Annotated in this window: 50 protein-coding genes, 1 tRNA gene and 1 pseudogene (1 of these 52 cut by a window edge); 27 read left to right on the top strand and 25 right to left on the bottom strand. The window is 64.7% G+C overall.

The features are described from left to right. The 4 genes from C451_RS18675 to C451_RS18660 form a co-directional block, all read left to right on the top strand. Positions 1–629: the 3' portion of a metal-dependent transcriptional regulator gene (locus C451_RS18675; protein WP_007743052.1), read on the top strand. It extends 61 nt beyond the left edge of the window; the window shows 629 of its 690 coding nt (coding positions 62–690); its start codon lies beyond the left edge, outside the window; the stop codon is at positions 627–629. A 99-nt stretch (positions 630–728) separates the two neighbouring features. Then, positions 729–1874, top strand: a complete 1146-nt coding sequence (locus tag C451_RS18670; protein WP_007743049.1) for a thiamine ABC transporter substrate-binding protein — start codon at positions 729–731, stop codon at positions 1872–1874. Then, the gene (locus tag C451_RS18665) at positions 1847–3658 is read left to right on the top strand and encodes an ABC transporter permease (protein WP_007743047.1); all 1812 of its coding nucleotides are present in this window, start codon (positions 1847–1849) and stop codon (positions 3656–3658) included. The genes C451_RS18670 and C451_RS18665 overlap by 28 nt, the downstream gene beginning before the upstream one ends. After that, complete coding sequence (locus C451_RS18660; protein WP_007743045.1) at positions 3646–4755, top strand: ABC transporter ATP-binding protein; 1110 nt, start codon at positions 3646–3648, stop codon at positions 4753–4755. The genes C451_RS18665 and C451_RS18660 overlap by 13 nt, the downstream gene beginning before the upstream one ends. A gap of 16 nt (positions 4756–4771) precedes the next feature. On the opposite strand, the gene C451_RS18655 is transcribed toward C451_RS18660, so the two are convergent. Both C451_RS18655 and C451_RS18650 read right to left on the bottom strand, forming a co-directional pair. Beyond that, on the bottom strand, positions 4772–5419 hold the full coding sequence (locus C451_RS18655; protein WP_007743043.1) for a nucleotidyltransferase family protein: 648 nt from the start codon (positions 5417–5419) through the stop codon (positions 4772–4774). Then, positions 5416–6606: a molybdopterin molybdotransferase MoeA gene (locus C451_RS18650; protein WP_007743042.1), complete on the bottom strand. Its 1191-nt coding sequence runs from the start codon at positions 6604–6606 to the stop codon at positions 5416–5418. Before C451_RS18650 ends, C451_RS18655 begins: the two co-directional genes overlap by 4 nt. A gap of 99 nt (positions 6607–6705) precedes the next feature. On the opposite strand from C451_RS18650, the gene C451_RS18645 reads away from it, so the two are divergent. Together C451_RS18645 and C451_RS18640 are read left to right on the top strand one after the other, a co-directional pair. Further along, positions 6706–7383: a helix-turn-helix domain-containing protein gene (locus C451_RS18645; protein WP_007743041.1), complete on the top strand. Its 678-nt coding sequence runs from the start codon at positions 6706–6708 to the stop codon at positions 7381–7383. 49 nt (positions 7384–7432) lie between these two features. Next, positions 7433–8047 carry a TetR/AcrR family transcriptional regulator gene (locus tag C451_RS18640; RefSeq protein ID WP_007743040.1) on the top strand — a complete coding sequence of 205 codons (615 nt, stop codon included), beginning with the start codon at positions 7433–7435 and terminating at the stop codon, positions 8045–8047. A 6-nt stretch (positions 8048–8053) separates the two neighbouring features. On the opposite strand, the gene C451_RS18635 is transcribed toward C451_RS18640, so the two are convergent. The 5 genes from C451_RS18635 to C451_RS18615 all read right to left on the bottom strand — a co-directional run bounded on the left by C451_RS18635 (position 8054) and on the right by C451_RS18615 (position 14921). Further along, positions 8054–10069, bottom strand: a complete 2016-nt coding sequence (locus C451_RS18635) for a PQQ-dependent sugar dehydrogenase (RefSeq protein WP_007743039.1) — start codon at positions 10067–10069, stop codon at positions 8054–8056. Positions 10070–10142: 73 nt separating this feature from the next. Next, a complete protein-coding gene (locus tag C451_RS18630) occupies positions 10143–10670 on the bottom strand; it encodes a hypothetical protein (RefSeq protein ID WP_007743038.1) in 528 nt (175 codons plus the stop codon). A 266-nt stretch (positions 10671–10936) separates the two neighbouring features. Beyond that, a complete protein-coding gene (locus C451_RS18625) occupies positions 10937–12412 on the bottom strand; it encodes an alkaline phosphatase (RefSeq protein ID WP_007743036.1) in 1476 nt (491 codons plus the stop codon). Between the two features lie 138 nt (positions 12413–12550). Beyond that, on the bottom strand, positions 12551–13591 hold the full coding sequence (locus C451_RS18620; RefSeq protein ID WP_007743030.1) for a zinc-binding dehydrogenase: 1041 nt from the start codon (positions 13589–13591) through the stop codon (positions 12551–12553). A 67-nt stretch (positions 13592–13658) separates the two neighbouring features. After that, entirely contained in the window at positions 13659–14921 is a 1263-nt protein-coding gene (locus C451_RS18615) for an MgtC/SapB family protein (protein WP_007743028.1), read from the bottom strand. 126 nt (positions 14922–15047) lie between these two features. On the opposite strand from C451_RS18615, the gene thiC reads away from it, so the two are divergent. From thiC to C451_RS22175, 4 genes are all read left to right on the top strand, one after another. Beyond that, a complete protein-coding gene (gene thiC / locus C451_RS18610) occupies positions 15048–16493 on the top strand; it encodes a phosphomethylpyrimidine synthase ThiC (protein WP_007743027.1) in 1446 nt (481 codons plus the stop codon). Positions 16494–16598: 105 nt separating this feature from the next. Then, on the top strand, positions 16599–17132 hold the full coding sequence (locus C451_RS18605; protein WP_007743026.1) for a cob(I)yrinic acid a,c-diamide adenosyltransferase: 534 nt from the start codon (positions 16599–16601) through the stop codon (positions 17130–17132). Between the two features lie 40 nt (positions 17133–17172). Beyond that, a tRNA-Val gene (locus C451_RS18600) sits at positions 17173–17247 on the top strand. A gap of 238 nt (positions 17248–17485) precedes the next feature. Next, on the top strand, positions 17486–17821 hold the full coding sequence (locus C451_RS22175; RefSeq protein ID WP_152420493.1) for a hypothetical protein: 336 nt from the start codon (positions 17486–17488) through the stop codon (positions 17819–17821). Between the two features lie 101 nt (positions 17822–17922). Here C451_RS22175 and C451_RS18595 read toward each other — a convergent pair whose 3' ends face one another. The 5 genes from C451_RS18595 to C451_RS18575 are packed head-to-tail and all read right to left on the bottom strand — an operon-like array spanning position 17923 to position 25646. After that, the gene (locus tag C451_RS18595; protein WP_007743025.1) at positions 17923–19578 is read right to left on the bottom strand and encodes an ATP-binding protein; all 1656 of its coding nucleotides are present in this window, start codon (positions 19576–19578) and stop codon (positions 17923–17925) included. Then, positions 19575–20228 (bottom strand): hypothetical protein, encoded by a 654-nt coding sequence (locus C451_RS18590; protein WP_007743024.1) that lies wholly within the window; start codon positions 20226–20228, stop codon positions 19575–19577. Before C451_RS18590 ends, C451_RS18595 begins: the two co-directional genes overlap by 4 nt. A gap of 29 nt (positions 20229–20257) precedes the next feature. Next, positions 20258–21487, bottom strand: coding sequence for a DNA double-strand break repair nuclease NurA (locus C451_RS18585; protein WP_007743023.1), 1230 nt, complete (start codon positions 21485–21487; stop codon positions 20258–20260). Next, positions 21487–24210, bottom strand: a complete 2724-nt coding sequence (locus C451_RS18580; RefSeq protein WP_007743022.1) for an AAA family ATPase — start codon at positions 24208–24210, stop codon at positions 21487–21489. The genes C451_RS18585 and C451_RS18580 overlap by 1 nt, the downstream gene beginning before the upstream one ends. After that, positions 24207–25646, bottom strand: a complete 1440-nt coding sequence (locus tag C451_RS18575) for a metallophosphoesterase family protein (RefSeq protein WP_241431258.1) — start codon at positions 25644–25646, stop codon at positions 24207–24209. Before C451_RS18575 ends, C451_RS18580 begins: the two co-directional genes overlap by 4 nt. 240 nt (positions 25647–25886) lie before the next feature. Here C451_RS18575 and C451_RS18570 point away from each other — a divergent pair, with 240 nt between their 5' ends. Next, on the top strand, positions 25887–26729 hold the full coding sequence (locus tag C451_RS18570) for a translation initiation factor eIF-2B (RefSeq protein WP_007743018.1): 843 nt from the start codon (positions 25887–25889) through the stop codon (positions 26727–26729). On the opposite strand, the gene C451_RS18565 is transcribed toward C451_RS18570, so the two are convergent. Together C451_RS18565 and C451_RS18560 are read right to left on the bottom strand one after the other, a co-directional pair. Further along, positions 26730–26930, bottom strand: coding sequence for a hypothetical protein (locus C451_RS18565; RefSeq protein ID WP_007743016.1), 201 nt, complete (start codon positions 26928–26930; stop codon positions 26730–26732). Between the two features lie 82 nt (positions 26931–27012). After that, positions 27013–27348, bottom strand: coding sequence for a hypothetical protein (locus tag C451_RS18560; RefSeq protein WP_007743014.1), 336 nt, complete (start codon positions 27346–27348; stop codon positions 27013–27015). 92 nt (positions 27349–27440) lie between these two features. Between C451_RS18560 and C451_RS18555 the strand changes: the two genes are divergently transcribed. Next, on the top strand, positions 27441–28355 hold the full coding sequence (locus tag C451_RS18555; RefSeq protein WP_007743012.1) for an A/G-specific adenine glycosylase: 915 nt from the start codon (positions 27441–27443) through the stop codon (positions 28353–28355). A gap of 31 nt (positions 28356–28386) precedes the next feature. Here C451_RS18555 and C451_RS18550 read toward each other — a convergent pair whose 3' ends face one another. Then, on the bottom strand, positions 28387–28581 hold the full coding sequence (locus C451_RS18550; protein ID WP_007743003.1) for a DUF1328 family protein: 195 nt from the start codon (positions 28579–28581) through the stop codon (positions 28387–28389). A gap of 313 nt (positions 28582–28894) precedes the next feature. Between C451_RS18550 and C451_RS18545 the strand changes: the two genes are divergently transcribed. The 5 genes from C451_RS18545 (at position 28895) to C451_RS23870 (ending at position 32374) form a co-directional block, all read left to right on the top strand. Beyond that, a complete protein-coding gene (locus C451_RS18545) occupies positions 28895–29485 on the top strand; it encodes a 50S ribosomal protein L15e (protein ID WP_007743002.1) in 591 nt (196 codons plus the stop codon). 167 nt (positions 29486–29652) lie between these two features. Further along, the gene (locus C451_RS18540; RefSeq protein ID WP_007743001.1) at positions 29653–29877 is read left to right on the top strand and encodes a hypothetical protein; all 225 of its coding nucleotides are present in this window, start codon (positions 29653–29655) and stop codon (positions 29875–29877) included. Positions 29878–29943: 66 nt separating this feature from the next. Next, on the top strand, positions 29944–30585 hold the full coding sequence (locus C451_RS18535) for a DsbA family oxidoreductase (protein ID WP_007742999.1): 642 nt from the start codon (positions 29944–29946) through the stop codon (positions 30583–30585). A 261-nt stretch (positions 30586–30846) separates the two neighbouring features. Beyond that, entirely contained in the window at positions 30847–32067 is a 1221-nt protein-coding gene (locus C451_RS23875) for a transposase (RefSeq protein WP_007742997.1), read from the top strand. Next, positions 31994–32374: a hypothetical protein gene (locus tag C451_RS23870; protein ID WP_394295074.1), complete on the top strand. Its 381-nt coding sequence runs from the start codon at positions 31994–31996 to the stop codon at positions 32372–32374. Before C451_RS23875 ends, C451_RS23870 begins: the two co-directional genes overlap by 74 nt. 124 nt (positions 32375–32498) lie before the next feature. Here the strand turns inward: C451_RS23870 and C451_RS18525 are convergent, their stop codons facing one another. Next, positions 32499–33170 (bottom strand): DedA family protein, encoded by a 672-nt coding sequence (locus C451_RS18525; protein WP_007742995.1) that lies wholly within the window; start codon positions 33168–33170, stop codon positions 32499–32501. Positions 33171–33252: 82 nt separating this feature from the next. On the opposite strand from C451_RS18525, the gene mutS reads away from it, so the two are divergent. Further along, entirely contained in the window at positions 33253–35907 is a 2655-nt protein-coding gene (gene mutS, locus C451_RS18520; protein WP_007742994.1) for a DNA mismatch repair protein MutS, read from the top strand. A 161-nt stretch (positions 35908–36068) separates the two neighbouring features. Next, positions 36069–36480 (top strand): annotated as a pseudogene (locus C451_RS18515) (helix-turn-helix domain-containing protein); the annotation flags it as partial. Positions 36481–36712: 232 nt separating this feature from the next. Here the strand turns inward: C451_RS18515 and rdfA are convergent. After that, on the bottom strand, positions 36713–37345 hold the full coding sequence (rdfA, locus tag C451_RS18510) for a rod-determining factor RdfA (RefSeq protein WP_049913230.1): 633 nt from the start codon (positions 37343–37345) through the stop codon (positions 36713–36715). Positions 37346–37834: 489 nt separating this feature from the next. Between rdfA and C451_RS18505 the strand changes: the two genes are divergently transcribed. Then, positions 37835–39232, top strand: a complete 1398-nt coding sequence (locus C451_RS18505) for an APC family permease (RefSeq protein WP_007742980.1) — start codon at positions 37835–37837, stop codon at positions 39230–39232. 10 nt (positions 39233–39242) lie between these two features. Then, positions 39243–40901: an amidohydrolase gene (locus C451_RS18500; protein WP_007742979.1), complete on the top strand. Its 1659-nt coding sequence runs from the start codon at positions 39243–39245 to the stop codon at positions 40899–40901. Between the two features lie 73 nt (positions 40902–40974). Here C451_RS18500 and C451_RS18495 read toward each other — a convergent pair whose 3' ends face one another. Together C451_RS18495 and C451_RS18490 are read right to left on the bottom strand one after the other, a co-directional pair. Then, on the bottom strand, positions 40975–42102 hold the full coding sequence (locus tag C451_RS18495) for an acyl-CoA dehydrogenase family protein (RefSeq protein WP_007742978.1): 1128 nt from the start codon (positions 42100–42102) through the stop codon (positions 40975–40977). A 1-nt stretch (position 42103) separates the two neighbouring features. After that, positions 42104–43282 (bottom strand): acyl-CoA dehydrogenase family protein, encoded by a 1179-nt coding sequence (locus C451_RS18490; protein ID WP_007742977.1) that lies wholly within the window; start codon positions 43280–43282, stop codon positions 42104–42106. Positions 43283–43451: 169 nt separating this feature from the next. Here C451_RS18490 and C451_RS18485 point away from each other — a divergent pair, with 169 nt between their 5' ends. After that, positions 43452–44252 (top strand): enoyl-CoA hydratase/isomerase family protein, encoded by an 801-nt coding sequence (locus C451_RS18485; protein WP_007742976.1) that lies wholly within the window; start codon positions 43452–43454, stop codon positions 44250–44252. Between the two features lie 81 nt (positions 44253–44333). On the opposite strand, the gene C451_RS18480 is transcribed toward C451_RS18485, so the two are convergent. Both C451_RS18480 and C451_RS18475 read right to left on the bottom strand, forming a co-directional pair. Beyond that, positions 44334–45770 carry an amidase gene (locus C451_RS18480; protein WP_007742975.1) on the bottom strand — a complete coding sequence of 479 codons (1437 nt, stop codon included), beginning with the start codon at positions 45768–45770 and terminating at the stop codon, positions 44334–44336. A gap of 153 nt (positions 45771–45923) precedes the next feature. Further along, on the bottom strand, positions 45924–47579 hold the full coding sequence (locus C451_RS18475; RefSeq protein WP_007742973.1) for a class I adenylate-forming enzyme family protein: 1656 nt from the start codon (positions 47577–47579) through the stop codon (positions 45924–45926). Between the two features lie 179 nt (positions 47580–47758). On the opposite strand from C451_RS18475, the gene C451_RS18470 reads away from it, so the two are divergent. Both C451_RS18470 and C451_RS18465 read left to right on the top strand, forming a co-directional pair. Beyond that, positions 47759–48940, top strand: coding sequence for an acyl-CoA dehydrogenase family protein (locus C451_RS18470; protein WP_007742971.1), 1182 nt, complete (start codon positions 47759–47761; stop codon positions 48938–48940). Between the two features lie 3 nt (positions 48941–48943). Beyond that, complete coding sequence (locus tag C451_RS18465; protein ID WP_007742968.1) at positions 48944–50065, top strand: acyl-CoA dehydrogenase family protein; 1122 nt, start codon at positions 48944–48946, stop codon at positions 50063–50065. A 104-nt stretch (positions 50066–50169) separates the two neighbouring features. Here the strand turns inward: C451_RS18465 and C451_RS18460 are convergent, their stop codons facing one another. Both C451_RS18460 and C451_RS18455 read right to left on the bottom strand, forming a co-directional pair. Continuing rightward, positions 50170–51327, bottom strand: a complete 1158-nt coding sequence (locus tag C451_RS18460) for a thiolase family protein (RefSeq protein WP_007742960.1) — start codon at positions 51325–51327, stop codon at positions 50170–50172. A 771-nt stretch (positions 51328–52098) separates the two neighbouring features. Further along, positions 52099–52875, bottom strand: a complete 777-nt coding sequence (locus C451_RS18455) for an SDR family NAD(P)-dependent oxidoreductase (RefSeq protein ID WP_007742959.1) — start codon at positions 52873–52875, stop codon at positions 52099–52101. Between the two features lie 89 nt (positions 52876–52964). Here C451_RS18455 and C451_RS18450 point away from each other — a divergent pair, with 89 nt between their 5' ends. The 3 genes from C451_RS18450 (at position 52965) to C451_RS18440 (ending at position 55753) form a co-directional block, all read left to right on the top strand. After that, the gene (locus tag C451_RS18450) at positions 52965–54146 is read left to right on the top strand and encodes a thiolase C-terminal domain-containing protein (RefSeq protein ID WP_007742958.1); all 1182 of its coding nucleotides are present in this window, start codon (positions 52965–52967) and stop codon (positions 54144–54146) included. 12 nt (positions 54147–54158) lie between these two features. Beyond that, entirely contained in the window at positions 54159–55223 is a 1065-nt protein-coding gene (locus C451_RS18445) for an FAS1-like dehydratase domain-containing protein (RefSeq protein ID WP_007742957.1), read from the top strand. A gap of 104 nt (positions 55224–55327) precedes the next feature. After that, the gene (locus C451_RS18440; RefSeq protein ID WP_007742956.1) at positions 55328–55753 is read left to right on the top strand and encodes a Zn-ribbon domain-containing OB-fold protein; all 426 of its coding nucleotides are present in this window, start codon (positions 55328–55330) and stop codon (positions 55751–55753) included. 9 nt (positions 55754–55762) lie between these two features. On the opposite strand, the gene C451_RS18435 is transcribed toward C451_RS18440, so the two are convergent. Then, on the bottom strand, positions 55763–56731 hold the full coding sequence (locus tag C451_RS18435; RefSeq protein ID WP_007742955.1) for an MBL fold metallo-hydrolase: 969 nt from the start codon (positions 56729–56731) through the stop codon (positions 55763–55765). A gap of 105 nt (positions 56732–56836) precedes the next feature. Further along, positions 56837–57619 (bottom strand): IclR family transcriptional regulator, encoded by a 783-nt coding sequence (locus C451_RS18430; protein WP_007742954.1) that lies wholly within the window; start codon positions 57617–57619, stop codon positions 56837–56839. Between the last annotated feature and the right edge of the window lie 52 nt (positions 57620–57671).

The raw sequence follows: 57671 nt of genomic DNA, 5'->3' as shown, positions 1-57671 counted from the left end.
AGCCGGTCGCCACCTCGACCATCGCCGAGGCGCTCGACGTGACGGCCCCGACAGTGACCGCGACGATGAAGCGCCTCGAAGGCCACGGACTCGTCGATCGCGAGGAGTACAAGGGTGTCCATCTCACCGAGGACGGCGAACTCGTCGCGCTCGAAACGATCCGCCACCACCGCCTGCTCGAACTGTTTCTCGCCGAACAGCTGAACTACGACTGGGCGGAGGTTCACGAGGAGGCCGACCGGCTCGAACACCACATCAGCGAGCGCCTCGAAACCGAACTCGCGGCGAGTCTCGGCGACCCCAGCGCCGATCCCCACGGCGCGCCGATCCCGACCGAGGACCTCGAACCGACCGAGGCCGACGACGAACCGCTCACCGAGTACGCGGCGGGCGAGACGCTCGTCGTCGCCCAGGTCGCCGACAGCGATCCCGAGGTGCTCTCTTATCTCGCCGACGCCGGCATCACACCCGGCACCCGTCTCACCGTCCGCGAGGTCGCACCGTTCGGCATGCTCACCGTCGCGCCGGAGGGCGAGGACGAGACCGTCTCGCTGCCGGCCGAGATCGCCGCCGAAGTACGGGTGCGGGCCGACGACGAGCGCTCGACGGACGAACTGGCCGCCGACTGATCGCCGGTTTTCTGGAGCCGCGTTTCCCGTCATCACTCCGTCACGCGCCGGCGAGCCGTGACGACAGTTTTAATTGCCACTCCGTGAAACCACCCGGTAATGGATAGACGGCAGTTCCTTCGACGGTCGAGTGCGGGTGTCGCCGGGCTGGCGATGCTGGCGGGCTGTACGGGTGCGGGCGAGGGTGACAACGGTTCCGGGGCGAACGGTTCGAGCAATGGAACCGAGACCACCGGCACGGGAGCCGACAGCACGGCGACGACCGGTAGCGCGTCGTCCGGCGGCACGCTGCGGGTCGCGACCTACTCGTCGTTCACCGGTGAGGACACGGCGGGCAACTGGCTCAAATCCGCCTTCGAGGAGGAGAATTCGGGAACGACCGTCGAGTTCCTCACGCCGGAGAACGGCGTCAATCAGTACGTCCAGCGGGCCAAACAGGGCGCGCCGATCGACGCCGATCTCTACGTCGGACTGAACACGGCGGAGCTCGTCCGGGCACGGAAGAAACTCGACAAGCCGCTCTTCCAGTCGATTGGGGGGAGCCTCGACGGTGCCGACGGGCTGAAGAAGCCGCTGCGTATCGATCCGAAAAAGCGCGCCGTGCCGTACGACACGGGTTACATCTCGCTGGTCTACAACGAGAACGAGGTCGAGGAGCCGAAGACGTTCGACTCGCTGCTCGAATCGCGCTACGAGGGCGACCTCATCACCGAAAACGCCCAGCAGTCCGATCCCGGGCGGGCGTTCCTGCTCTGGTCGATCATCGCCAAGGGCGAGGAGAACTATCTCGACTACTGGGAGCAGCTCGTCGGCAACGGCGTGAAGGTACTCTCGGACTGGGAGCCGGCCTATCAGGCCTACTCGGACGGCGAAGCGCCGATGGTGGTCTCGTACTCGACCGATCAGGTCTACTACCACGGCCCCGACGTCGATATGGCGAAACACCAGCTCGGCTTCCTCAACGATCAGGGCTACGCGAACCCCGAGACGATGGCGCTGTTCGAGAGCGCGAACAACCCACAGCTCGCCCGGACGTTCATGGAGTTCGTGCTCACGGAAGAGGCGCAGTCGAAGATCGCGGTCAAGAACGTCCAGTTCCCGGCCGTGAAGGACGTCACGCCGAGCGAGGAGTTCGATAAGTACGCCAAGGAACCGCCCGAGACGGTGACGCACTCCTACGACGAACTCGCCGGCTCGGTCGAGTCGTGGGTCGAGGAGTGGTCGCGGCTGGTCGCGAGCGGGTGAACGCGCGGCGCTGGAGCGAGCGACTCGCCGTCCCGACCGCGTTCGTCCTCACCGTCGCGATCCTGGCGCTCGTCTTCTACTATCCCGTCCTGAGTGTGCTCCGCGAGGCGGTCGTCCGTGCCGGCTCGCTGACGGCCGCGCCGCTGGTCGACGTGCTCGGCGATCCCTTCTACACCGGTGTCGCCCACTACCTGTTCACCGCACCGCTCTCGATCCCGGCCGGCGTGCTCGACTGGATCCGAGCCGGCTTCCCGTCGGTCGAGTTCGGGCTGTTCGGCTTCACCGCCTTCCAGGCGTTCCTCTCGACGCTGGCGAGCGTCGTCGTCGGGCTGCCAGGGGCGTATCTGCTCGCGCGCTTCGAGTTCCGTGGCCGACGGACGCTCCGCTCGCTCACCATCCTCCCGTTCGTGCTGCCGTCGATCATGGTCGCGGTCGGCTTCCTCGCCATGTTCGGCCAGAACGGGCTACTCAACGACGTGTTGGGTGCGCTCGGGCTCGGGCAGGTGAACCTGCTGTTCACGCTCGAAATCATCGTGCTCGCACACGCGTTCTACAACGCACCGCTCGTGACGCGGCTCGTGACGACCGCCTGGGAAGGGGTCGATGCCCGGCGCGTCGAGACCGCTCGGGCGCTCGGTGCCGGTCCGTTTCGGGCCTTTCGCGACATCGTGGTGCCACAACTGCTCCCCGCACTGTTGACCGCCGCGCTACTCACGTTCGTCTTCACCTTTCTCTCCTTTCCGATCGTGCTCGCACTCGGCGGGCTGCGCCTCGCCACCGTCGAGGTCTGGCTCTACGCGCGCGTTCAGGACCTCGAACTCGCCGAGGCTGCGACGCTCGGCACCATCGAGACGGTGCTCTCGCTCGCGCTCACCTATCTCTATCTCCGATACGAGGCGCGACAGACGACCGCGAGCGGCGGCACGACGCTCCCGCGGCGTGCACTCGCGGTCGGCTGGAAGACCCTTCGTGATCCGGTTCGGATCGGGCTCGCGGTCTACGGCGTCGGAATCCTCGTCCTGTTCGTCGGCCCGCTCGTGAGCATGGTCGTCGAGAGCGTCACCGGCCCGAACGGACTGACGAGTGCGTACTACGAGTTCCTGCTCGACCAGCAGGCGACGACGGCGGCCGGCACGACGAAACCGTTGCCGGCGATCGCGAACTCGCTGGCCTTCGGCGTCGGCACGCTCGCGCTCGCGGTGCCGATGGGGATCGTCGTCTCGGTGATGGCGACCCGCGGCGGGACCGGCTCGCGGCTGGCGGAGACGCTGATGAGCGCGCCGCTGGCGGTCAGCGGCGTCGTCGTCGGTCTCGGACTGCTCCAGACGCTCGTCTTCGGGACGACGGTCGCCGGCTATCGGTTCACCGCCGGCGGCGCGCTCGCCATCGTCGTCGCGCACGCGGTCGCGGCCTACCCGTTCGTGACGCGCAACGTCACCCCGGCGCTCGCCGGCATCGACTCACAGCTCGTCGATTCGGCACGCTCGCTCGGCGCGAGCCGATTTCGGACCCTGCTCGACGTCGAACTCCCGCTCGTGTGGACGGCAGTGCTCGCCGGCGGCGCGTTCGCCTTCGCCATCTCGATCGGCGAGTTCGATACGACGGTTTTACTCGCCGAGGGCGTCGAGAGCTACACGATGCCTGTCGCGCTCGAACGGTACATCGGCAATCGGTCGCTCGGGCCGAGTCTCGGACCAGCGACCGCGATGGGTACCGTCCTCCTGCTGGTGACGGCCGCGAGCTTCCTCGTCATCGAGCGCCTCGGCGGGCGGTGGGAGCCGTGAGCGACACGATCCCCGACCGCGACCGCACCACAGCGGACGCCGGCGTGGCGCTCGACGACATCACCGTCGATTTCGGTGGCGTCACCGCCCTCGAAGACGTCTCGCTGTCGGTCGACGAGGGCGAGTTCTTCACGCTCGTCGGGCCATCGGGTTGCGGAAAGACCACCACCCTTCGAGCCATCGCCGGCTTCGAGGAACCGGCCGCTGGCGAGGTCCACATCGACGGTCGGCGCGTCACGGACCTCGCTCCCGAACGGCGCGACGTCGGCGTCGTCTTCCAGCATTACGCGCTCTTTCCCCACATGACGGTCCGCGAGAACGTCGCCTACGGGCTCCGCTTTCGCGACCCGCCTGGCAACGTCACCGACGACGAGCGCGTCGACGAACTGCTCTCGCTCGTCGATATGGCGGGGATGGGCGAACGCGAACCGGAACAGCTCTCGGGTGGGCAGCAGCAGCGCATCGCGCTCGCACGGGCGCTCGCGCCCGGTCCCGACGTCCTCCTGCTCGACGAGCCACTGTCGGCGCTCGACGCCCGCCTCCGCGAGCGCCTCCGGGTGACGATCCGGGAGATCCAACAGGAGCTCGGGATCACCACGATCTACGTGACGCACGACCAGAGCGAGGCGCTCGCCATCAGCGATCGCGTCGCCGTCGTCAGCGGAGGACGCATCGAACAGGTCGCCCCGCCGGAAACCGTCTATCGGGAACCCCGCTCTCGGTTCGTCGCGGAGTTCGTCGGCGAGAACAACCTCCTCGATGGCGAGGTGACAGAATCGGCCCCGCCGCGTACGACCGTCGACGGCACCCCGATCACGCTCCCCGAGAGCGCCACGGTCGATACCGGCGATCCCGTGGCGCTCTGTGTACGACCAGAAGTACTCTCGCTCGGCGAGAGCGAGATGGTCTCGAACGCGACGACGCTGACGGCGACCGTCGAGCATCGCGAGTTCCTCGGCGACGCCTACCGGGTCCACTGCTCGTGGAACGACCGGTCGCTGCTCGTCAAGACCGATAGCCGGGAACCGCCCGAAGGGACCGTGACGCTGACCGTCGCTGCGAGCGACATCCATCTGTTGTCCGATAGCGGGCGCTGAATTTCCCGAACACGGTTCACCGGACGCGTTCGAGATCGTCCTGCGTATCGATATCCGTGACGACGCCCACGTCGTCGGTTTCGAGCAGCACGCCGTCATCGAGCAGGATATCTCTGCCACCGACGTCGCCATCGACCGCGCACAGCGCGTCGAAATGGTCGGCCCCGAACAGCACCGGATTACCGCGCTGGCCATCGTAGGCGGCGGCCACGGCATCGGCGACGCCGCCGGCGAAGCAGTCGACGAGCAGATTGACGGTCGCGCTCTCGACGAACGGCATGTCGCCAGGAAGGAAGATCGCGGCATCCGCGTCGCTGTCGGCAGCTGCACGCGCGCCGCGCTCGACGGAAGTCGACAGTCCCTGCTTGTAGGCGTCGTTCGCGACGAACGCGACGTCGAAGTCGGCGAGCGCGTCGCGGACGGCACTCGACTGGTGGCCGAGGACGGCGACGACGCGCGACACCCGGGAATCGAGCAGCGTGCGGGCGGCGCGGCGGACGAGCGGTTCCCCGTCGATTTCGGCGAGGAGTTTGTTCCGCTCGCCGAAACGGCTACTTCCGCCCGCGGCGAGCAGCACGCCGACGACGGGCGGCTCGTGGCCTGCTCGCTCCGAAATCGATTCGTGGATCGTGTTCGGATCGATGTGGCGGAGCTCCTCGCTCATGCGAGCACCCGATACGGAACGACCGCGACCGGCTGGCCGGCGTCGAGCGAGTGCTCGGCGAGGACGATCCCGTCCGCGGTCGTGGTCCTCGTATTGGCGGAAACGAGCCCCGGTGCGAACCGCTCGTCGTAGATCGGCAGCGACGAATCGGCGTGGCCGAGCGGGATGGCCTCGTTTCCGTCGAGGACGACCGGCACCGCGTACTCGCGCTCGTCGTCGGGGATCTCGACGGCACTGGTCAGCCCGGCGGTGACCGATGGTAGTCGCCACTGGCCGGTGAAGAACGGCCGGGCGACGAGCACGGCGGCGGTGTGGGCCGCGAGCGGTTTGCCCGGCAATCCGACGACGAGCGCATCGTCGACGACCGCCGCCAGCACCGGCCTGCCGGGCTGGAGGCGCACGCTCTCGAACAGCGGGTCGTGGGCTTCGAGCACTGTGGCGACGTGATCGGCGCTCCCGACGCTCGTCCCACCGGTCGTGAGAACCACGTCGTGGGTCGCGGCGGCGTTCTCGATGGCGCGGCGCACGGCCCCGGAGTCGTCGGGCACGCTCTCGCGGATCGTCGGCTCGTGGCCCCATTCCCGAATGAGTCCGGCGAGGAAATCCGAATCGCGGTCGGGCTGGCGACCTTCGTGGATCTCGGTGCCGGTCGCCACGATACCCACCGAAAACCGTTCGTGGACGGTCACGGACTCGATGCCGACGTCGCGCAGGAGCGCTGCGTGTCGGGCAGCGAGTCGCGTGCCGGCCTCGAACAGCGTCTCGCCCGCCCGCGCCGTCCCGCCGCGTGGCGAGACGTTCGTCCCCGGGGCGAGCTGTGGGCCCGAAACCTGCTCGTTTTCGACGGTCGCGTCCTCGACTTTCAGCACGGCATCGGTCCGAATGGGTAACGGCGCGCCGGTGGCGATACGGGCGGCTTCCCCCTCGTCGAGCGTCGGTGGCTCGTCTTCGGGGAACACCTCCGCGACGACCGCCGGCGACTCGTCGTCGGTGGCGATCGCGAACCCGTCCATCGTCGCGTAGTCGTGCGGCGGCACGGCGGTCGGAGCGCGCACGTCCTCGGCGAGTGTGCGGCCGGCGAGCGCGTCGAAGGAGACGGGTTCGCCGGGAAGGCTGTCGAGTGCCCTGGAGCGGTGGTCGAGTAGTTGCTCGACCGCATCCGCACGGGCGAGGTCCGTTCTGGCCATGGCCCATCGAGGAACGAACGCGGCATATTCCTTCCCCCGGTCGACGGCGCTCCGAAAGCGTGTCAGGGAGTTTTTGCCGGGCGGACGTGAACGCCGACCATGTCCAACGCCTGCATCGTTCGGGGCGAGATCCCGGCCGAGGAGTTCGCGCTGTACGAAGCGCTCGACTCGCTGCCAGACGTCGAGTTCGAGGTCGAGCGCATCGTCCAGAGCGGTGACGAGGCGGCCATGCCGCTGATGTGGATCCGCAACGCCACGGTCGAGGCCGTCGAGGAGGCCTTCGCGGGCGATCCGAGCGTCGAGGAACTCGAACTGCTGTCGGCGTTCGACGAGGAACAGCTCTACCGCATGCAGTGGATCTCGGAGGTCGAGGTGGTGCTCCAGATGCTGACGAACTCGCACGCGACCATCACCGACGCCTACGGGACCGATGGGCGATGGTATCTCCGCGTGCTCTATCCCGACCGCGAATCGCTCTCGAAGACCGTGCAGTTCGCCGACGACAACGGCCTCACCTTCGACGTCACGGCCATCCGACAGCTTGAAGGCGAACCCGCGGGCCGCTTCGGGCTCACCGAGGCGCAGTTCGAGGCGCTCGAAACCGCGCTCGAAGCGGGTTACTACGAAGTGCCTCGCGAGACCGACCAGAGCGAACTCGCCGATCAGTTGAATATCTCCCATCAGGCTCTCTCGGAGCGGCTCCGGCGGGCGACGGGCGCGCTCATCGAGGACGCACTGCTCGTCGGCGCGGTGGAAGCGCGGCGCGAGGACTCCTGACGCACGCAAGCGACAGGATATAACCGTCCGCCGCCGAATAGTCAGTCAAATGAGTTCGTCAGAGGGTGGATCGGAGCCGACCGACACCCGCGAGGAGATCATGGAGGCGACCTACCGTGCGCTCTGCGAGCACGGCTACGCCAACCTCACGATGCAGGCGATCGCCGACGAGTTCGAGAAGACCAAGGCCGTTCTGCACTACCACTACGACACGAAAGACGAACTGCTCGCCGCCTTTCTGGAGCATCTCCTCGACCGATTCACGAGCCGTCTCGACGTCGACAGCGACGACCCGAACGCACGCCTCGACGCCCTCGTCGACGAACTGCTGCTCGGGCTCGGCGACGAACGCGGCGAGGATCACGAGTTCCATACCGCATTGCTCGAACTGCGCGCGCAGGCACCGCACAACGCCGCCTTCCGCGAACAGCTCGCGGCGAACTACGATCTCCTGCTCGACATGCTCACGACGATCATCGACGACGGCATCGAACAGGGCGTCTTTCACGACGTCGATGCCGAGCGGCTGTCGGCGCTGATCATGGCGACGATGCTCGGCGGGCGCGTCCACCAGATCACCCTCGATCGCGAGGCGATCGCGCTCGACGTGCGCGAGGCACTCGAAGACGAGATCCTCGCCGACCTCCGCAGCGAAGCGGAATAACCGCTCTCAGCGCCGGAGGCGGCGCGCGGCGAGACCACCGATGCCGGCGAGCGCGGCGAGCACGCCGAAGCCCGCTCCGTCGCCGCTCGTCTCGGTTCCGCTCGCGTTGCCCGATCCGTTCGTCCCGTCCGATCCGTTCATTCCATCCGATCCGCTCGCCGTACTGTTTCCAGCCGCCGACCGAACGCCCGCCGTCGCGTTCGCGTCGGTATCGGTCGCATCGGTATCGGCCGTATCGGTTCCCAGTGCGCTCGTGGCGGAACCCGTTGCGTTCGTCCCGTCCGGAGTCGTCGCGGTGCCCGTCGCTTCGGTCGCCGTGATCCGGTTCACCGCGCCGCCGAGCTCGCCGGCGGAGGTCAGCGCGAACAGTTCGCCGTCGGCGTCGCGGGCGATGGCGATGAGATAGCCCTCGACCGCGCCACCCTCTGCGCCCGCGACCTGAAGCCGTTCGAGATCCCAGAGACCGTTCTCGGTGGGGGTGGCCGCGAACAGCGATCCGCGCGGGTCGCCCTCCTTGCTGTAGTCGCCGAAGACGTATTTCCCGTCGAGGGCGTCGATCGAGCCGTCGTAGAGATAGCCACCGATGACCGAGATGCCGATCGTCTCGCCGTTGCGAGCGTGGGGGTACTCGATGACGGGATCGCGGAGCGGTTCGCCGCCCCGAACGTCCGGCGGCGTCCGGCTCGGGCAGTTCTTCGGCATATCGCTCAGGCTCTCAGTGCCGTAGCAGTGGGTGCCCTCGCGGACGTTCCAGCCGTAGTTGCCGCCCTTCACGACGCGATCGATCTCCTCGTAGCGGTTCTGACCGACGTCGGCGACGTAGAGCTCGCCGTCGTTGAAGCTCATCCGCCAGGGGTTGCGAAAGCCCCAGGCGTAGTGTTCGTCCAGCCCGTTCTCGCCGACGAGTGGGTTGTCGTCGGGGATCGCGTAGGGTTTGTCGCCCTCCTGGCTGTCGACGTCGATGCGCAGGATCGATCCGCGGAGGTTCTCGGTGACGTCCTGGCCGTTACCGCCGCGATTGCGATCGTACCAGTCGCTCGCGTGGCCGGGGCCCGTATCCCGCGGGCCGCCACCGTCGCCGTAGGAGGCGTAGAGATAGCCGTCGGGCCCGAACGCGACCGCGCCGCCGTTGTGAACTTTGCGGGGTTCGTGGACTTCGAGCAGCACTCGCTCGGAGTCGGGGCGCGCGCTCGTTCCGTCCTCGTTCGCCTCGAACTCCGAGAGGATCTCCGTGTGCGAGAATTCGTCGGGTGCGTCGTCGGCGGGCGGGGCGCTGTAGCGCACGTAGAAGCGCCGGTTCTCCTCGTAGTCGGGATGTGGCGCGAGTCCGAGGAAGCCACGCTCGCCGGTGATCTCGGCGAGACGATCGCGCAGATCGAGAAACGGCTCGTCGCGCAGCTGATCGCCCTCGTTGAGCTGGGCAACCCCGTAGAGATCGACGACGACTCGCTGGTCGTCGCCCGGCAGTAGCGCCATGTCGGTCGGCACCTGGAAGCCGCCGACGAGCCGTTCGAGGCCGATCGTCGGCCCGGTCGGGACGGCCTGCTCGGTGGTCGCGGCGTCCGTCGTGACCGACGATCCGGAGCCGAAGCGGACGCTCCCGCGCATCGACGACCGGTGTGGCTCGCAGATGTATTCGGCCATCTCCTCGCGGGCGGTGAACTCGATCGTCTGGGTCGCGCCCTGCTCGCTCATCACCTCGGTCCGTTCGAGGACTGCGTCGTTCTCGTCGACCAGCGCGATGTTGTGGCCCATCCCGTCGAGGTTCGTCCAGGTGATGCGGTAGTCGACACCGACTTCGAGGGCGAGCGTGGGATTTTCTTCGTCGGCGATCGAGTCGGGTGCACGACCCTGCCAGCCGGCGATCTTCCCGCCGAGTTCGATCGTGCGACTGCTCTGTGCACGCCCGCGACCGGCGGTGGCGACGCCCGCGAGCGCGCCGGCCGCCATCAGCGAGAGAAAGCGCCGTCGGCTGGCGACCGCCCGACTTCCGTCGTCCTGTGTGTGCTGTATCGGGTTCACGTGAGCGTTCGCTCGAAGCGAATGGTGCTCGGGTCAAAATCGTGACGACTCGCCGGCCATCGAGACAGTATGATTACTGGCGAGCCGATCCCCATAGATAGAGGATAGCCCGAGCCGATGTGTAGCCAGCAATACTGCCGACTCCCACCGCCAGAAACACGATAACGAACACTATCGCTGCAAACGCGAATCCGACAAGCAAGGCTAACAAGACAAGGCCCATTGCCGCTATTACGACCAAAGGAGTCTCGATTGGGCCGCTGAATGTGATTGTGAGTGCCATCCCAACGGCAGCAATCACGTAAGCGACAAACGCCATCAACAGCGGGACACCATTGATCCCGCCGACGATCACAACGTCGTCCCATGTAGAATCCAGTCCCCACTGTCGAGCCCAAACGATTCCGCCGAACGTGACCAACCACGACGGCATTGTCAGAATCAGCATGTGGTACCCGAGCGACTTACTCATCGCACTCGTAACAATGCGAGTGAGGTCCGTAAATTCACCCGTGGCTAACGGGAGAACGATATATCCGAGAAGCCCGGAGAGAGCGACAATGCCACCACAAACGAGACTTATCTTCACATCCCGATCCATTTTGCGCTCAGTTAGTGACATTCGACGTACTTGTACGTTCGTCCCATCCAATCGCGCTCCTGACTCACTACTCACGTCAATTTAGACCAGCGATGATTGTGCCAGATGTGATATATCTCAGTAACCAAGCAAGCAGTGTTTTGCATCGCAGATCTGCTATCGGCGAAAATCGGTCGTCACCTCCTTGCTGGGATAGTTCCCACTCATCACACCGGTCACGGTCCAATTCCGATCGTTTCAACAGAGCCACGGAAAGGGAGAGTGGCTCAGTCGCCGTTCAGCCGTTTGCGGATCGCATCGGCGATGTCCGTGTTGTCGACGGTGCCGTCGAAGAATTCGGCGTTCGGGCCGGTGGCGAAGGTCGGGACGTTCTCGGCGGTGTGACCGGTCGACGTCCAGCCGAGCCGTATTCGCTCGTTGAGGATCTCCGCGACGGGCGTGTCGTACGCCCGTAGCTCGTCGAGTTCGGTGTCGAGCAGTTCGACACCCATCTGCTCGGCCATGATCGAGGCGACCTCCTCTCGTGATTCGGCCTCCTCGATCTTCGGGACGACGGTGGCCGTGCTCGCGTTCATCCCGTCGAGCACGTCGAAGTTCACGTCGTACGGTCCGCCAGTAGCGAGCGAGAGGCCGCCGGTTTCGTGGTCGGCGGTCGTGATGACCGACGTCTCGCCGTGGGAGTTCTCGGCGTAATCGAGCAGCCGACCGATCACGTCGTCGGCTTCGAGCTGTTCGTGGGCGACGACCGGGTAGTTCGAGTGGCTCGCGTGGTCGATGCGGCCGGATTCGACCATCAGGAAGAAGCCCTTTCGCCCGCCGCGGGCTTCGAGCAGTTCGATCGCCGTCCCGGTCATCGCGCCGAGTCCCGGCTGCGTCGAGTCATCGTCGTCCTGCCGATCGAGCGTGTAGCTCAGGTGGTCGGACTCGCTGAACAGGCCGAGCGCCGGCGCGCTGTCGAGCGAATCGAGTTCGCTCGCGGTCGTGACGTAGTTGTAGCCGTTGCGTTTGGCCTCGGCGACGAGGTTCGCGCTGTCGTTCTCGCGGCCATCGGGCAGGAAGTACGAGCGCGCGCCGCCGAAGAGCACGTCGACACCGCTGTCGCGGACGTACTGTTTGGCGATCTTCTCCTCCTCGTCGCGGGACGGGACGTGGCTGGCGAACGACGCCGGCGTCGCGTGGGTCATCCGCGCCGTCGTCACCAGCCCGACGGCGTAGCCCATGTCACGGGCCTGCTCCAGTACTGTCTTTTTGGGAACGAACTCGCCCGCGTCGTTCTTCACGCCGGCGATCGCACCGTTGTAGGTCTTGTGGCCAGTCGACAGCGCGGTCGCCGTCGCCGCCGAATCGGCGACGAACTCCTCGGGATCGTCCGGATACGTCATCGCCGAGCCGTGCGCGTCGTGGCGATCGACGTTGTAGGTCACGTCGGCAGTGTTCAGCGGGAACTTCTCGGAGTTCTTCCGATAGGCCTTCAGATATCGGCCCAGATCGAGCTGTGCGCGACCCTGACCGTCGCCGACGAAAAGAATAACGTTCGTCGGTCCGTCGTCACCCTCGTCATCGTCGTCTTCGTCCGCGTCGTCCGTATCGTTCGCGTTCGCCGGGTCGGTCCCCTGAAGCCCGAGCGCTGCCATGCCGGCCGCCGCGCTCGATCCCTTGAGGAACGTTCGGCGCGTCGTGTTCGGGCCGTCTTCGTTGTCGTCGGTGCCACTCGCCCGTTCCGTCGATGGTCTCTCCGACATCGGACAAATCCCCATCCACCGTCATCATAAAACTTGTTACATGTGTCAAAATTCCACATGGTATCGTGGGGCATTATTCATCTGGACGTTCCAATAGAGGCCGCTCGGATGGCACCATCCGCACGAACCGCGTCCCGATCAGCGTTCGCTGTCGGGGATCACGACGACCTTGCCGAACCCCTCGCGATCTTCGAGCATCCCGTGGGCACGGGTGGCCTCGCTCATCGGTAGCGTCTCGCGGATTCGGGGTTCAAAGGTGCCGTCCCAGACCAGCGAGAGCACGTCGTCGACCTCGCCGAGGGTGGCCATCGTCGATCCTAGGATGTCGATCTGCTTCCAGAAGACGCGGTTGATGTTCGTCTCGGCCTTCGGGCCGGTGGTCGCCCCGCAAGTGACGAGCCGACCACCCTTGGCGAGACATTTCGTCGAGTCGTCCCACGTCTCCGGGCCGACGTAGTCGACGACGACGTCGACGCCCCGCCCGTCGGTGAGCTCGCGCATCTCGCTCGCGAAGTCGTTCTCGGCGTAGTTGATCGTGTGATCGGCCCCGCACTCCTCGGCGTACGCCAGCTTCTCGTCGGTGCTCGCAGTCGCGTAGACTTCCGCGCCGGCGTAGTCGGCGATCTGGACCGCCGCCTGGCCCACTCCCCCGGAAGCACCGAGAATCAGGATGGATTCGCCGGCCTCGATGTCGGCGCGGGTCATCAGCATGCGCCACGCGGTCTGGAAGGTCAGCGGCGCGGCCGCCGCCGTCACCCAATCGATGTCGTCGGGAACGGGGACGAGGTTCGCGGCGGGGACGGCCGCCTGCTCGGCGTGGACCCCACGAACGTGTTCGCCGATGAGGTGGTAGCTCTCACAGAGCGAGTGTTCGCCGTGGCGGCAGAACTCGCACTCGCCACAGGAGACGCCGGCGGTGACGGCGACGCGATCGCCGACCTCGACGCGCGTGACGTCCTCGCCGACGTCGGTGACGACGCCGGCGGCGTCGCTGCCGGGAATGTGTGGCATCTCGAGATCGACGCCCGGCAGTCCGCGGCGCGTGAAGACGTCGAGGTGGTTCAACGCGCCGGCCTTCACGTCGACGAGCGCTTCGTCCTTCCCGGGTTCGGGATCGGGGAAGTCGCCGTACTCGATGACGTCGCGGTCGCCGTGTTCGGTGAACTGGACTGCCTGCATGTCATCGGATGACAGCGACGCGCGCATAGCGGTTTCGGTCGTTGATGACAGATCGTTCGAGTCGCTCTCACAGCGTCACGAGAACCGCCGCCGCGAGCGAGCCGGCGAGGAGAACGGCGCTCCAGAGCGCGACCCGGGATGCGAACGACCGACTCGGCCCGGCAGCGGTCAGCGCGGCCTTGACGACGATGCTCGACGCGGTGGCGAGCAGGACGGCGATGACGGCCGTCTCGCCGGCCAGACTGCCGGTGCGATAGAGCGAGACGGTCGAAGCGGTCGCACCCGCACTGGAGACGAGCCCCGAGAGCACGGCGGTCACGTAGAAGCCCACCTCGCCGAACTCCGACTGGGCGATGCCACCGGCGAGGACGACCACGGTGAACATCGCGCCGAAGGCGAGCACGTTGCGCAGCGAGAACGGGCTGTCGAGCTCCATCTCCACAGGTGTGTTCCAGTCTGCGGTGACGGCGGCGATGGCGACGCTCCCGACGACGACCACGACGAGCGGGACAAGCGCGCCCACGAGCACGTCCGGGAACGTGAACGCGAGCACGATGGCGAGGTTGCGCAGCGCCATCGCGGCGTCGGCGAGCAGGACGGCCGCCACCGCGTAGGAGGTCGCCGCGGGTCGTTGACGCACCGAATCCAGCATCGTCCCCACGACCGCCGTCGAGGAGGCCAGCCCGCCGAAAAAGCCCGTGACGGCGATTCCCCGGCCGCCGTACGTCCTGACGATGGTGTAGTTGACGATGCCGATGGCGGCGACCGCGACCACCATCAGCCAGACGACGCGTGGTTCGAGTTCGACCGCCAGCGGGCCGGAACCGAGCGTAATGTCGCCGGTCGGGAGCAGCGGATAGACGACGAACGCGAGGATGGCGAACTCGGTCGTCGAGCGGAGCTCCTCGCGCGAGAGCGCGCCGGCGAACGTGTGGAGTTCGCGTTTGAGTACGAGCAACAGCGAGGAGAGCACGGCGACGGTGACGCTCTCGATGACGAAGCCGGCGGCAGTCAGCGCGCCGACGCCGTAGGCGACCAGCATCGACACCGAGGTGGTGAGCGAGAGGCCGAGATCCTCGTCGCGCAGCCCCTGGATCGCCAGAACGGTTCCTTGAACGATGACGAGCACGCCGCCGACCGCCAACAGCCCGTCGCGCCCGAGCGTGGTGAAGACGGCTCCGAGCAGGCTGATGAGCGAAAACGTCCGGATGCCGGCGGGTTTGTCCGACCACTCGCGTTCGAGCCCCAGGAACAGCCCGAGTGCGCCCGCGAGCGCGATCCTCGTGACGGGGCCGTCGAGCGGGACGGCCAACTGGACGACGGGGCTCACGCTTGGGCGTTCTCCCGCTGACGTATAAACGTCCGTCGTCCTCACTCGGTCGATTGCTCCCGGGCCAGTATCGACCGTTGCCGCCGGTCGTCAACTTTATAATTCGGTAGTATAACTAGGTTATCGATGGCACAGACACAGCTCCAGTCCGCCCGCGAGGGTATCGTCACGCCGGCGATCGAGCGCGTCGCCGAGCGCGAGAACCGCGACCCCGAGTTCGTCCGCGAGCAGGTCGCGGCGGGCGAGGCGGTGATCCCCACGAACCACGCTCACGAGGGACTCGACCCGATGATCATCGGTCGCGAGTTCTCGACGAAGGTCAACGCCAACATCGGCAACAGCGAGACGACGAGCGATCGAATCGAAGAACTCCGCAAGCTCCACGCGGCGGTCCACTACGGCGCGGACACGGTGATGGATCTGAGCACCGGCGACGAACTCGACACGATCCGCGAGGCGAACGTCGAGCACTCGCCCGTGCCGATCGGGACGGTCCCGATCTACGAGGCGGTCAAGCGCGCCGAGAGCCCCGAGGAGATCACTCACGAACTCCTGCTCGACGTGATCGAAAAGCAGGCCGAGCAGGGCGTCGACTACATGACGATCCACGCTGGCGTCCTGATGGAACACCTCCCGCTGACCGACGGTCGGGTGACGGGGATCGTCTCGCGCGGCGGCTCGATTCTCGCCCAGTGGATGGAAGAGAACGCGATGCAGAACCCACTCTACACCGAGTTCGAGACGATCTGCGAGATTTTCGCCGAGCACGACGTCACGTTCAGCCTCGGCGATGGACTCCGACCGGGGAGCCTCGCGGACGCGAGCGACGAGGCCCAGTTCGCCGAGCTGGACACGCTCGGCGAGCTCACCCGAACCGCGTGGGATCACGGCGTCCAGGTGATGGTCGAGGGGCCGGGCCACGTGCCGATGGATCAGATCAGGGGCAACGTCGAGCGCCAACAGGAGGTCTGTGACGGCGCGCCGTTCTACGTGCTCGGGCCGCTCGTGACCGACGTCGCGCCGGGCTACGACCACATCACCAGCGCGATCGGCGCGACAGAGGCTGCCCGCGCGGGCGCGGCGATGCTCTGCTACGTCACCCCGAAGGAGCATCTCGGGTTGCCCGACGCCGAGGACGTCCGTGAGGGGCTCGCTGCCTATCGGATCGCGGCACACGCTGGCGACGTGGCGAACGGGCTGCCCGGCGCGCGCGACTGGGACGACGCGCTCTCGCGGGCCAGATACGATTTCGACTGGCGCGAGCAGTTCGACCTCGCGCTCGATCCCGATCGCGCCCGGGACTCGCACGACCAGACGCTGCCGGGTGACAACTACAAGGAGGCGCGCTTCTGCTCGATGTGCGGCATCGAGTTCTGCTCGATGCGGATCGACCAGGACGCCCGCGACGCCGACGGCGAGATGGACGCACTCGATACGGGTGTCGATCTCGACGCCTCGCCCGCCGCGGCGGTCAACCTCCCGCCGGTCGGCACCCACGACACGAGCGCCATCCCCGAACTCCCCGAGATCGACGCGGTGGCCCACGACGAGGGCGAACCCGCCGACGACTGACCCCCCCCCCTCTTTTCGCTCCATTCTCGCGGTGTGTGGACTGTCCGTTTGCGGTGGGATCGAAGTTCGACGGGGGTATAAGTCGCTGCCGGGCGCATGGTCGGTATGACGATCTACACGGGTCGTGGCGACGAGGGCCAGACGGATCTCCGGACGATGGATCGCGTCTCGAAGGCGAACCCCCGGATCGAAGCCTATGGCACCGTGGACGAGGTGAACGCCACGGTGGGGCGGGTCCGGCCGACGGGTCACGAGGACGTCGACGAGCAGCTCCGCGCGATCCAGAACCACCTCCACGTCGTGCAAGCCGATCTCGCCAACCCCGAGCCCGACGCGGACGACCCGCGGATGACTGCCGAGCGCGTCGAACAGCTGGAAGAGTGGATGGACGCCCACGACGAGGAGCTCGACCCTCTCCAGTCGTTCATCCTTCCGGGGGGTGGCGACAGCGGCGCGCGCCTCCATCACGCCAGAGCGGTCTGTCGGCGGGCCGAGCGCCGCGCGGTCGCGCTCGCGAGTGAGGAAGAGATCAACGAGCAGACCGTGACCTACCTGAATCGGCTCTCGGACGCCCTGTTCACCCTCGCGCGCGTGGTGAACCAGCGCGATGGAGTGAGCGAGGAAGCGCCCGACTACTGAAGGCAACGTTTATCTTTCGCGGTCGGAAACCGTGGGCACGGGGTCGGTGATCTAGGCCGGTTATGATACCTCCTTCACACGGAGGAAGTCGGCGGTTCAAATCCGCCCCGACCCACTTGAAACCTGAAACTTCAATCTAAACAAAACTATACACCCATGCTTAGGTAAGAATATTCGATATAATATCTATTGATTATTTTCCACTATATATGAGAAATATATTCGAAATATGACTGTTCGATGCGTATTACGAAACAACCGGTCGTCAAGACACAACTCGTGTGTTCCGGTTTTACTTTCACTATGGTCGGCGAAAACGTATATCCAATCCATTCGTTTGACTGCACAAGGTCATGATGGTTTTGTTCACCATTCCGTTCTCGGTTGCCAACATCGTTTTTCTTCTCACAACCATCATAACGTGGGCAGCAATTTCTGGAACACTTGAAGAAGAAAAGAACGTTGAGCTTTCTCCTGCTCAACAATTACTTACAGGGTTGCCACCAGCATTCACGTTTGGTTTCTCGTTGGTTTACTATCTCATACCTTCGGTATGGAAACTTGTTTTTGGAACGATACCAAACTGGGCATTTAGAGGTGCTTTCTGGGATGTAATGCAAGTCGTTGGTGCAATCATTTTCACTGCATCTGCTGTTTCATGGGTTTCGCTTGTCGAAGAAAACGAGTAGAGTCCATATAATACAGAATTATGTTGGGTCTATTGGAAAGAGCGGCGTTGAGACGAGCAACAGAATCAACCTATGGGAACCGCACGCCTCTAAGGCATCCCTCAAAGCGGTGTCTCGTCCACTTCCTCGTCAGATTCGTACGGATCGACCACACCACGATTCTGCTCTTCGTGCCACGACTCCCAGCTATCGCGCCACTCGCTGGTCGCATCGAGACTCTCGGCTCCGTGCTGCGTGTGGCGCTCACGAATCCGGGTCAGTACGGGTGTGTTCATCGCGTCGCCGGCGATGACGGCCTGGCCGGGCGTCAGCCCCGGAAGCTCATCGAGCACGTCTTCGCCGGCGCTCTCGACCGATTGGCGGATCGCCTGCTGGTCGTTCGGATTCTGGATCTGCATGATGATCTGCGTGCCACATTGGGAGAGCACGTCGGCGTCGAGCTTCGAGGGCCGCTGTGAGATGATGCCCACGCCGAAGCCGAACTTCCGACCTTCCGAGAGGATGGTCCGGAGAATCGGCAGCGAGCGGGCGCTGCCGTCCGGCGCAAAGCGATGGCCCTCCTCCAGCAGCGTAAAGAGCGGGAAGTCGAGATCGTCGCCGTCGCCGCGCATCGCGTCCTTGCGCGCCTCGTAGAGCTTACGCAGCAGCGCGGCGGCGAGCATCTGCTGGTCGTCCTCCGAGAGCCGGTTCAGCTGGAGCACCGTCACCTGACCCGGCGCGACGAGATCGGTGAGGTCGTTGCGCGCCGCACTGGCGAACAGATCGCGGTTGAGCGCACGATTGAGCCGCCACGCGAGCGCGCTGGCGGTTCCGTGATCGCCCTCGTCGAGCGCCTCGCACTTGCTGATGATATCTCGAACGCCGATCTCGTTCGATTCCTTCTGGAGCTCTCGCCACGCCCTGTCGAGCAGCTCCTTCATCCGCTCGCTCGGCTCGTCGAGCAACGCGAGCAGATCGCCGTAGTTCAGGTCGGGGATCGCCACGGTGATCTCGTCGGGCGTGACGACGTTGACCTCCGGTGTGTACGCCCCATCCTGGAATACCGAGGCATGTTCGTCCTTTCGCATCCCGTCGAGCGTGTCGTACTCGCCGTGCGGGTCGAAGACGCACATCGCGGCCCGCGACTGCGGGCGCAGCATCTCCTCGATGACGACGCTCGCGGTGTAGGATTTCCCGCTGCCCGTCGAGGCGAGCACCGCGAGGTGGGTCGCGGCGAACGCATCGATCGGCATGAAGACGTTCGCAGCCTTCGTCTCGCGGTTGAGCAGCCAGCCGACGTGGGCGGTAGCGCTCTCGCTCTCCCAGTCCGCGGCCGGAAGCACCGCCTCCAGGAATTCGTCGCTCGCGAGCGCGACGCGCGAACCGGGATCGGGCAACGAGCGCGGGTTGGCGAAGGTCTCCATCTCCGTATCGAAGTAGCCGACGACGCGCGCGCTCACGCGATCGATCTCGACGTCGCCGCTCGGCACGCCGAGCGCGTCGGCGACGGCCTCCGGTTCCACACCCGGGTCAGCGAGGAACTCGCCGGGAAGTCCGCGCTCCTGCTCGGCGTTCGTCACCCGGGCGAGCACGTCACAGGAGTCGCCCTCGACGGTCGTCTCGTAGACGACGAACTCCCCCGTCCGGACATCGACGGCATCCGGTGCGACGAACACGAACTCGTCGGCGCGCTCGCCGGGCTCGGCCACCGTGCCGACCACCGTCTCGGAGGCAGCATCCATCCCGCGGCCAGTGGGCGGCTCGGGCACGTCGCTCATCGCACCACCCCGCGGTCGGTACTGGCTTCCCAGCGGACCTTCCGCTCGATCACGTCGAGCATCGCTTCCCGATCGGTCTCCGCGCGCAGTCGCTCGATCAACGAGAGCGTCACCTCCGCTCCGAACCGCTCGGCGGCGGTGATGAGCCGGTCGTAGTAGCGCAGCGCGAGCTGCCCGTCGGGCTGGTGGAATCGCCGGAAGCCAGCGCCAGAGAGCTTCGACACCGAATCGTCGATGTCGAGCGTCCATCGCGGCAGTTCCTGTGACACGGACGCGAACTCCTGCCCTCCCTCCGCGGGCGCGAGCTCGGCGAATCCGAGCAGCGCGATGCCGAGCAGCGTCTGTTTCTCGTCGACGTAGCCGGGAACGAACAGTTCCTGATCCGGCGTCGAGAGCCGCGGTCCGTCGCGCCCCTGATCGGGGTTGACGAGCCGCGATTCGTAGACGACGCCGACGAGCGCGCGTTCCTCGCCGCGCACCGTCGTCGTGATATACACTGGCTGACCGAACTCGTAGTCCTGTTTTTCTGGCACGGACGCCTTGTCGTGGTCGCGGTACACCTCGGCGACGTAGTCCATCTGGCCGTTCGATTCGACGATGCTCGCGATCGTGAGGTCATCGTCGCCGATGACCGGTTCGTGGTCCGTCATAGCTGTCTGATCTCCATCGATCTCGCCACTCATCGGCGCCGTCGCTCCTTGCTGAGCGTCTTCGCGTCCCAGTCGATCGGCAGTCCCTCCTCGTCGGCGAACTCCTGGACGAGCGCGAGGAATCGCTCCTTCGCACCGGTGTCCAGAACGGCGTTGGCGTCGGCCTGCTGGAGGATCTCGGGATAGCCGCGCCCAACGCCGGTCTCGGCGCGAACGACGTCGAGCACGTGGTCGACGAGGCCCGCATCCTGAATCCACTCCGGAAATTCGAGGTAGTCCATCGCGTCACCACCCGGTACATCGAGATACGTGAACAGCACTTCCTCGGCGAAACCGTACTCCGTGCCCTCGTAGGTCGTCGCCAGTTCGTCGACGGTCTCGCCCCAGCGGTTGGCGAACGCCAGTGACCGATCGCCCCAGTTCTCTGTGAACCCGTCGAGAATTCGCGCGTCGGCGATCAACGGCTCGTCACCGAGGCGCTCGCTGTAGGCCTGCTGGAGCATTTTCGCGAGGTTCGTCCGCTTGGTGCCGGCGGTGTAGCCGACGACCGGCACCTCGTGGTGCTCGCTCGCCGCCAACACCCGCGCCATCGTCTCGCGATAGTACTCGTCTCGCACGTCGGGCGCGTACGTGTTGGCAAAGAGTGGAACGAGCGGCCCATCGTAGACGACGACCGGCGTCGGATCGCGGTCGGCAAACTGCCGGATACACTCGACGACCGCACGGCCTTCCGCACGGTAGCGCTCGTGACCCGGTACGCGGCCGTCGACGTAGCGCATGCCGCCCTCCTCCACCTCTTCAGTCACCGTCCGCGGACCGAGCACGTGGCTGGACACGTCGCCATCGTAGTCGCCATCGGGATCGTGATGGTTTGCCGTCCACGCGACCTGAACGAGGCCGAACGGAACGGTGAACTCCTCCGTCGGACCGATCTCGGAGCCGTCGGCGGCGATCGTCGTCATCCCTTCCAACTCTTCTTTCGCGAACCGGTTGACGGCCTCGTGACTCTCCCACGATGCCGATCGCTCGAACTCCGCCACTGGTTCGTCGGACTCGTCCCACTCGTCGGTCGGGGCCGCGCCGGGCTGGGGATGAGGCCCGATCTCCGTGGCAAGTCGGTCGGCGTCGTAGTCGGCGAGTGCATCACGGAGCGTGTCGCGATAGCTCGCCACGACGTGTTCGTCGTCACCGGCGTACTCCCGGATTTCCTCGGTGAAGTTCTGGAGCTCGTTCGCGACTTCGCCGGGATAGAACGGCATCAGTCGCTCACCACCCGTGTCATCTCCCGATCCTCGTCCTTTTCGAGCTCGATCGCCCGCTCGGTCATCGACTCGAAGGTCCGGTCGTGGCTGACGACGAGCAGCTGGTTCAGCCGATCGAACTCCTCCAGCTGATCGACGAGGTTCCGTTTCTTGTGCTCGTCGAGGTTCGCGGTCGGCTCGTCCAGAAACGCCATCCCGACCGCGGCGAGTCGTTCGAGGATCGCGAGGCGCACCGACAGCGCGGCGGCCATCTTCTCGCCACCGGAGAGCGTGTCGAACGGCTTGTTCTGCCCGCGCACACGAACCCGGAGGTTGTACGTCCGATCCCAGACCAGCGTCTCTGTCGGGGCGGCGCGCAGCGCCTGATAGATGTCGTTCGCCCGGTCGCCGATCTCGCTCGTCGTGAGATCGCGCAGGTCCTCGGCACCCTGCTGGAGGCTGTCGCGCGCCCAGCGGGCGAACTCACGATCGCGTTCGAGCTCGGTCATCTCCGCCTCCAGCGCCGCCTTCCGCTCGCGTTTCGCTTCGAGCTCGTCCAGGCGCTCTCGCGCGTCCGTGAGATCCTCTTCCCTGTCCTCGCGCTGCTGTTCGCGCTTGGCACGAGTCGTCTTCCGTTCGCTCAGTTCCTCCTCGATCTCGTCGAGTCGCGCCGCGTCGAACGCCTCGTCGAGCTCCGTAACCCGCTGGTCGACTTCTTTTCGCTCGGCGCGCAGCCGCGCCAGCGCCTCACCTTCTTCGTCGACCGCCGCCTGACGCTCGTCGAGGCTCTCGGCGACGGGTTCGTGCTGGATGTAGGTCCGGTAAGCGTCCTCGGTTGTGGCGATCGTCTCCTTCGTCGTCTCGATCTCACGGTCGAGCCCGTCGAACTCGCCCAATTCGTCACCGAGTTCCCGGTAAGCGACGAGTCGCTCGCCGAGATCGCTGCGCGCTTCACGGAGGGTCGCCTCTACCCCGTCGGCGCTCTCGATCGTCGCCTTCGCGGTGTGGTATTGTTCGGCCACGCCGTCGAGTTCGGCCACTGTCTCGCGTTTGTCCGGCAGTTCGTCGAGCCGTTCGTCGAGCTCGTCGCGCTCGGCCACGTACTCGCTCTTTTCGGCCTCCAGCTCGGCGACCTCTTCCTCGATCGAGTCGTGCTCGCGTTCGAGCTGTGGAATCCGATCGGTCGCCGCCTTCGCCTCCCGAGCGGCCTCGATACGCTCCTCGGCGGCCTCGATCTCTTCTTCGATCGCGGGCAGTCGTTCCTCAGTAAGTTCCTCGATGCGCTCGCGGTTGCGCTCTAGGACGCTCTCGCGGTGGTCCGCAGTCACGGGCTGATCGCAGGTCGGACACGAGACCGCCGACTTGCCACCGATCTCGATGGCTTGCAGCTCCTCGTTCTGTTCGCGGAGTTCCTCTCGCTCGGCTTGCAGGGACTTCCGCTCGGCGAGCAGGTTCTGTCGTTCGTCCTGGCGCGCGGCGAGCGTCTCTGCCTCGTCGCGTTGCGCTTCGGCCTCCTCGATCTCCGCTTCGAGCTCCGTGGCTTCGGCGCGCAGTTCCTCGATCTCGTCGTCGACGTCTCTGAGTTCACTCTCGATTTCGTCACGGCGCTCGGCATCATCCTCCAGCTGTGAGATCTCGTCCTGTAGCGCCTCGTAGCGCTCCTTTTCGGGTTCGAGCTCGCGCACTCGCTCGCGTGCTGTTTCAGCCGCATGGAGGTCGTCCTTCGAGCTGGCGACCCGATGTTTGAGCAGGTCGATCTCGCCGCCGAGATCGGTGCGCTCGTCGTCGATCTCGTCGCGTTCGGCCCGTCGTTCTTCCAGTTCGTCGAGGCGTTCCTGTGCGCTCTCGTGGCGTTCGTACTCCTCGCGAACCGCCGCGAGCGTCTCGCCGGCCGTTCGCGCCTCGTCACGGTGCTCTTTGGCCGTTTGGAGGCTCTCTTCCTGGGCCGGGATCTTCGTCTCTTCGAGCGTCGCCAGCTCCTGTTCGGCGTCGTCGAGTTCGTCCTCGATCCCTTCGAGCCGCTCGTGCTCTTCGTCGAGTTCCTCGATCGCCCCCGACAGCGCCTCGATCTCGTCGGCTAGCTCCGCGATGGTCGCCTCGTGCTCCTCGACGCGTTCCTCGACGTCGGGAAGCTCCTCCAGTCTAGCGTCGAGACCGATTATCTCGTCACGATGGTCCTGGATGTCGTCGTCGAACTCCTCGTCGAGCCCGCCGAGTGATTTGTAGGCCTCGCGATAGCGCTCGATGTCGAACAGCGGATCGAACGTGTCGATGCGCTCGGTCTCGGTTTTCGTAAAGTCTGCGAGGAAATCCGTCTGAGCGACGCCGACGCTTCGCTCCCACACCTCCGAGAGATCGCCGGGATCGTCGACGCCGAGCTGCCCGCAGAGCCAGCCCTTGATCTCGCTCGTTCCGTCGAGCGAGAGGTTGTCGCCGCTCCCGTCGAGCACCTCGTACTTCGACCGGCCGGCCCACCGACGGACCGTGTACTGCGCGTCGCTCGTCCGGTTCGTGAACGTCACGCCGATCATGCCTGAGGATTCGCCCTCGCGCACGAGCCGGTCCTGCTTGCTGAACGGGTGGCTGTCGAACAGCGCGTAGCCGACGGCCTCCTGAATCGTGCTCTTGCCGGCCCCGTTGTCGCCGAGGATCGCCGTCACGCCCTCGCCGAGATCGACGGTGGTCTTCTCGCCGTAACTCTTGATCCCGTCGAGTGTCACCGACTCGATGACGATGCTCATTCGTCACCCCGTGCGTCGAGCGTCTGCTGGCTCGTCCGTCCCTCGGTCGGTTCGTCGTTCATCGGTCTGTCCTCGTCGTCCGCCTCCCCTGCGCCGTCGGGGAACAGTTCGCGTCGGCGTTCGCCGAGATAGTCGGCGACCTCGCTCACGCCCTGCTCGTCCTCGGTGACGAGCCCTTCGAGCTCGTCGAGCGTCCGGGCCACGGCCTCGGTTTCGGCGCTGTAACGCGATTCGCCCGCGATGGTGTCGAACACCCGTTCCTGAAGTACGTCGGTATTGACGGTGCCGTCGGCGTCGAAGGCCTCGTCGCGCTCGATGTCGCCGAGCAGCTCCGCGATCGCCTTGCGCTCGGTGTTGTTCGTCGGCTGGACGTGCAGTGCGTCGAGCCGGTCGACGGCGAGCGCCCGCAGCGCCTCGACGTCGAAACTCCCGTGATCGAGGAGCAGCGTGCCGACGAATCTGACGTTCACGACCGGTGCGCGACGGTCGCCGTTGCCCTTGCGATGGATATCACGCTCACAGGTCCGCTCGACTGCCGCGCGCTCGTCGTCGAGCGCGTCCGCGAACTCGCCGCGGAGATCCTCAAACGTCCGATAGCCCGAGACGTCGAAGGTCATCGTGTGGTACGGCCGGCGCTTCGAGAGGTGATGCTCGGCGGTCCCGTCTGCAGTGTCGAAGACGTAGTAGCCGTGGCTCTCGTCCCACCGGCCTTCCTGAATGTCGAGCGCTTCGAGACTACCCGGATTTCGCCCGACGTCGCCGGTCTCGTACCGTTTGTGGATGTGGCCGAGCGCGAGGTAGTCGACGTGCTCCTCGATCGGCGTCAGCCACGCTCGCTTGACGGTCGCGCCGAGATCCGGCACTGCGTCGTCGACGCCGAAGTGGGCGAGCAGCACCGTCGTATCGGCCGGTCCCTCGCGCTCGTCGGTTGCCCGAATCCCCTCGGCGATCTTCGGGAGGTCGGTCTCGATGTACGCGCCGCGGTAGGGCACGCCGAAACAGCGCACCGTCTCCCCATCGTCCTCGATATCGACGAACCCACCGCCGCCCCGCCGTGGGTCGTCGGGGTCGGTCCGGACGAACACCGGATCGTCACCCGGATCGCCGGACAGCAGCGTGATGAGACCGGTGTCGTTGAGATACTGCAGCCACGTCAGTTCCCGGCGAGCACCCATGCTCTGGTCGTGGTTGCCGGGCGAGACGATCACCGGAACGTCGACGTCGGCGAGGACGGACTCGGCCTCGCTGAGTGTCTTCGGGCTCACGTCCCTGGAATCGAAGAGATCGCCCGGGAGAAGGATGGCGGTCACGTCGTGCTCGCGAGCCTTCCCGAGAAAGTGCTCGAAGGCGAGTTTGACGTCCGCCTCGCGCTGCTCGTGACCGTACTGTCTGTGGCCGAGATGGACGTCGGCGACGTGTGCGAGCCGCACGCTCACCACCCCGGCTCACGCGGGACTGTGCGACCGACCGAACGATGCGACGTGAAGGGCGGGCGAAGCGACACGATACAGGAACTCGCCACGCGACGACGCATAAATCTGAGCAAAGCGGAGCGAAAGTGGAACTGATGATCGCCCGACGGCGTTCGTGGTGGCGGGCGCGGGCGTCGTCGGAAGCGAGCGGCGACTGCACGGTGGGCCGGAACGGTTTTGCCGCGGGCGCGAGAGGGAGGCCGTATGATAGACGAGACGGTCGAGGAGATCCGCGAGATGCAGACCCACAGCTCCTCGGTGGTCGCCGTCAAAGCCGCCCGCGCGCTCGAATCGCTCACCGAGCGCGAGTTCCGGAGTCTCGACGACTATCTCCGAGACGTCGAGCGCAACTCGACGGCGCTCCGACAGGCCAACCCCTCCCACGCCTCCCTCCAGAACACCCAGCGCGAGATCGTCGCCGCGCTCGACGAGGAGTTCCCGGACATCAAGGCGGCCAAGGCCCGCACGCGGGAGGCGGCCAGGAACGTGATCGAGCGCGTCGAGATGGCCAAACGCCGGGCGGCCGAGTACGGCGCGATGGCGCTCGACGACGGGATGACGGTGCTCACGCACGACTACTCCTCGACGGTGCTCGAAGCGATCGAACTCGCCGGGCGCGAGGGGGCCGAACTCACCGTCTACGTGACCGAGGCGCGACCGCGCTATCTCGGGCGCAAGAGCGCGCGCACGCTCGCGGCGATCGACCGTGTCGAGACACACCTCGTCGTCGACAGCGCCTGCGGCCACTTCCTCCCCGAGTGCGATCGCGTGCTCATGGGGATGGACTGTATCGTCGGCGAGACCCTCTACAACCGCATCGGCAGCCTCCCGATCGCCGCGACCGCCGCCGAGACCGACACGCCAGTGACGGTCGTCGGCTCCGGTGCGAAGATCATCGACGACGGGTTCGTCTTCGAGAACGAGTTCCGATCGAGTAGCGAAGTGATGCGCGAACCCGCCGAGGGGTTCTGGATCGAGAACCCGGCCTACGACGCGACGCCGCTCTCGCTCGTCGATTCGGTCATCACCGACGAAGGCATGCGCTGACTACGCGTAGACGACTTCTCGGGGGCGGTTCGCGATCGTCGCACCACAGTCGGGACAGCGGTAGACGACCCGATCCGGGTCGTCCTCGGCGGGTTTGACCCGCCAGTCGCCGTCGATCGGACTGGCGTGACCGCACGTGGGACAGAAGAGCGTGCCCTTGCGCGGTGCGCCGCTGGTCGTGGATCGTCGTGCTGTTCTCATCGGTTTCGGCTACGGGCGCGAGAGCAATAGTACTGGCGGCTGACGGTGGTTAATGGTGTTCGTTCCCGATCGATAGTGAGGGTCAGTACTGATAGCGGCGGACGTCGTCCTGGCTCTGGGATTGTCCCTGCATCTCCATCTCGCCGGTCATCTCGTCGAACGTCATCCCCGAGAGATACTCGTCGTAGGTCACGTCGTAGCCACTCCGGAGGTGGAAGTCGAGCCGGCCGGTCTCGACACTCGTCTGAAAGAGCATGTGGACCGCTCGCCGGAGCAGTTCGTCGGTCTCCTCCGGACCGAGCGCGCAGGTGAGCAGCGCGAGCTCGTTGCGCGTCTCGCGGTCGAGACTCATCCCCACCTCGTCGCCGAGATCAGCGTAGCGCGATTCGACGTCGGCGGAGAGATCGTCGAGACTCATGGCCGGTCTGGGTCTGCCGCCCGCAAACCGCTTTCGGGTCGTTCCCCGTCGAACCGCCACGCGTATGACGTCCACGGCCGAACGAACGACGGATGAGCGAGTCCGCGTTCTCGTTGCCGGACGACCCCGATACCGTCCGCCGTGCGCTCGTCGAGTGGTACGAGGCGGACCACCGCGGGTTCCCGTGGCGCGAGACGACCGATCCCTACGAGATCCTCGTCTCGGAGGTGATGAGCCAGCAGACCCAGCTCGAACGGGTCGTCGAGGCGTTCGACGGGTTCGTCGAGCGCTGGCCCGACGCCGAGCGCCTCGCGGCCGCCGATCGCTCGGCCGTGGTCGGTTTCTGGAGCGATCACAGCCTCGGCTACAACAATCGGGCGCGCTATCTCCACGAGGCCGCCGGACAGGTGACGACCGAGTTCGACGGCGAGTTCCCAGAGACGCCCGACGAACTCCAGGAGCTCCAGGGCGTCGGTCCCTACACCGCGAACGCGGTGGCGAGCTTCGCCTTCAACAACGGGAACGCGGTCGTCGATACGAACGTCAAGCGCGTGCTCCACCGAGCGTTCGACGTCCCGGACGACGATGACATCTTCGCGGATGCCGCCGGAGAACTGATGCCCGCCGGCGAGTCCCGAACCTGGAACAACGCGATCATGGAGCTGGGCGGTGTGGCGTGTACGAAAACGCCCGCCTGCGACGACGCCGAGTGCCCGTGGCGCGCGTGGTGTGACGCCTACGCGACCGGCGATTTCAGCGCGCCGGACGTGCCCACCCAGTCGCCGTTCGAGGGGAGTCGGCGGCAGTTCCGGGGGCGCGTCGTCCGGATTCTCGGCGAGTACGACGAGCTGGCGCTCCCGGAACTCGGCCCGAGAGTCCGTGTCGACTACACGGCCGACGGCGAGCACGGCCGCGAATGGCTACGGGAACTGCTCGCCGATCTCGAAGACGACGGGCTAGTCGTGGTCGATACCGACGGCGAGACGACCGTCAGACTACAACGCTGACGATCGTCGGAAACAGGGTCGCTCGTCCGCTTCAGAGGATGAGCGAGATGATGGCGAGAATGACGAAGATGATGATGAGGATGCGGGCGATTCCGGCCGATAGCCCCGCGATGCCCTGTGCACCGGCGAGGTAGGCGACGATCGCGAGGACGATGAAGACGACTGCTAGATAGAGGAAGTCGCCGGAGAACTGTAGCGCCGCTCCGGTAAGGGCGAGCGGGTTCATCGGAACGCTCCGACGGCCGCGGTCAGTCGGTGGCGATGACGATTGGAGGCTGTTTCGAACATCACGTCCAGTGATAGTCGGATCCGTCCCTCACGGTGTGGCTTGCAGAAGACGGGTCGTTAAATCGTGGGCGGGGAGAGCACTGGCAAGCAGGCGGTCCTGGCGGCGGGTTTCGAAGGCCTTAACAGCGATTGCCCGGAAGGATCGGTAACTCGCTGGTATCGGGCACCGGCGGGCACCTGCTCGCGTGAACCCACGCAGCGGGTCGGTATGTGGCCCTCACGGGCTGAACCCGCAACGCCCGCAGACAACCATGGCACGAAGCTTCTACGCACACATCGGTGACGCGTGGCACGATGCGGAAAACGAGAAACACGCCGACCTCCAGTGGCGACGACTCCAGGAGTGGCGCGAACAGGGCGCAATTGAGCGCATCGATCGCCCGACCCGTCTCGATCGGGCGCGCTCGCTCGGCTACAAGGCCAAACAGGGCGTCGTCCTCGCCCGCGTCGCGGTCCGGAAAGGCACCGCGCGCAAGGTACGCCACAAGGCCGGCCGCCGGACGAAACGCCAGGGCGTCAACCGCGTCACCCGGCGAAAATCCGTCCAGCGCATCGCCGAGGAGCGCTCCAGCCGGAAGTTCAAGAACCTCCGCGTGCTCAACTCCTACCCCGTCGGCGAAGACGGCTCGCAGAAGTGGTTCGAGGTCGTCCTCATCGATCCCGAGCATCCGGCCATCGAGAACGACGACGATCTGAACTGGATCTGTGACGACACCCACCGCGGCCGGGCGTTCCGCGGGCTCACCAGCGCCGGTACGAGCGGGCGCGGGCTCGACGAGAAGGGCAAGGGTGCCGAGCACACCCGCCCGAGCGTCCACAGCGATCGCGGCCGCGGGAAGTAAGGAAAGACCGCGTTCACTATTCGAACGCACCGAATCGGTACGTGATTTATACGCAGCCGGTCCGGACGACCGCTCATGGAATTTCGAGACAGCACACTCGTCACCGACGGATTACTGGTAGCTCGAACTCGAAGAGTACGTCGAGCAGTTGGGTGTGGAATCCGAATATGACAAGCTCAGACGCACGTGACGAAAAACACGCACGCAACCGTCGCGAACGCTACGCCCAGATCAAGTCATGGGCCGAGTACGTGCGCACCCATCCCGACGAGGAGTGGAGCAAACAGGTGAACGATCTAGTCGAGTCACAGCTCCAGACGGCGCGTCAGTTCGAAGACGATCGCCCGGAGATGGACGAACTCCGCGATTCACCCCTGTTCGACGAATCGTAGCTACGGTTGGTCCGCAGCCGTCGAACGGACCGACCTTTCTTGCGTCACGAGCACTTCCGTTTCTCAATGAGCCACGATGCTCAAACGGAGACTGAATCGGAAACGCTCACGATGTACGCCGACTACGTCTGTCCGTTCTGCTATCTCGGCGAAGCCTCGTTGGAACAGTACCGGGAACGTCGCGACGAACCGCTCGCCGTCGAGTGGCATCCGTTCGATCTCCAGAGCGACCAGCGCGGTCCCGACGGTGAGATCGACACGACCGCGGACGACGGCAAGGACGAAGACTACTACGCGCAGGCCAAGGAGAACGTCGAGCGCCTCCAGGAGGAGTACGACGTCGAGATGTCGCTGTCGATCGCCACCGACGTGGACTCGAAGAACGCCCAACAGGCCGCACTCTACGTCCGCGAGGCCTATCCCGAGACATTCGAAACGTTCCACGAAGCGGTGTTCGACGCGCTCTGGCAGGACGAACGTGATATCGGCGATCCCGACGTGCTGGCCGACATCGCGACGGAGATGGGAATCGACGCCGACGATCTCCGGGCAGCGATCGCCGACGACGAGCGCGAGGAAGCCCTCGAGGAGCAGTTTGCCGAGGCCAAGCAGACGGGCGTCACGGGCGTCCCGACGTTCGCCTACGAGGGCTACGCCGCCCGCGGCGCAGTGCCGCCCGCACAGCTCGAACGGCTCGTCGAGGGCTGAGCTGATCAGACCCGCTGGGCGAGCACGAACACCCGAGAGCCATCTGGAGAGCCGGGCAGCATGCCGTGCCGTGGCCCACGAGCAGCGCCGCGTCCTCGACGAAGCCATAGCGCGTCTCGACCATCACTCGAAAAGCGATCGAGGGTTGTTATGGATTTCTCTCGGCTTGGAAACTCTTTCCTACGCTCGCTGACTGATCAGCGAGCAGCCAGTAGTGAGATCGAACGGCGGTTCCGGGTGCGATCCTAATGTTTTCGTCCTGTGCTCGGCGTTACTCGTCTCCCGCCGTGGTTCGAACAAGCACTCTCAGCGTTTGAGCCAGCTTTCTCCGACAGCCGCAACGCTGATTCGCTCAAACACCTCGTGAGCGCGCTGATTCTCGCCGAAACGCANTTTGAGCCAGCTTTCTCCGACAGCCGCAACGCTGATTCGCTCAAACACCTCGTGAGCGCGCTGATTCTCGCCGAAACGCAGTGGACTGTTAGCGGACTCTCACAAGGGATTTCGCGTCCCGACGGGAACGCGAAATCCCGCAGAGCCTACGACTACTTCTTCGAGGGAGCTGACTGGTCGGCCACCGATCTCGCCCAACTCCACGCTGAGTACGTCTTTGACCAGCTCCAGGTCGGTACCGGTGACGACGTACTCCTTCACATTGACGATACGTTCGCCGGCAAAACCGGCGACGCCACCGATGGCGTCGCCCGGTTGTACAATCCAGTCGAAGGCGAGACAGAACTTGGCAATAAGCTCGTCACTTCTTGCCTTCAGGTCGACGAAGTCTACGTTCCTTACCTTGCGCGGATGTACGTTCCAGAGGACCTCGCAACGGATTTCGACGAGCCGTTCAAGAAAAAGACCGAGATCGCTGTCGAAGAGATCGTGACGCCGCTCCAGCTCCCGGCTGGAGCGGCTCTCACCGTCGTTTTCGACTCCGCGTACTACGGTGACGAGAGAGTTGCTACGATCCAAAATCAGGGCCATAATGTCGTCTGTCGGCTGAAATCCGACAAACACGTCTCACCACAGGGTGTCGTCTGGACCCAACGCGTCGACGCCTTCGCGTCGACGCTGGAGTACGAATCGACGACGATCACAGTTCGTGGAAAAGAGAAAACCTACGACATTGCGAGCAAGATCGTCGAAATCGAGGACGTCGGTCCGGTGAAGATCGTCGCGAGCAAGACCGAGGACACGACTCGACACTACCTGAGTACGGATCTCGGCCGATCAGCGGCCGAGATCCTCGAACTCGTCGAACACAGGTGGAACATCGAGACGGTCCACGAGGAATCGAACNGATCTCGGCCGATCAGCGGCCGAGATCCTCGAACTCGTCGAACACAGGTGGAACATCGAGACGGTCCACGAGGAATCGAACGCGAAGTTCGGCTTCAAGCAATACCAGCTGGAAGGAAAACAGGCAATAGAGCGCTACCTCCAGCTGGTGTTTCTGGCATGGACGCTGGTAACGTTCGCTGAACGGGCGAAAGTGGCGTTTTGGGAAGAACGAGGCGGACTGAGCGTCCGCCTCGATCACGCCAAGGAAGCATATCTCGTGGAAACGATGCTCGAAATTACCGAAAAGGTTGCTCCGTCGCTCCCGCGAGCGGAGCGACGGGAGCAACTGCATGAACTGGTGCGTGAGTTCTCGTGGTCTTCTCTCGCGAATTCGTTTGTTGCGGTTATTNGGAGCGACGGGAGCAACTGCATGAACTGGTGCGTGAGTTCTCGTGGTCTTCTCTCGCGAATTCGTTTGTTGCGGTTATTGAAGTATAAACTCCATTAAAGAATCGGCACGGTTTCTATTGGATATTAGTTCGGAGGTTCATCTATAGAGAAACAAATGCGGGATCTTTGAATATTTTAGCTACAGCTTGCTGATTCAAACGATCTTGCCAAGCCGAGGATTTCTAGCCACCGGTCGGCGAGATGATATGCTCGGCCACGGCGTTGCGGACGAGCAGGGCGACGAACAGCGCGAGGCCGAGGGCTGCGATCGCGAAAACCGGGTTCGAGAGCGCCATCGCCGTCGCACGCCGAAATCCGGCCGTGAGCCACGCGAACAGCACCTGCGAGGGGAGCACCTCGCGGCCGGTGAGGACGAGCCCCGCGACGGCAGCCGCGAACAGCCCACTGCCACCGGCGGAGTAGACGGCGAACTTCCCGATGCCCATCCCGGCGATTCCGGCGGGAATCGAGATGATCGAGCGGAGCACCGGCAGTAGCCGTCCCCAGAAGACGGAGGACTCACCCCAGCGGCGGAACCAGCCGCTCGCACGCTCGACGTCGTCGGCCGAGACGCTGACGTAGCCTCCATAGCGATCGATGACGGGCTGGTGGGCCGCGTCGAAGACGAAGTAGAGGAACAGGCTGCCGACCGTCGCGCCGGCCGTCAAGGCGAGCACGAAGGCGAGAAAGCTCGCCGGGCCGGTGACGAGCAGCGCGGCCGCTACGGGGACGACGAGCTCGCTCGGGACGAACGGGAAGAGCAGCGAGGTTTCGAGGAAGGCGAAGACGAACAGCGCGAGGAACCCGTACTGGGTGAGCAGCGCCGTCGCCGTCCCCTCGATACCGGCGAACATCGTTCGATCGTTCCGTCGTGGGGACTTCGGCGTTGTCTTTCGGAACCCACAGGTTTTAGCGCGGTGTGCCCCGAACGGAGCCATGACCGAGGGAATCGTCGGGGAGTTCCTCGCCCTCAAAGACGAGACCGACGCCGACTTGCTGGCGATGCAGTGTGGCGATTTCTACGAGTTCTTCGCCGACGACGCCGAGTTCGTCGGTGAGGAGCTCGATCTCAAGGTATCACAGAAATCCTCACACGGCTCGTCCTATCCGATGGCCGGCGTGCCCCTCAGCGAACTGACGGCCTATCTGAAGGTGCTCGTCGAGCGCGGCTATCGCGTCGCCGTCGCCGATCAGTACGAGGTCGACGGCGGCCACGAGCGGGCCATCGAGCGCGTCGTCACGCCGGGCACGCTGCTCGAAAGCACCGACAGCGAGGCGCGCTATCTCGCGGCGATCGTCGCGGAGAGCGAGGGGTACGGGTTCGCCGTCGCCGATGTCACCACGGGTCGCTTTCATGCCACCGAACTCGACAGCGACGAGTTGCTCACCGAACTGTATCGGTTCGGTCCTGCCGAAATCCTGCCCGGGCCCGACGTGCGCGCGGACGACGATCTGCTCGCGGAGTTCCGGGCGACCGACGCGACGCTCTCGCTGCACGCGACCGACGCGTTCGCGCCGGGACGGGCGCGACACACGGTCGACGAGCAGTTCGGGGCGACGACGGTGTCGAGCGTGGGGCTCGACGATGCGCCTGGAGCGATCCGGGCGGCCGGCGGGCTGCTGTCGTACGTCGACGAGACGGGGCTCGGCGTGCTGGCGTCGATGACGCGGTTGCAGCCGTACGACACGGGCGAGAGCGTCGCGCTCGACGCGACGACGCAGCGCAACCTCGAACTCGTCGAGACGATGGGCGAGGGCGGGCGCTCGCTGGTCGACGTCGTCGATCACACCGTGACGAGCGCCGGCGGACGGACCCTCCGCGAACGGCTCTGTCGGCCGATCCAGGACGAAGGCGAGCTCACGCGGCGGGCGGACTGCGTGGAAGCACTTACGCACGAGGCGCTCGCGCGCGAACGACTCCGCGAGACGCTCGGCGACGGCTACGACGTCGCCCGGCTGGCGAGCAAGGCGGTCTCGGGCAGCGCCGACGCCCGCGACCTGCTCCGGGTGCGCGACACGCTCTCGGTGCTCGACGAGGTCGCCGGTGTGATCGAAAGTTCCGCGCTCGCCGACTCCCCCCTCGCCGACGTCGTCTCGCAGCCGGACCGAGCGGCTGCGGCGGAACTGGTTGACGAACTCGCCGACGCGCTCGCGGATGAGCCGCCGGCGAGCACCCGCGAGGGCGGTCTCATCCGGCAGGGCTACCACGACGAACTGGACGAGCTGATCGAGGGCCACGAGGAAGCGCTCGACTGGATGGACGGGCTCGCCGAGCGCGAGCAATCCCGGCTCGGCATCACGCATCTGAGCACCGGTCGGAACAAGACAGACGGCTACTACATCCAGGTCGGTAACTCGGAAACCGGCGAGGTCCCCGAGGAGTACGACGAGATCAAGTCGCTGAAGAACGCGAAGCGCTACACCACGGAAGAACTGAGCGAGCGCGAGCGCGAGATATTCCGGTTCGAGGAGCGCCGTGGCGAACTCGAACACGAGCTGTTCGTCGATCTCAGGGAGCGTGTCGCCGAGCGTGCAGAACTCCTCCAGGACGTGGGTCGCGCGCTCGCCGACTGTGACTGTCTGTCGAGTCTCGCGGTCCACGCGGTCGAAAACGACTGGACCCGCCCCGAACTGGTGGGATCGGGCATCGACATCGAGGCGGGCCGTCATCCGGTCGTCGAGCGCGAGGTCGAGTTCGTCCCGAACGATCTCGCCCTTTCCGACGAGCGCGGCTTCCTCGTCGTCACCGGGCCAAACATGAGCGGGAAGTCCACCTACATGCGCCAGAGCGCGCTGATCACTCTGCTCGCCCAGATCGGGAGTTTCGTGCCCGCCAGGAGCGCGCGGATCGACCCCGTCGACGGGATCTACACCCGCGTGGGCGCGCTCGACGAACTCGCACAGGGGCGCTCGACGTTCATGGTCGAGATGAGCGAGCTCGCCAACATCCTCCACTCGGCGACCGAGGACTCGCTGGTGATCCTCGACGAGGTTGGGAGGGGGACGGCGACGTACGACGGTATCTCGATCGCCTGGGCCGCGACCGAGTATCTCCACAACGAGGTGCGCGCGAAGACGCTGTTCGCGACCCACTACCACGAGCTCACGGGTCTCGCCGAGCATCTCGATCGGGTGGCGAACGTCCACGTCGCGGTCGAGGAGCAGGGCGACGACGTGACCTTCCTCCGTACGGTACGAGAGGGTGCGACCGATCGCTCCTACGGGGTCCACGTCGCCGATCTCGCTGGCGTTCCCGAACCCGTCGTCGACCGATCGCGGGACGTCCTCGCGAAGCTCCGCGCGGAGAAGGCCATCGAGGCGCGCGGTTCATCTGGCGAATCGGTCCAGGCCGTCTTCGATCTCGACAGTGAGTCGTTCCGTGGCTCCGCCAGCGCCGACGGTGGACAGCAGCCCCGAGACAGCGATTCCGAAACCACGCCGGACCACGGTCCCGACTCGTCGATCGACCCCGAAGCCGAGGCCGTGCTGAAGGCGGTCCGCGAGACGAACGTCGCGGAGACGTCGCCGGTCGAACTCATGGGTAGCGTCGAGGAGTGGCAGCAACGGCTGGCCAACGATTCCCCCGAATAACAAATTTCTGCCATTTATGAAATCTCATCGGTAGAGGTAGTGAGTCCGACAGTCGATCGGCCAGCATAGTGCTGGCTCAGAGAGACAAACTGGGAACCGTCCCTCGCGAGCCTGACGACAAGATACGAAAACTTTTGAAAGTAGTCGATGAAAGACGGTCAATGGGGACACGTCGAACGGAGATCGAACGGCATCGTTCGGAAGAGGAGATCGACGAGCTGCTGCGGGCGACCGAGGACGATCACCGTCTCCGGCGGATCGGGTTCGTGAAGAACCTCTATCGAGGCGATACCATCCCCGAGGCGGCCGATCGCGAGGGACGGTCGCCGGCGACCGGAACCCGGTGGGCAAGCGCCTGGAACGAGGGAGGATTCGAGGAGCTCATGCCGAATTTCGGGGGTGGACGACCCGCGAAACTCGACGACGGAGAAAAAGAAGAGCTACTCGACCAGCTTCGCGAGGGTCAGCCCTGGCGGATCCAGGCGATTCGGCGTCTTCTCGCCGACGAGTTCGACGTCGAGTACCATCCGAACTACCTCTCGACGTTCCTTCGAAATCTCGGACTCTCCGTCACGGAATCGCCAGTAAAGCCCGCGGATCGGCCGGGACAGCGAGCGACAGCGGGTGACGGAGACGATGGGGAAGTATCCGACGAGACAGAAACGTCGCATGGTCCCCACGAGCGAGAGACGGGACGACGGTGGATCGTCGATGGGGATGATTGATCGATTTGGTTTCAGAAGTTATCTTACTATGATCGGTCGTTCGGTCGATCGCCGACGAAGGAAAGGGAGATCGGGACGGATCAGTCCGACGGCGTCGTACAATCACAGCCACCGCGTTCGAGCAGTTCGTCGATCCCATAGCGCTGCCCGCAGTCCTCACAGAGCACGCTCACGTCGACGAACAGCATGAATTCGCCGAGATCGAACTCGGTGTTCCGGCGGAGCCGGTCGAGTTTCTCCTCGGTGACGGTCTCGACGCGCCCTCGGAGTCGCTGGACGTTCTCGGCCTCGACGACGGTTCGGTCCCGATCGTCGGCGGTGTATTCGGCCCCCCGGTGTTCGATGAGATAGCTCCGGATCGCCTGATAAGTGACGAAATCCGACTGGAGCTCCTCGACCGGGACGCCGTCACGTTCGAGCTGTCGGCGGGTCTGGGTCCGATCGGCGCTGCTGGTCTCCTCGTCGGTGAGCAGTTGATACGTGTTCTCGATCTCGCCCGAAAGCGGCTGCAGGCCCGCCGTAGCCATCGCTGCCGCCAGCAGTCGCTGGTTGAAATGGGTCGCGAGATCGCGCAGGCTCGTCCGTTCGTCGTCGGGCGCGGTCCAGCGGCGTTCCATCTCCGCGCCGATCCCGTCGAGATCGTACTCGTCGATCAGCCGAGCGACTTTGCTCCGTCGCCCCGTCGACCCCGTGCTCTCGTCTGCGTCGGCCATGCCGTTCCTCCGCCGGCGGCTCCAATAGCTCTTGTGTGCTTGTCGTCCGGAGGCGAAACGAGAACCGACGATCGTGGGGTCTCGACGGCCATATTCACCACTCTCGAAGATCGATCGTTTGGAGCCTCGATCGACAGGCTCGTTATCAACGATGGCTCTCGGATACGACGGGAGTAGTAACCGATCGAGCTGGAACACAGCCATTAAAACGACGGTATCGACCGTGGTAGTTCCGGACACGCGAGGAGAGGACCAGATATAGTGTCTCGATAGATCCGAATATATCGAACTACACCCGAGTTAATTCTATCTTTCATCATATTCGTGTTGGAATATGTACGAAACAACTATGTATATTCAATTCCACGGTCGTTTGTGACAGTAGTTACCGATCAACAGGCGGTGTGGTTGGACGAGAATCGGAAATACCGCGTCGAGCGGGATGGTGACGCGACAGGTGTCTCCATCCCGGGGCCCAGGTGACGAGCGATGGTCTCGGAGAACGCGAAGATCGGCTTCGTCGGCGGGGTCGCCATCGCCATCGGAAGTAGTGTCGGTGGCGGACTATGGGCAACCCCGGTGATCGCGGGGGCGATGGGTGGCCCGATCACCGTGCTCATCATGCTGCTGGTGGCCGTGCCGACCTTCCTCGCGCTTCCGACGTATCTCACGCTGACGAAGGCGTGGCCGAAGACGGCCGGGAGCTACTACTACACGACGAGAATGTTGCTCCCGGAGCGCAAGAGCCTGAGCAAGCTCGTCGGCTTCACGATCTCCTTTTCCGGACTCATGCTCGGCGGACTGATCTATCTCCGATACATGTTGCTCGGCGGTGCGTCCTTCCTCAACGCGATCGTGCCCACGATCTCGACCGAACTGTTCACCGTGCTCCTGCTGACGATCTCGTTCGCGGTGGTCTGGTTCGGCATCCGCGCGACCGGCGTGGCCGAGATCGTGCTCGATGCGGTCTTGCTGCTCTCGATCGGCGTGATCGTCGGCGGCGGGCTGCTCAACGTCGAGATGGCGAATCTGACGCCGATCATGCCGGAGGGGTTCATCGGCGCACTCCCGGCGTACGCGGTCCTCCTCACCCTGGGCGGCGGCGCGATCAAGATCATCAACTTCGGCGAGGAGATCGAGGACGTCGAGAACACGATCGGCGGCATCATCGTCACGAGCGCCATCGTCGATATCCTCGTCTCCGCGGTCGTGTTGTTCGTCGCCGTCGGCGTCGTCTCGTACGCACAGCTCGAAGGGCAGACACTCGGGTTCGTCGTCAACCAGTATCTCTCGGGCAACCTCGTCGTCGTAACCGGCATCGGCGCGCTCGTCGCGGGGTTCACGACGAACATCGCCTCGATCGCCGTCTTCACCCGCATCTTCTCGGTGCTCGTCGACGACAACGTCTTCCCCGAATGGGTCGGCCACGAGAACGAACACGGCGAGCCCGTCTACTTCCTCCTCTTTCTCTACGTGCTGTCGGTAGCACTCACGTTCGTCGACGTCTCCTTCGGCGCGCTGGCGGCCAGTTTCTCCTTCCTGTTCGTCGTTCCGCTCATGATCCACTCGATCGTCGGCGTTCGACTCCCGTCCACGTTTCCCGGCATCTTCGACGTCGATAGCGTGGCGGATTCGCGCCTGCTCCGCCCACGCGTCGTCCGCTGGTCGGCGCTGGGGCTGTTCGTCATCCTGGCCATCATGACGGTTTTCCTCGTCGTCACGCAGCCACAGGCGTTCGTCGCGTATCTCGGCCTCGTCGCGGTCAGCGTTCTCGTCTTCGGGCTCCGATGGTGGCAGGTCGGCGACGGCAGCCGGCTCATGAGCTCCGGCGTCGGCTTTCGCACCGTGCAGAGCGACGGAGGCGAACGAATAAACCGCTCCGACTGACAGATACACTATGTCCCAAGAAACGACCATCTACGTCGCCGATCGAATCGTCACGATGAACCCGAGCCGACCGGAAGCGAACGCCGTCGCCGTCCGCGACGGTCGCGTACTCGGCGTCGGCAGCGTCGCGGAGCTCGAGGGCTGGGGGAACGCCACGATCGACGAGCGGTTCGCGGATCAGGTGTTGCTACCGGGCTTCGTTGAGGCCCACGCACACTCGATGGCCGGCGCACTCTGGTCGTATCCCTACCTCGGCTACTACGGCCGCGACAGCCCGGACGGGACGCACTGGCCAGGTTGTCGGAGCGTTTCCGCCGTACTCGACCGATTAAACGAGATCGACGACGAGCTCGCTGCCGACGAGCCGCTGCTCGCGTGGGGCGTCGAACCGATCTACTTCGATGACGACGAATCGTTGACCGCCGCAGAGCTCGACGAGGTCTCGGAGGAGCGCCCGATCTTCGTCCTCCATCTCAACTCCCACACGGCATCGGTCAACTCGGCGCTGATCGAACAGGACGGGATCGACGAACACGCCGATGTCGACGGTGTCGCCACGGACGCCGCTGGCGATCCCACCGGTGTACTCAGGGAGCCGACGGCGCTCATGCTCGTCAGCGAGGAGCACATGCGCCTGCTCGCCGATCTCAGCGCCGAACCGGCGATACGGAACTACGGGAAGGTGGCGCGCAACGCCGGCTGCACCACCGTTGCCGAGCTCGGTGGTCCACAGCTCACCGATCCAGAGGTCGTGGATCGCTGGCAGCGCGTCGTCAACGACGACGAGTTCCCGGTGCGGGTCTCGATGTCCTACAGCGTCCGCCAGAGCGACAGAGATCACGCCGATCTCGCGGACTATCTCGTTGAACTCTCCGATGAGAGCACGGAGAAGCTCCGTCTCGGTGGCGTGAAACTGTTCATGGACGGTTCGATCCAGGGCTTCTCCGCTCGGCTGCGCTGGCCACACTACTACGGCGGACAGTCGAACGGGTTCTGGTCGCTGTCGTCCGATCCACGGGAGGTCATGGAGACGATGCTCCCGTATCACGAGGCGGGGCTATCGATCGACTGTCACTGCAACGGCGACGAGGCCAGCGAGCGGTTCGTCGATGCCGTCGAGCTGCTCCAGTGCGAGTCGCCACGGTTCGATCACCGTCACACCGTCCAGCATTGTCAGCTGGCTACGGCCGACCAGTACCGCCGGATGGCGTCGCTCGGCCTCTGTGTCAACCTCTTCAGCAATCACCTCTACTACTACGGCGACCAGCACTACGAGGTGACTGTCGGTCCGGAGCGTGCCGAACGGATGAACGCCTGCGCGAGTGCCAAACGTGCCGGCGTCCCCTTCGGCGTGCATTCGGACGCACCGGTCACGCCGCTCGCGCCGTTACACACGGCGTGGAGCGCCGTCAACCGCGTCGCCGCCAGCGACCGCGTGCTCGGTGAGGACGAGCGTATCTCAGTCGAGGAAGCACTCAAAACCATCACTGTCGACGCCGCCTACCTGCTCGGGATGGACGACGAGGTCGGTACCATCGAAGCCGGTAAGCGGGCCGACTTCGCCGTGCTCGAAGAAGATCCGACCGCCGTCGATCCGGCGGCACTCAAGGACGTCCCGGTTTGGGGGACGGTAATGGGTGGCGACCCGTTCCCCGCAGCGACCGAGTAGGCAGCGTCTCGGTTCGCGTGAACTGACGACGACTCTCGTGTTCGAAAACGAGATAGCCCTCGGTGCAGAACGGCTACAGTTCGTGGCTATCGGCGATCCGATCGAGATGCTCGGTCGGCGTGCCGAGGAACGTCTCCCACGCCTTCGCCTGCTTGAAGTAGATGTGGCCGTCGTGTTCCGAGGTGAAGCCCATCCCGCCGTGGTTGTGGATGTCGTCGGCGAAGACCTGCGTGAGCTGCTCCGAACAGAACAGTTTGGCCTCCGAGACCGCGCGCGCAGCGTCCGGCTCGTCGTTTTCGAGCGCCCACGCCGCGTAGTAGGTGAGCGATCGCGCAGCCTGCGTGGCCATCCACATATCGGCGATACGGTGTTTGACCGCCTGGAACTGCCCGATCGGTTTGTCGAACTGCTCGCGCTGGCTGCCGTACTCGGACGACATCTCCACCGCGCGGCTCGCAGCGCCGACGGTCATCGCACAGGTGGCCACGGTGTAGCGATCCATCGCCTTCTGGAGCACCGATCCGCCCCCACCTTCTGTCCCGAGCAGCGCATCCTCGTCGACGATGAGGTCGTCGAAATGGAGTTTCGTTGCCGGGCGCGTCCGATCGAGGGTGTCCTGCGGTTCGCTGTCGACGCGCTCGGCATCGACCAGGAAGAGACTGATCCCCTCCATTCCGGTGCCGGAGCCCGTCCGTGCGGCGACGACGATCGTATCGACCTGCTCGCCGAACGGCACGAGGGTCTTCGTCCCGTCGAGGCGATAGCCGTCGTCGGTCGGTGCGGCGGCGAGCTGGATGTCCCGGGGCAGCGACTCCTGACCGGACTCGTAGAGCGCGAAGCTCAGCCGCCGGTCGCCGTCGGCGATCGCCGGCAGGAACTCCTCCTTCTGGTCGTCGGTCCCGAGTTCGTCGAGCACGAACGCGCCGAACGCGAGCGTCTCGGGCAGCGGGGCCGGCAGCGCGACTCGGCCGGCCTCTTCGAGCAACAGCGAGAGGTAGAGCACGTCGTCGCCCAATCCATTGTATTCGAGCGGGATCGTCAGCGCCGGGTAGTCCATCTCGGACAGATCGGCCCAGAGGTCGTCGACCACCGCTTCGCCGTCGATCCGTTCCCGGGCGCGTTCGAGGACCTCCCGATCCTCGAAGAACTCCCGCGCCGTCTCGCGCATCTGTCGTTGTTCGTCGTTGATTCTGAAGTCCATATCAGTCGTCCTTCGGCAGTCCGAGCACGCGCTCGGCGATGATGTTTCGCTGGACGTCCTTCGTCCCGCCGGCGATCATCTTCCCGTAGGGCATCAGCAGGTCCGTCACCCACTGGCCATCGTCCGGGCCGTCGGTCCAGAGGGCGTTGTTCGCCCCGAGCAACCGCCGCGCGAAGTTCTCCAGCTTCTTCTCGGTCTGGTTGTTGAACACCTTGTCCATCGACCCCTCCGGGCCGGGAACCCCCGTTTCCATCTGTTTGCTCACGTTCCGGTAATGGGTGAGTTTCCCCGCCTGAATTCGGGTGTGGAGCCGGGCGAGCTCCCGTCGCACGTGGGTGTGTTCGGCGAGCGGTTTGCCGTCGCGTTCGTGTTCCCGACAGAACTCGACGAGCGAACGCCAGCGCTGTTCGATAGAGAACACGTCCGACATGCTGTGTTCGAACGCCGAGAGCGTCATCGCGACCTCCCAGCCCTCGTCGATCTCGCCGACGATGTGCTCGTCGCGCGCCACGGCGTCGTCGAAGAACACCTCGTTGAAATCCGTCTCGTCGGTGATCTGGTGGATCGGCTCGGTCTGGATGTCCTCTTGGTCCATATCGACCAGGAAGACGGTGATGCCGTGGTGTTTCGGCCCCGATTCGTCCGTACGGGTCAGCAGGAAACACCAGTCGGCGACGTGCGCGTAGCTCGTCCAGACCTTCTGCCCGTTGAGCAGGAACTCGTCGCCGTTTCGCTCGGCCGATAGCGAGAGACTCGCGAGATCGGAACCGGCATCCGGTTCGGAGTAGCCCTGACACCAGAGCTCCTCGCCGCTCAGGATCTTCGGCAGGAACCGTTCTTTCTGTTCCTCGGTGCCGAGTTCCATCAGCGTCGGGCCGACGAAGTCGATGCCGACGGCGTTGATGCGCGCCGGCGCGTCGACGCGCGCCGTCTCCTGGTTGTAGATGACCTGTTCGAGCAGCGAAGCGTCCGCACCTCCATACTCTTCGGGCCAGTGGAGCCCCGCCCAGCCACCTTCGTTGAGTGTCTGCTGCCAGTCGAGCAGGAACTCGACGCTCTCTTCGGGATCGTCCGTTCCCGGGCGTTCGCCCGCTTGCCACCCGTCCGGCAGGTTCTCGCGGAGCCACTCGCGGAGCTCCTGCCGGAACCGTTCTTGGTCCTCGGTGTACTCGAAATCCATTGTCTGTCTCGACGGGCTATCGGACGGGGCAGTTCCACATATACCTTGTGCAGTGGGCGGCAAAGCGGCGAGACTCACGGCCGCCGTCGGCGTGTGGAAGGGAAACACGGATTAGGGGCGGGGGCGAACCCCCGGCGAACCAGCGCCGGAGTCGGCGCTGGCACACCCCATGAGCGAGCAGACATACACTTCGATCCGAGTCGAACGGGAATCCGACGCGCTCGGCCACATCGTGCTGGACCGACCCGAGGAGATGAACACGTTCTCGCCCGCGATGGCCGAAGAGCTCACCGACGCACTCTCGGAGCTTGAAGAGGACGACGGCACTCGCGCGATCGTCATCACGGGCGAGGGACGGGCGTTCTCGGCCGGCGCGGACGTCGGCGACGGGATGGACGGCGGGGATGACGATCCGACGCGATCCGGCGTCGAGTCGTCGCGCCACGGCCAGTCGGTGTTCGGACAGTTCCGCGAGTCACCGCTGCCCGTCATCGCCGCCGTGGACGGGTTCGCCCTCGGGGCCGGCATGGAGCTCACCATGTGTGCCGACCTCCGGGTCGCGTCCGAGAGCGCGGAGTTCGGCCTGCCCGAGCACAACCTCGGACTCCTCCCCGGTTGGGGTGGCTCCGCCCGCCTCCAGCAGCTCGTCGGCGAGAGCACGGCGAAATACATCATCTTCACCGCCGATCGCTTTTCGGCCGGGCAGATGCAGGAGTGGCAGTACGTCCACGAAGTCTATTCAGACGACGAGTTCGACGAGCGGGCGATCGACTTCGCCCAGTCGATCGCCGAAGGGCCACCGATCGCCCAGCGATACACGAAACGTGCGATCCACGCCGCTGCCGAGAGCATCGACGCCGGTCTGGAGGTCGAGGCGAGCAGTCTCGGCCATCTCCTCGACACCGACGACCTCGCCGAGGGGATGGCTGCCTTCTCCGAGCAGCGCGAACCGGAGTTCGAAGGGAAGTAATCGTTTTCGCGCCATCCGGGGCGTCCTTTTGATCGGCTTGATCGAGCTGCTTCCGTGGACGATCGGATCGCAGAGATGACGTTATTCGTCCGGATAGCTCCACGGACACAGCTCCTCGATGGTCGTGGCGATGGCAAGCATATCAGCCTCAGAAAACGTCGAGCCGACGATCTGCATCCCGATCGGAAGCCCATCGACCGTCCCGGCCGGCACGGTAACGACCGGATGGCCAGTAAGGTTGAACACCCATGCCAGCGTCCAGTCGGTCGTAATGCCGCCCGTCTCCGCGCCGTCGATTTCCGTCGGATACGGTTCATCGTGACGCAACGGTGGCGTTGCGAGCACCGGACAGACGAGGGCATCGTACTCCGTAAGCACGCTCTCGATGGCATGGTACAGCTCCGTCCGAGCGAAATTGCCGTTCAAATAGTCGGTGATATCGAGTTCACGCCCCCATTCGACGGTCTGTTTGAGTTCGTCGGACAGACTATCGTCATGATTGGCAAGCAGATCATGCCCGAGTTCGCGGCTGAGTCGTTCGACGTTCTCAACGAAGTATGCCGGCGAGGTCGACGCGTACAACTGGTCGACCACCTCGCGGTCGGGCGTATCGGGCGCCACTTCTGCGACAGTTGCGCCCGCCGACTCGATCTCGGCCAGCGTCGATTCGATTGTCTCCCGAACCGCGGACTCGACCGGGAACAGGTCGAGTCCCGACGAGTACGCAAACGAGAGATCGTCCGGGTCGGCGGGTTCGGCAGCAGCTTCGTACTCGTCTGGTGTGGGAACACTCATCGGGTCGATCGTGGCCCGACCAGCGATCACGTCAAGCATTCGAGCCAGACTGGCCACGTCACGAGCCATCGGACCGTGCACAGAAAACGGCGTGTGGCCGAGGAAGCCGTTGTGTTCGGAGGCGTTCGGGACGAGCCCGTGAGTCGGTTTGAGCGAAACGACGCCACAACAGGCTGCCGGTTGACGGAGCGAGCCACCGAGATCAGAGCCGGTGGCGAGCCCACAGAGCCCGTCGGCCAACGCCGCGGCCGAACCACCCGACGAGCCACCGGCGTTGTATTCCGGGTCGAAGGGGGTTCCCGTTGGCCCGACCAACTCGTTTTCCGTTCGAGCCGAGTGACCGAGTTCGGGGACGCTTGTCATCCCGACGGGCACCGCACCGGCCGCTTCGAGCCGCCGAACCCTGATTGCCGTCTCTTCGGCCACGTTGTCCGCGAGAAACGGCAGGCCCATCGTATGGACGACGCCCGTCTTCGTATCGCCCAGATCCTTGAGTCCGACTGGAACGCCTGCGAGCGGCAACTCTTCACCGCCCTCGACACGCTCGCGAACGTCGAGGGCCTGTTCTCTGGCCATCTCGGGAATGACGGTCACGTACGCGCTCGTGCGGTCGTTGCGCATTTCGATCCGAGTCAGCGTTTCGTCGATCAGTTCGACGGGATCGAGATTTCCAGCGTTGACCGCAGCGGCGGTCTCGATAGGAGACCCAAAGGGCTCTGCCATGCTATCACTCACCTCATTCGTGCATCAAAAGCATTGTGGTGAGTATAAATATTATTTATTATTATTCAGGTATATGAATTAACTGGTGTTCGCGGAGCGTACCCAGCGCTCGAGACACGCCGGAACGCGACGACAGCAGTGACGCGGTTTAGCTCAGAGCTCCTCGCTCGGTTCGAGCGTTCCGACCTCCGACTCGACACGCTCTTCGAGCTTGTACCGTTGGACCTTCTGCGTCGCGCTTTTGGGGAGTTCGTCGACGAAGAACACTCGCCGTGGGTGGGCGTACGCCGCGACGTTCTCCAGCGCGAACCGGCGGATCTCGTTTTCGGTGACGGTCGCACCCTCCTCGCAGACGACGTAGGCGACGGGTGCCTCACCCTTCACCTCGTGATCGGCGGCGACGACCGCCGCCTCCTCGACGTCGGGGTGGAAGAACAGTTCGTCCTCGATCTCGGCGGGATAGACGTTCTCACCGCCGACGACGAGCATGTCGTCGCTGCGGTCGACCATCCAGAGGAATCGGTCCTCGTCGACGCGGGCGATGTCCTTGGTGTAGAACCAGCCCTCGTCGTCGAACACCTCCTCGTTCTTCTCGGGCAGGTTGTAGTAGCCCTCGAAGACCGGTGGACCGCGGATCGCGATCTCGCCCGTGTAGCTCGGCTCGTCGTCGAAATCCGGTTCGTAGCCGGTGAGGCCGGCCGGTGCGGTCGGTTCGAGATGTTCGGGCGGCACGCGCGTTTCGCGAGTCACCGGATCGACCAGCTTCATCTCGACGCCCGGCATCGGCTGGCCGATACAGCCCGCCCCTTTCTGGACGCCTCTCGCGGACGAGGCCGTGCCGGCCGTGGTCTCGGTCATCCCCCAGCCCTCGACGAGCGCGACGCCGAAACCGTCCTCGATGCGGTTGCGGGTGTCGGCGGCCAGCGGTGCCGCTCCGATCCCGAGCGTCTTCATCGAGGAGACGTCGTACTGCTCGGGGTTGGCTTCGAGCTCCTGGACCATGCTGATGTACAGCGCCGGAACGCCGGTGAAGTCGGTGATCCCGCGACGGTCGATCGTTTCGAGCAGGACGTCCGGCCTGACCTGGTTCTGGAGCACGACCGATCGTCCGCTGTACAGCGTAAACAGCGTACTGCCGATCAGCCCGATGATGTGGTACATCGGGGTGATCAGCAGTATCGAATCCTCTTCCGGGTCGATCTCTTGCGTCTCGGCGAACGCCTGCAACGTCGTGAGGATGTTGCGGTGGGTCATCGGGACGCCCTTCGGGTTGCCCGTGGTCCCGCTCGTATAACCCTGGAAACAGGCGTCGCTCTCGTAATCGCGGTCGACGGTCTCGAACTCCGTGGCGCGGTCCGCGACCCATTCGTCGTAGTCCGTGACACCCTCCGCTTCGCCGCCCGGGACGAACGTGTGTTCGAGATCGAGTGCCTCGTTGAGCCCGACGACCAGTTCCGCCAGCCGTTCGGAGCCGAACAGGACGTCGACGCCCGCGTCTTCGAGCACGTAGACGAGCCGGTCGTGTGTCAGCTGGATGTTGAGCGGGACGGCCACCGCCCCCACCTTACAGATGCCGAACGCGACCGGCATGTACGTGAGGTTGTTTTCCATCGCGATGGCGACCCGATCGCCCGGCTCGACGCCCGCGTCGACGAGCCCGTTCGCGACCCTGTTGGCGGTGGCTTCGAGCTCCGCGTAGCTCAGTTCGTCTTCCTGGTGGTGCATCGCCGTCTTCTCCCCGTATCGCTCGGCCCCCATCGACGGGAGATTCCCGAGATGTCGGAGCGGTGTCCGTTGGTGAAACTTCATCCCTCGGTCCGTCACGTTTGAAACCATATGTCTTAGTTCTTTCCCATAGATTGTTATCGTCTTCCGCAGCCGGCGGCGCTAGAGAAAGGGGCACCAGCCGCGGTCGGAACACGATGGTGATCGAGGGAAAACATTTATCAAAGATAACTGCGGACGTATCGACGGTTGCAAAACCACGCATGAACTTCGACTATACTGACGAGCAGGAAGCGTTCCGCCGCGAGATCCGGGAGTGGTACGAGGAGAACCTCCCCGACGGCTGGATCGAGGGCGATCGCGACCTGCCGGACGACGAGGACGAACGCGAACAGTTCCTCCGGGAGTGGCAGCGGAAACTCCACGAGGGCGGCTGGGCGGCGATCCACTGGCCCGAGGAGTACGGTGGTCGCGACGCGAGCCTGATGCAGCAGTTGATCTACCAGCAGGAGAAGGCCCGTGTGAACCCACCGCCCGAGCGCAGCGAGATCGGCGTCGACCTCGTCGGCCCGGCGATCGAAGGGTTCGGCACCGAAGAACAGAAGGAACGCTATCTGCCGAAGATCCTGAGCGGCGAGGAACTCTGGTGTATCGGCTACTCAGAGCCGGACGTCGGCTCCGACCTCGCGAGCCTCCAGTGCAAGGCGACCGACGAGGGCGACCACTTCCGCATCAACGGCCAGAAGATCTGGACGACGCACGCCCACAAGGCCGACTGGTGTTACATGTTCACCCGGACGGACGATTCGGGACCGAAACACCACGGCATCACGGCCCTCATCGTCGACATGGACCAGGAGGGTGTGACGAACGAGCGCATCCGCCAGATCACCGACGAGCGCGAGTTCAATCAGGTCTATTTCGACGACGCGACGACCCCGAAAGAGAACGTCCTCAACGAGGTCGACGAGGGCTGGGAGGTCGCCATGCGACAGCTCTCCTTCGAGCGGATCTCGCTCTCACAGTCGCTCGATCTCGAACGGCGCTTCGACGAACTCGTCGAGTTCTGCAAGAACGAGACGCGCGGCGGCACGCCGCTGGTGGAGGACCCACACGTCCGCGAGAAACTCGCCGAGTTCGATACGAGGATCCAGGCGGCGAAACTGACCTACTTCCGCAACGTGAGCAAGCAGATGAACGGTGATCTCGGTGCCGAGGCCTCGTTCGGCAAACTGTACGACAGCGAAATCGCCGCCGACCTCCATCGGTTCAGAGTGAACCTCGGTGGGCCGAAGGCGGCGCTCTGGGGCGACGATTCGCCGAACGGGGCGGCGAAGGACTCGCTCGCGAACATCTCGATCCGGATCGGCGGCGGGACGTCGGACATCCAGCGCAACATCATCGGCGAGCGCGTGCTCGGACTGCCGAAGGGAGATCAGGAGTAAACGATGGATTTCACGCTCTCGGACGAACAGACACAGATGCAGGAATCGGTGCGTGACTACCTCGAATCGGAGGGCGGTATCGAGCTCGCCCGGCGACAGATGGACGGCGAGGACGTCGTCGGCGAGGTCTGGGACGGTCTCGCCGAGATGGACTACCCCGCGCTGAGCGTCCCGCTCGAGTACGGCGGGCTGGGTGACGACCTGCTCTATCTCTCACTGCTGTTCGAGGAGGCCGGCCGGGTCGCGCTCCCGGGGCCGCTACCCGAAACGCTCGGATTCACCGTCCCGTTGCTCGCGGAGCTCGGGACCGACGATCAGAAGGAGGAGTTCCTGCCGGCGATCGCCGACGGCGACCTCCGTGCGAGCGTCGCGCTCTACGACGACGCCACCGAGTCGCTTCCCGAAGCCATCCGGATGGAGGCCGAACCCACGGACGACGGCTATCGCCTCGACGGGACGAAGACCCTCGTGCCCTACGCCGAAAGCGTCGACCGGGTGGTCGTGCCCGCCCGAACCCGCCAGGACACCGGCTACGGCGGCATCACACTGTTCTTCGTCGATCCCGCGGTGGCGGAGACGGAGCGACTCGACACCCTCGATAAGACCCGTCCGCTGTACGAACTCACCTTCGACGCGGTCGAGATCTCCGGCGCGCGGCTCGGCCCGGTCGACGGTGGCGGGGACGCGCTCAAGCGCGCTATCGATCGCCTCAACGTCTCGATGTGTGCGATGCTCGTCGGCGGGGCCGACGAGGCGGTCGACCGATCGGTCGAGTACGGCAAGCAGCGCGAGCAGTTCGACAAACCGATCGGGCAGTTCCAGGCCGTCAAACACCGCATCGCCGATATGTGGCTCGACGCGGAGGCCGCGCGATCGCTCACCTACTACGCGGCGTGGGCGATCGCGAACGACGAGGACGACGCACGCCAGGCCGTCTCGAGGGCGACCTGGTACTGCACCGAGCGCTGTGGCGAACTCTTCGAGGACGATATCTTCAACCACGGCGCGACGGGCTACACGTGGGACCACGACGGCCACATCTTCCTCAAACAGGCGAAAACGTGGGCGAACCTCCTCGGCTCGCCGACGGAACACCGCCGACGGATCGCCGACATCCGGCTGTAGAATCGACCGCGATCCGTCTCTTTTCGATCGGTATCGAGAACCGGCTTTGCCGTTATCTCTCGGTCATCGATTCGCCGAAAAACGACAGTTCAGGTGGTATCGCGCTACACTCGTTCGATGATGGTGGCGACGCCCATGCCGAGCCCGATACACATCGTCGAGAGCCCGTAGCGCTGGCCAGTCTCTTGGAGTTGGTGGGCGAGTTTCGTCACGAGCATACTGCCGGTCGCGCCGAGCGGGTGGCCGTGGGCGATCGCCCCGCCCCAGACGTTGGTTCGATCCCACTCGGCGTCGGTGTCTTGGAGCCACGCCGCGACGACCGACGCGAACGCCTCGTTGCACTCGAACAGGTCGATGTCCGACCCGGTCATGTCGTTCGCCGCGAGGATCTCGTTGGTCGCGGGTAGCGGCCCGGTGAGGATCGTCTCGGGCGAGACGCCGACGATGTGCGTATCGACAATGCGGGCCATCGGGTCCCAGCCGCGATCATCGGCGACGTCGGGGTCCGCGACCAGCAGCGCTGCCGAGCCGTCGACGACACCCGAGGAGTTGCCCGCGTGGATGACGCCGTCGCCCTCCTCCCGCGCGATGACTGGCAAGTTCGACAGCGTCTCCCGGTCCGTCTCCGGCCGGGGATGTTCGTCGACCTCTACCGTGATCTCCTCGCCGTCGAGTTCGGTCTCGACGGGCGTCACCTGACTGTCGTAGTGGCCGGCATCCCACGCCTCCTTCCAGCGGCGTTGGGAGTCGAGGGCGATCGAATCGACGTCCTCGCGGGTGATGTCCCAGCGATCGGCGATGAGTTCGGCCCCCTGGAACTGGTTGGTCTGGCTGCCGACGGGGAACTGCTCGTGGTAGGTCTCGCTGCGTTCGCCCGCGTCGTCCCCGATGGGATGGTCAGTCATATGCTCGACGCCACCGGCGATCATCACGTCACGGTAGCCCGACTTCACGCTCGCGGCGGCGAGATTGAGTGTCGTCTGGCCCGAGCCACACATCCGGTTGAGCTGGAAGCCGGGGACCGCGTCGCCCCACCCGGCGACCATCGTCGCGTGTCGGCCGATGTTGCTCCCCTGCTTGTCGACGGCGGTGACACAGCCGATCGCGGCGTCGTCGACAGTGGACGCGGGGTCGAACCCGACCCGTTCTTCGAGCGCGCGTAGCGGTGCGGCCGCGAGGTCCTGGGGGTGCGTGTCGCGGAACACGCCCCCGTCGGCTCCGAACGGCGTTCTGACGCAGTCGACGATAACAGGATCGTTCATTGGGTATGCTATCCCATCGGACGCTTTGGGAACGCTTGAATGTTTTGGCGACGCGAGCGAAACGATCCGATCGACGTCAGTGCCAACCGACGAACTATCCCCGTCCTCACTCCGAAAATACGATAGTATCGAACCCAGGCGGGAAGCGCAGTATGTGAAGCGTGTTTTCGACAGATCTAACAAGAGATGTTTCGGCATGGTCGAATCAATCGATAATCATCGACCATTTTTAATCCCGTGCCGCTCTTTCCCCTCATTCGTCTCTCAATTCGAGCTGTCGGTTCTACACCAGAGCTACCGAACAGGAGTTATCAGCCGCTCCGAGAATAACAGAGTTACTGCTGTTATTCTGATTGTGATGGCCCCGGCCGACACCGATCTCGTGATCGAGCGGGCCACGACAGTGCGCGACTGCGATGTGGTGTTCTGGATGCGCCACGAATGCACCGAAGGGAGATTTTCGATATTGTCGAATTTGGAGGGTAGATACTGCTATTGGGCCGCAGGCCGGGACAGGCCTGTCCGTGGCTTCGCAGTTGCCGACGAAACGGTCGGGATCCCAGCGTCGATTCGGACTGTACAACCCACAGAACGGCAGGTATAGACCTCCAAACTAATTTTTCGATAACGTCGAATTTTTCGGGATGTCTGTCTCCATAATGTCGGTCCCATGCGTCGTCTCACGCGACGCTGATCGAAGGATCGTGAAACGAAAGGACGGATCGCGGCGTTCTGTCGCGATCGAATCGTCCGCTGTATCGTAGTCGGCGCTTAGAACGCGAACAGGTCCGCACCGCCGGTGACGCCGACGAGCTGACCGGTGACGTAGTTCGCCTGCTCGCTCGACAGGTAGGCGACGAGGTTCGCGACGTCCTCCTCGCGGCCGGCCCGACGCATCGGGATCATCTCCACGATCCGGTGCATGTGCTCGTCCATCGCCTCGATCTCCTCCAGTTCCAGATCGGCGAGCTCGCTCGCCGCGAGACTCGGGGCGACGATGTTCGCGGTGACGCCCGACTGTGCACCTTCGAGCGCGAGCGTCTTGCCGAAGCCGATGAGTGCAGATTTCGTCGCCGAGTAGGAAGCCTGGCCGAACCCGCCGAGCCAGCCCGCGATCGACGTCATGTTCACGACGCGACCCCAGCCACGCTCGCACATCGCGGGGAAGACCTCACGGGTGATGTTGTACGTCCCGGTGAGGTTGACCGCCACGTCGCGGTCCCAGAGGTCGTCGTCGTAGTTTTCGAGCTTCGAGCGCGCGTCGACCGCCGCCGCGTTGTTGACGAGGATGTCGACGCCGCCGCTCTCCTCGCGGATCGCCTCGATCGTCGAGGCGACGCCATCGCGATCGGTGAGGTCACATTCGATCGGTTCGACGTTGCCGTCGCGGTCGTCGAGGTCGGCCGCGACCGACTCGGCACCCTCCAGGTCCACGTCGAGACAGTAGACGTCCGCGCCTTCGTCGGCGAGTATCTCACAGTCGGCGCTGCCGATCCGGCCACCGCCGCCGGTGACGACGGCGGTCTTGTCGCTGATTCCGAGGTCCATTGCGAACGGCGATTCCGAGGTCGGAGTATTAAACCTACTGCTCCCGGCACGTCCGGGGGATTTATTACTCGGACCATGGATGAGTTGGTATGCCGTGGAATTCAGACGCATGTATCGTCGGACTCGGCGAGACCGAATACGTCAAACAGGGCGAGATGACCGACCGCAGCGAGTTCGAACTCGCCTGTGAAGCGATCGAGAACGCCGCCGGGGACGCCGGCGTCGACATCGAGGACGTCGACGGCTTCTCGTCGTACGCGAACGATCGGAACAAGGGTTCGCTCGTCGCCGACGCGCTCGGCATCCCGGAAGTGAAGTTCTCGAACAAGGTCTGGGGCGGCGGTGGCTGCGGTGGCTCCGCCGCGGTGATGAACGCCGCGATGGCCGTCGAATCGGGCGCGGCGGAGTACGTCGTCGCCTACCGCGCGCTCTGTCAGGGCCAGTTCGGCCGTCGTGGCCAGACACAGGGGATCGACTACGCGGAGGGTACCGACGCGTTCGCCCACTCACTGGGGCTCGAAACCCCGCCGCAGATGTACGCGCTGCCCGCACAGCGCTACATGCACGAGTACGACGTCCCACAGGAGCATCTGGGTCACGTCGCGCTCACCTCGCGAGCCCACGCGAACCGGAACCCGCGGGCCGTGATGCACGACCGCGAGATGACGATGGACGACTACATGGACTCGCCGCCGATCACCGACCCGTACAAGCTCTACGACTGCTGTCTGGAGAGCGACGGGGCCTGTGCCGTGCTCGTTACCTCCGCCGAGAACGCCGCCGACCTGCCACAGCCGGCCGTCGAGATTACCTCCGCCGCACAGGGCGGTGGCCCGGGCTGGGGCAGCGGCGTCCTCTCCTCGCACAACATGCCGCTCGAGGACTACCCGACCTCGAACGCCGCCCGGGTCGCCGATCGGCTGTTCGAGAGCGCCGGGCTCACGCCCGACGACATCGACGTCGCCCAGCTCTACGAGAACTTCACCGGCATGGTGCTGATGACCGCCGAAGATTACGGGTTCGCGCCCCGCGGCGAGGCCGGAAAACTGTTCGAAGACGGTAACGCCATCGGGCCCGACGCCGACCTCCCGATCAACACTTCTGGTGGGAATCTCTCGGAGGCGTACATCCACGGGTTCAATCTGGTCGTCGAGGCCGCTCGACAGGTCAGGGGTACCTCGCCGACACAGGTCGACGACGTCGAGTACAGTCTCGTCGCCAGCGGGCCGGGCGTGACCCCCCACAGCGGGCTGATCCTCTCGCCCGCGTAGTTACACACAAACATGAGTTCAGACAACAGCAACGACGACGTCACGGCGATCGACGTAGCGACGGGATCGTTCGAGGAGGCACAGGAGTGGGTCGGTCGATCGGGAGACACGTTCTTCGCGGCCGAGCCGGTCAACCGATCGATGATCCAGTTCTACGCCGAGTTGATCGAGGACGCGAACCCGTCCTTTTGGGACGAGCGCTTCGCGGCGAACCACTGGGGGGCCATCCGGAGTCCACCGGGTCTGTTCTGGACCTGGAAGATGGATCCGGAGTGGACACCCGGCCCGGATGCCGAGGAGGAAGGCGAGGACGTCTCGGTGACGGACGTCCCGTTGCCGGGCGGGAAGGACACGATCATCAACACGCAGTCGAAGACCACGATCCATCGACCGCTGCTGGTCGGCACGCAGCTGAACTGGCAGACCTCGATCGAGTCCGTGAGCGAGGAGAAGGAGACGCGGGTCGGGACGGGCAACTTCGTCACCGAGAAGACGACCTACCGCGACGGTGGTGGCGAACTCGTCGCCGAGGAGTCGAACGTGATGCTCCGCTACAGCGCAGACGGCGAGGAGGAACGGACGGAATCGTTCGATACGCCCTTCGCCGAGGGCCGTCGTGCGGTCGACGTACCGGATGGACAGGGACCCGACGATCCGTACGCGTCGATCGACGTCGGCGAGGTCTCGCCGGGCGATACAGTTGAAGGATACGAATTCCCTGTCACGTACACGAAAGTCGTCCACAACGCGGCCGCGACGCGGGACTTCTCGGGTCATCACCACGATCCCGAGTACACCCGCTCACGGGGCAACGAGACGATCTTCCTCAACACGATGGCGCTTCAAGGATTGGCCGACCGGGTGGCGGTGCAGTGGGCCGGCCCGGAGTGGCGGATCGCCGAGCGCGAGATCGCGATCCAGGGGACGGCCTATGCCGGCGACGAACTCTCGGTCGGAGCCGAGGTCACGGACGTCGACGAGACCGAGGGCCGGATCGAGCTCGCCGTGACGATGGACAACGACGGCCGGGACGTCTGTCCGTCGTCGGTCGCGCTCGTCAGGGACGGGGTGCAATAGTCGATGACGGGATGCGATAGTCGGATACCGATGCCGTCGAACCACGGGCGGACGAACGGACGGAACGTTTATTCCACGGCGACCGAAAGGGGAGGACGAGGACAATGAGAGGTACTACCAGAGAGGAGATCTTCCCGCTCCCGGAGAAGGGGATCGACACCGCCCCGTTCTGGGAGGCGTGCAACCGACACGAACTCGTCGTCCAGCAGTGTGCGGACTGTGGCGCGCTCAGACACCCGCCCACGCCGGTCTGTCCCGACTGCCGGTCGTTCGACGTCGACTGGGCGGAGGTGCCCGGAACCGGCGAGGTTTACACGTACACGACGACCCACTACGCCGCCAGCCCCGCCCACGAGGACCACACCCCCTACAACGTCTCGACCGTCCTGCTCGATGGAACCGAGGACATCCGCCTCATCACCCAGGTCGTCGACGTCGACCCCGAAGCGGTCGAGATCGGTATGCCGGTCGAAGTGGTCTGGGAGGACGTCAACGAAGAGACGACGGTCCCCCTGTTCCGCCCCTCCTAAAATAGCTACTCAGTCGTCGAGCACGCATTTCCTGACGCCGTCGGTTTTGTGCCAGTCGAGTCGACCCTCGTCGTCGAGCAGGTCGAGATGGCCGACGATCTCGGAGATACCGACGAACCCCTCGGTCGCGGGCAACTCTGGAAACAGCTCGTTCATGAGTCGATAGGCCGTCGTTCCCGGCTTCGAATCGGGAATCATTCCGGCGATGTGTTCTTTCCGTTCGTGATGGTGGGCGATCGTCTCGTCGATACGTTCCTGGAGGGATTTCATTCGCTCGCCGTGACCGCCGTAGCCGACCGTCTCGTCGACCGTGCGGAGTTTTTCGAGTGACGCGAGATAGGTCGGGAGGCTCCGCGTTCGCTCGTCGCTTTTCCCAGGAAGTGTCGTGAGCGTCGGGTTCGGCGTGATGTCCGGAAGCACGTGATCGCCGGTGAAGACGGCGTTCTCACTCCGGAGGCGATAACAGACCGAACCGATGGCGTGACCCGGCGTGTGAACGCAGTCGAGGGTGACGCCGAGATCGAGTCGCTCGCCGTCGGCGACCGTCCGATCCGGCGTGACCGGGCTCTGGAAGTCCGTGTACGATTCGGGAAGCGTGAGAAGCGTCTCGACGGTGTCTTCGGGTATCCCCATCGAGCGCAAGAATCCGTGGAAGAACGCCTGTTCGTCCTCGAACTGGCCGGTCGGGGCCGCGAGACGCTCGACCGCGTCCTCGTGGGCGATGACGCGCGCATCCGCCTCGTCGGCGAGCCGCCGTGCACCGCCGAAGTGATCCATGTGCGGGTGCGTGATGAGGACGTTCGCGACGTCTTCGATGGAGTGGCCACGCTCGTCCAGCCCCGAGCGGAGTGCCGCCCGAGCGTCGGCCGTCTCCGGCCCGGGATCGATCACGGTGAGGTCGGCCGTCGGTAGCAGGTAACAGTTGACATCCCCGACGCCAAAGGGCGTCGGCAGCGGTATTCGATCGATGCTGGTCACGGAGCGAGTTCGGAGTGCAGTGGAATAACGTTACGGGGTCGGTCGTGGCAGTGAAACGGAGAATCCGATGCACAGCTGTCGCCGTCGACCGGGGAGCCTCTGTCCTCACTGAGTCGTACTGTACTGTGCGTACGTGAGGTTGAACTCCAGGACGTTCTTGAGTCTGCTGAGCGCCTCGGGGAGCTCCTCGGTGAGGCGCTCGTCGGTGAATTCGCTCGCCGGGCCGTAGACGAGGATCGAGCCGATGTTGCGGGCGTCCTCGACGAGGATCGGGATCGCGATCTCGTGGATGCCGACGATGTCCTCCTCGCGCGAGACGGCGTAGCCGACCTCCCGGATCGTTTCGAGCTCCTCGAACAGCGTCTCGCGATCGGTGATCGTGTTCTCGGTGACGGCGTCGAGCCCGACGCGCTCGACGATTTCCTCGACCCGTTCGTGCGGGAGGCTCGCCAGAATGGCCTTGCCGCCCGCGTTGATGTGGAGATAGTTGCGGTTGCCCGCCCGTGGCTGAATCCGCATCGAATCGTCGTTCTCGACGCTGTAGAGCGTGACGCCGTAGCCGTTCTCCTCCTTCAACAGGACGATGTTGTTGTCAGTCTCGGCGGCGAACTTGTCGATCTCCGGCTTCGCCGCCGCGTACAACGGGTCCTGGCTCCGTACTTCCGTGCCAATCGAGAGATGGAGCGAGCTGACGTAGTAGCCGTCGTCGCCACGGATGACGTAGCCGATTTCGGTCAACGTACTGAGATACTCGTGGGTCGTGCTCAGCGGTCTGTCGATCCGTTCGGCAGTCTCGGTCACCCCTGCGCCGTCGTTCTCGACCAGGAAGTCGATGATGTCCTTGGCGGTCCTGAGCGACTGTATCGGCACGGTGTCGGATGCATCCATACAGCATTGGGCCGGCGATTCAACATCAATGTTTCGTGTATATCGAAAGCAG

Origin of the sequence: Halococcus thailandensis JCM 13552 (assembly GCF_000336715.1) — an archaeon.
In the GTDB taxonomy this organism is placed as follows: Archaea; Halobacteriota; Halobacteria; order Halobacteriales; family Halococcaceae; genus Halococcus; species Halococcus thailandensis.
The sequence above is the reverse complement of the archived record's forward strand: the minus strand, read 5'-3'. Positions and strand labels throughout refer to the sequence as shown.

Bases quoted from the DNA above. Each gene is read 5' to 3' on its own strand.
- C451_RS18535 (WP_007742999.1), top strand. From the start codon at position 29,944: ATGAGCCACGATGCTCAAACGGAGACTGAATCGGAAACGCTCACGATG.
- C451_RS18485 (WP_007742976.1), top strand. From the start codon at position 43,452: ATGAGCGAGCAGACATACACTTCGATCCGAGTCGAACGGGAATCCGAC.
- C451_RS18480 (WP_007742975.1), bottom strand. From the start codon at position 45,770: ATGGCAGAGCCCTTTGGGTCTCCTATCGAGACCGCCGCTGCGGTCAAC.
- C451_RS18580 (WP_007743022.1), bottom strand. From the start codon at position 24,210: ATGAGCATCGTCATCGAGTCGGTGACACTCGACGGGATCAAGAGTTAC.
- C451_RS18465 (WP_007742968.1), top strand. From the start codon at position 48,944: ATGGATTTCACGCTCTCGGACGAACAGACACAGATGCAGGAATCGGTG.
- C451_RS18605 (WP_007743026.1), top strand. From the start codon at position 16,599: ATGACGATCTACACGGGTCGTGGCGACGAGGGCCAGACGGATCTCCGG.
- C451_RS18620 (WP_007743030.1), bottom strand. From the start codon at position 13,591: ATGCAGGCAGTCCAGTTCACCGAACACGGCGACCGCGACGTCATCGAG.
- C451_RS18455 (WP_007742959.1), bottom strand. From the start codon at position 52,875: ATGGACCTCGGAATCAGCGACAAGACCGCCGTCGTCACCGGCGGCGGT.
- C451_RS18590 (WP_007743024.1), bottom strand. From the start codon at position 20,228: ATGACGGACCACGAACCGGTCATCGGCGACGATGACCTCACGATCGCG.
- C451_RS18430 (WP_007742954.1), bottom strand. From the start codon at position 57,619: ATGGATGCATCCGACACCGTGCCGATACAGTCGCTCAGGACCGCCAAG.
- C451_RS18585 (WP_007743023.1), bottom strand. From the start codon at position 21,487: ATGCCGTTCTATCCCGGCGAAGTCGCGAACGAGCTCCAGAACTTCACC.
- C451_RS18655 (WP_007743043.1), bottom strand. From the start codon at position 5,419: ATGAGCGAGGAGCTCCGCCACATCGATCCGAACACGATCCACGAATCG.
- C451_RS18550 (WP_007743003.1), bottom strand. From the start codon at position 28,581: ATGAACCCGCTCGCCCTTACCGGAGCGGCGCTACAGTTCTCCGGCGAC.
- C451_RS18500 (WP_007742979.1), top strand. From the start codon at position 39,243: ATGTCCCAAGAAACGACCATCTACGTCGCCGATCGAATCGTCACGATG.
- C451_RS22175 (WP_152420493.1), top strand. From the start codon at position 17,486: ATGATGGTTTTGTTCACCATTCCGTTCTCGGTTGCCAACATCGTTTTT.
- C451_RS18475 (WP_007742973.1), bottom strand. From the start codon at position 47,579: ATGAAGTTTCACCAACGGACACCGCTCCGACATCTCGGGAATCTCCCG.
- C451_RS18450 (WP_007742958.1), top strand. From the start codon at position 52,965: ATGCCGTGGAATTCAGACGCATGTATCGTCGGACTCGGCGAGACCGAA.
- C451_RS18505 (WP_007742980.1), top strand. From the start codon at position 37,835: ATGGTCTCGGAGAACGCGAAGATCGGCTTCGTCGGCGGGGTCGCCATC.
- C451_RS18570 (WP_007743018.1), top strand. From the start codon at position 25,887: ATGATAGACGAGACGGTCGAGGAGATCCGCGAGATGCAGACCCACAGC.
- mutS (WP_007742994.1), top strand. From the start codon at position 33,253: ATGACCGAGGGAATCGTCGGGGAGTTCCTCGCCCTCAAAGACGAGACC.
- C451_RS18440 (WP_007742956.1), top strand. From the start codon at position 55,328: ATGAGAGGTACTACCAGAGAGGAGATCTTCCCGCTCCCGGAGAAGGGG.
- C451_RS18495 (WP_007742978.1), bottom strand. From the start codon at position 42,102: ATGGACTTCAGAATCAACGACGAACAACGACAGATGCGCGAGACGGCG.
- C451_RS18445 (WP_007742957.1), top strand. From the start codon at position 54,159: ATGAGTTCAGACAACAGCAACGACGACGTCACGGCGATCGACGTAGCG.
- C451_RS18470 (WP_007742971.1), top strand. From the start codon at position 47,759: ATGAACTTCGACTATACTGACGAGCAGGAAGCGTTCCGCCGCGAGATC.
- C451_RS18640 (WP_007743040.1), top strand. From the start codon at position 7,433: ATGAGTTCGTCAGAGGGTGGATCGGAGCCGACCGACACCCGCGAGGAG.
- C451_RS18650 (WP_007743042.1), bottom strand. From the start codon at position 6,606: ATGGCCAGAACGGACCTCGCCCGTGCGGATGCGGTCGAGCAACTACTC.
- C451_RS18490 (WP_007742977.1), bottom strand. From the start codon at position 43,282: ATGGATTTCGAGTACACCGAGGACCAAGAACGGTTCCGGCAGGAGCTC.
- C451_RS18560 (WP_007743014.1), bottom strand. From the start codon at position 27,348: ATGAGTCTCGACGATCTCTCCGCCGACGTCGAATCGCGCTACGCTGAT.
- C451_RS18525 (WP_007742995.1), bottom strand. From the start codon at position 33,170: ATGTTCGCCGGTATCGAGGGGACGGCGACGGCGCTGCTCACCCAGTAC.
- C451_RS18645 (WP_007743041.1), top strand. From the start codon at position 6,706: ATGTCCAACGCCTGCATCGTTCGGGGCGAGATCCCGGCCGAGGAGTTC.
- C451_RS18555 (WP_007743012.1), top strand. From the start codon at position 27,441: ATGAGCGAGTCCGCGTTCTCGTTGCCGGACGACCCCGATACCGTCCGC.
- C451_RS18565 (WP_007743016.1), bottom strand. From the start codon at position 26,930: ATGAGAACAGCACGACGATCCACGACCAGCGGCGCACCGCGCAAGGGC.
- rdfA (WP_049913230.1), bottom strand. From the start codon at position 37,345: ATGGCCGACGCAGACGAGAGCACGGGGTCGACGGGGCGACGGAGCAAA.
- C451_RS18625 (WP_007743036.1), bottom strand. From the start codon at position 12,412: ATGTCGGAGAGACCATCGACGGAACGGGCGAGTGGCACCGACGACAAC.
- C451_RS18595 (WP_007743025.1), bottom strand. From the start codon at position 19,578: ATGAGCGACGTGCCCGAGCCGCCCACTGGCCGCGGGATGGATGCTGCC.
- C451_RS18630 (WP_007743038.1), bottom strand. From the start codon at position 10,670: ATGGATCGGGATGTGAAGATAAGTCTCGTTTGTGGTGGCATTGTCGCT.
- C451_RS18670 (WP_007743049.1), top strand. From the start codon at position 729: ATGGATAGACGGCAGTTCCTTCGACGGTCGAGTGCGGGTGTCGCCGGG.
- C451_RS18540 (WP_007743001.1), top strand. From the start codon at position 29,653: ATGACAAGCTCAGACGCACGTGACGAAAAACACGCACGCAACCGTCGC.
- thiC (WP_007743027.1), top strand. From the start codon at position 15,048: ATGGCACAGACACAGCTCCAGTCCGCCCGCGAGGGTATCGTCACGCCG.
- C451_RS18545 (WP_007743002.1), top strand. From the start codon at position 28,895: ATGGCACGAAGCTTCTACGCACACATCGGTGACGCGTGGCACGATGCG.
- C451_RS18460 (WP_007742960.1), bottom strand. From the start codon at position 51,327: ATGAACGATCCTGTTATCGTCGACTGCGTCAGAACGCCGTTCGGAGCC.